The following is a 56,114-nucleotide window of genomic DNA, read 5'->3' on the forward strand; positions in this document are numbered from 1 at the left end:
CAGGGGGGACCCTGTGGGAGAGTAGGACGCCGCCGAACAATCATTGCGAAGAGCCCCGTGCCGGGGATACCGGTACGGGGCTTTTCTGCGTTCACGGGACGTTCAAGTCACCCCTGTGCCCCTGCCTGCTGTTGCTGCGGGTAGGGTCAGGGGGAAATCGTTGGCACGTTCCCACAGGAGGCCCCCGGGTGGAGGTCCAGGAGACTCGCGTTCAGACCGACCGAGTCCTCACCATCCCCAACATTCTGAGCATGGCTCGTCTTGTTGGTGTGCCCTTGTTCCTGTGGCTGATCCTCCGCCCGGTGTTCGGTGGGCCCAATAGCGACTGGTGGGCGCTGCTGGTGCTGATGCTCAGCGGCGTCAGCGACTACCTGGACGGCAAGCTCGCGCGCAAATGGAATCAGATCAGCCGTCTGGGGCGGCTGCTCGACCCCGCTGCTGACCGGCTCTACATTCTGTCCACCCTGATCGGGCTGACGTGGCGCGAAATCCTGCCCTGGTGGATCACCGCCGCCCTCCTGGCCCGGGAGCTCATGCTGCTGGTGATGGTGGGCATCCTCCGGCGCCACGGCTATCCGCCGCCGCAGGTGAACTTCCTGGGCAAGGCGGCCACGTTCAATCTGATGTACGCCTTCCCGTTGCTGCTGCTCAGCGTCCAGGACGGGTGGCCCGGGACTTTCGGTGCTATTTTCGGATGGGCGTTCGCCGGATGGGGTACAACCCTGTATTGGTGGGCAGGGATTCTCTATGTGGTTCAGGTTCGCCGGCTGGTCAGGGCGGACGCCACAGCCGATTGAGTCCGCCGAAGTGGCGCAGTGCGGCGCCGGCTCTTCGTGGTCCTGACGACTGCGGGAGGGTCCCGGCGGACGAGGTCGGTCAGATCGTTTCTTCAAAGGAGGACGCTTCCGACATGAAGGCCGTCGTGATGGCCGGTGGTGAAGGCACACGCCTTCGCCCCATGACCTCGAGCATGCCCAAGCCGCTTCTGCCGGTCGCCAACCGACCGATCATGGAGCACGTGCTGCGGCTGCTCAAGCGGCATGGGCTCAATGAGACCGTCGTAACCGTTCAGTTTCTGGCCTCGCTCGTCAAGAACTACTTCGGCGACGGGGAAGAGCTCGGAATGGAGCTCACCTATGCCAACGAGGAGAAGCCACTCGGCACTGCGGGCAGCGTGAAGAACGCCGAGGAAGCGCTGAAGGACGACGCGTTCCTCGTGATTTCCGGTGACGCCCTCACCGACTTCGACCTGACCGACCTCATCCGTTTTCACAAGGAGAAGGGCGCGCTGGTAACGGTGTGCCTGACCCGGGTGCCAAATCCGCTTGAATTCGGTATCACCATCGTGGATGACGAAGGGAAGGTCGAGCGTTTCCTGGAGAAGCCGACCTGGGGTCAGGTCTTCTCCGACACCGTGAACACGGGCATCTACGTGATGGAGCCCGAGGTCTTCGACTACGTGGACGCCGACGTGTCGGTGGACTGGTCCGGTGACGTCTTCCCGCAGCTCATGAAGGAAGGCAAGCCGGTCTACGGCTACGTGGCCGAAGGCTACTGGGAAGACGTCGGCACGCACGAGAGCTACGTGAAGGCCCAGGCGGACGTCCTGGAGGGCAAGGTCGACGTCGAACTCGACGGGTTCGAGATCGCGCCCGGTGTGTGGGTCGCCGAGGGTGCGGAAGTGCACCCCGACGCCGTGCTCCGAGGACCGCTGTACATCGGTGACTACGCCAAGGTCGAGGCCGGGGCGGAGATCCGGGAGCACAGCGTCATCGGATCGAACGTGGTCGTGAAGAGCGGGGCATTCCTGCACAAGGCCGTCGTGCACGACAACGTGTACATCGGCCAGCACAGCAACCTGCGCGGATGCGTCATCGGCAAGAACACCGACATCATGCGGGCCGCCCGCATCGAGGACGGTGCGGTCATCGGAGACGAGTGCCTCGTCGGCGAAGAATCGATCATTCAGGGCAATGTGCGGGTCTACCCGTTCAAGACGATCGAGGCCGGCGCCTTCGTCAACACGTCGGTGATCTGGGAGTCCCGGGGGCAGGCGCACCTTTTCGGAGCGCGCGGTGTGTCCGGAATCCTGAACGTGGAGATCACGCCCGAGCTGGCGGTACGGCTGGCGGGAGCGTACGCGACCACCCTGAAGAAGGGGTCCACGGTTACCACCGCCCGGGACCACTCCCGCGGTGCCCGTGCCCTGAAGCGGGCGGTGATCTCCGCACTCCAGGCCAGTGCCATCGACGTACGCGACCTGGAGAACGTACCGCTGCCGGTGGCCCGGCAGCAGACGGCTCGGGGAAGTGCCGGCGGCATCATGATCCGGACGACGCCCGGTGTGCCGGACTCGGTCGACATCATGTTCTTCGACGAGCGCGGTGCCGACCTCTCGCAGGGCGGCCAGCGGAAGCTGGACCGCGTGTTCGCGCGCCAGGAGTACCGGCGGGCGTTCCCCGGGGAGATCGGGGACCTGCACTTCCCGGCGAGCGTCTTCGACTCGTACACCGGATCCCTGCTCCGGAACCTGGATGCGACCGGCATCGCGGAATCGGGCCTGAAGGTCGTCGTCGACGCGTCGAACGGCAGCGCGGGGCTCGTGCTCCCTAGCCTGCTCGGCCGGCTCGGGGTGGACTCCCTGACGATCAATCCGGGGCTCGACGAAGCACGGCCCACGGAGACGGCCGACTCGCGGCGGGCAGGGCTGGTGCGGCTCGGTGAGATCGTCGCGTCGGCGCGGGCCGACTTCGGCGTGCGGTTCGACCCGGTGGGCGAGCGTCTCTCGCTGGTCGACGAGCGAGGACGGATCATCGAGGACGACCGAGCGTTGCTGGTCATGCTCGACCTGGTGGCCGCCGAACGGCGCAGCGGCCGGGTGGCGCTTCCGGTGACGACGACGCGGGTCGCCGAGCAGGTGGCGGCGTACCACGGGACCCAGGTCGAGTGGACGACCACGTCGCCCGACGACCTGACGCGGGTCGGCCGCGAGGACACCACCATCTTCGGTGGAGACGGACGTGGCGGATTCATCGTGCCGGAGTTCAGCAGCGTCTTCGACGGCGCTGCGGCCTTCGTACGGTTGATCGGACTGGTGGCCCGGACGCAGCTGACGCTGAGCCAGATCGACGCGCGCATACCGCGGGCGCACGTGCTGCGACGCGACCTCGCCACTCCGTGGGCGGTCAAGGGGCTCGTGATGCGCCGCGTGGTCGAGGCGGCCGGGGACCGCTCGGTCGACACCACCGACGGTGTGCGCGTGGTCGAGGCCGACGGGCGTTGGGTAATGGTCCTGCCCGACCCGGCGGAGGCCGTCACGCACCTGTGGGCCGAGGGTCCGGACGACGAGTCCGCCCAGGCGCTCCTCGACGAGTGGTCGGCGATCGTCGACGGCGCAGGTCACTGAGGTCGGGCCGGCGTGCCGGAAGTCTCCTGATCGAGGCTTCCGGTACGCCGGTGGGGCCATTGGGTGGTAGCGGCTGCGACGTGCGACGATGTGCGGCATGTCGCAGCCGCCCCCCGTTCGGAGCACCTCCTCGCCACCCCGGCGTCCCGATGCGTCCATGTCGCTGCTGACGAACGTGATGGAGCACAGCCTCGACGAGGGCTACGCCGAGGCGGCGGCCCGTCAGAAGGCCGATGGCACCGCCGGAATGCCCCGCTCGGTGCGGACGAAACTCGCCCTGGCGGCGGGGCTCGTGGTCGCTGCCGCCGTCGTCACACTCGGGGCGGCGAACGCGCGGATAGCGGCGCCCGTCGTGGCGAAGGAGCGCGAAGGTCTCGTCGAGCGGGTCGAGGCGGAGACCGCGGGGGCGGACAAGCTGGAGAAGGACGTCGAGGTACTGCGTACCGACGTGGGGGAGCGCCAGCGCAAAGCACTTGAGCAGCACGGCGGCGACCAGGGCGGGCTGGTGGCGCTGCTGTCCGGGGCCACTCCCGTGGAGGGGCCGGGGATCAAGCTGGTCGTGGACGACGCGAAGGAGACCGGGTCGGGGGACACGGGGCCGCGCGGGAACAGCGGTTTCTCCGACACTGGCCGGGTGCGGGACCGCGACATGCAGCGGGTCGTCAACGGGCTCTGGCAGTCCGGCGCCGAGGCCGTGTCGATCAACGGGCAGCGCCTGACCATGCTGTCGGCGATCCGGGCGGCGGGCGACGCGATACTGGTCGACAACAAGCCCCTGGTGCCGCCCTACACGGTGCTGGCGGTCGGCGGCAAGAATCTCAACACGGCGTTCAACGACAGTGCCGACGGCCAGTACCTGCACGTACTGCAGGAGAGCTACGGAATCCGCACCAGCATGTCCGGCCAGGACGTGGTGCACCTGCCGGCCGCGCCGAGTCTGATCGTACGGGTCGCGCAGCCGCAGACTCCGGACGCGCCGAAGGGCGCGGACGGCACGGGGAAGACAGAGAAGACGGAGAAGGGCACATCGTGATCGCCGTACTGGGCCTCGTCGTGGGAGTCGTGGTCGGATTGCTGGTCCGGCCCGAAGTGCCGGCGGTGGTCGAGCCCTATCTGCCGATCGCCGTAGTCGCCGCGCTGGACGCGGTCTTCGGCGGTCTGCGGGCCATGCTCGACGGGATCTTCGTGGACAAGGTCTTCGTCGTCTCCTTCCTGTCCAACGTGGTCGTGGCCGCCCTGATCGTCTTCCTCGGTGACAAGCTGGGCGTCGGCGCGCAGCTGTCGACCGGTGTGGTGGTCGTCCTCGGCATCCGCATCTTCTCCAACGCTGCCGCCATCCGGCGGCACGTCTTCCGGGCGTGACGCCGATGAGCGCGGAGGAGAAGGACGAGCAGCGGGAAGCGGCGCACCACACGCACAAGGAGACGACGGGCCGGCAGCGACTGTTGGCGGGGCTGTGGCCGCCGCGCATCAGCCGGGCTCAACTGATCGTCGCCCTGCTGCTCTTCGGGCTCGGGCTCGGCCTTGCCATCCAGGTCAATTCGACCAGCGACAAGGGCGCCCTGCGCGGAGCGCGGCAGGAGGACCTGGTACGGATCCTGGACGAGCTGGACGACCGGACGCAGCGGCTGGAGGAGGAGAAGCAGCGGCTGGTGGCTCAGCGGAGCGAACTGGAGAGCAGCTCCGACCAGGCCGAAGAGGCACGCAAGCAGACGCTGGAGAAGGAGCGTCAGCTCGGGGTGCTCGCCGGCACCGTGGGCGCGCAGGGGCCGGGCATCACGCTGACCATCAACGACCCGCAGGGTGCGGTCGAGGCGGACCGGCTGCTCGACACCATCCAGGAACTGCGGGCGGCCGGTGCGGAAGCGATCCAGATCAACGACGTACGTGTCGTGGCCAATACCTATTTCTCCGAAGTGGACGGCGGCATCCAGATCGACGGGAAGAAGATCGCCGCGCCGTACAGCTTCAAAGTGATCGGGAAGCCGCAGGACCTGGAGCCCGCCCTGAACATTCCCGGCGGGGTGGTGCAGACGCTGGAGAAGGAGCAGGCCACGGCTGTGGTGCAGCGACTTGAGAAGATCGTCGTGAATGCCTTGCGACCGGCGAAGCGGCCTGACTACGCTCGGTCGTCATCCCAGTGACGCGGGGGCGAGTGAGCGCAGCCCGACACGGGCATGAGGTTGCGGGGGGTCGACGCATCAAGGACACGGTGCGTGGTGGAAACTGTCTGAAGGCTCCGGACGTTGTACAAGTGTCCACGTCAGCAGGTTGTCGGTAGATGCAGGGTTTGTTGATGCAGGGTTCGTCCTGCCCCACGGGCGGGTCTGTTTCGGTCAAGGGGAATCGCCCGTGAAGTTGTTTGCGAAATTGTTCGGCAAGAGTGCACGTGACGACAGCGGCTCCCACACCGCGCGTCACCGTGCCCCGCGCCCGGGAGAGGCCGAGGAGCAGAGCGGAGAGCGTCCGCTCTTCCGGGACGAGGTCGGCGGTACCGGCGCGTCGTCTGTTGACCCGGCCGGTCCCGGCCGCATAGGTTCCGGAGAACCATCAACCTCAGGTAGGGGTGGAGAGTTTCCTCCCGACCCGTACGCAACCAGCGCCCACCACGCGGGGCAGCCGCGGCAGGAGGATCCGTCCATGTCGGCCTTGCCGGTTTGTACGAGGTGCGGTCACCGCAATGCCGAGGCCAGCCGTTTCTGCTCCAACTGCGGAGCGCCGCTGCGGGGCGGGGTTGCCGCCGAGCGCCCCTCGGAGACCACGTCGACCATCTCGATCTCGGGGCTGGAGGCGTACGAGGCGGAGAAGACGGGCCAGACCGCTCTCCCGTCGCTGTCGCCCGAGGCCCAGGCGGCGGTCGACGCCCTCCCGCAGGGTGCGGCGCTCCTGGTGGTGCGCCGCGGACCGAACTCGGGGAGCCGCTTCTTGCTGGACGGTGAGCTGACCACGGCCGGCCGCCACCCGCAGAGCGACATCTTCCTCGACGACGTGACCGTCTCCCGACGGCACGTGGAGTTCCGCCGGGGTGCGGACGGCGGGTTCACCGTCTCCGACGTCGGCAGCCTCAACGGCACGTACGTCAACCGGGAGCGCATCGACGCGGTCCGGCTGGCGAACGGCGACGAGGTGCAGATCGGTAAGTACCGGCTGGTCTTCTACGCGAGCCGGCAGGACGTCTGATCCCTTCAGGGAAGGTCCATGCTGCGAATCCCGACAGGCGGTGCCGTACGCGGTACCGCCTCAGCCGGCAGCCGGCTGATGAGCATCGGTTCGGTGCTCAGCCTGCTGCGTGAGGAATTTCCCGAAGTAACGATCTCGAAGATCCGCTTTCTTGAGGCGGAAGGGCTGGTCGAGCCGGAGCGCACGCCGTCGGGGTACCGGAAGTTCAGCCCCACGGACGTGGAGCGGCTTGCCCAGGTACTGCGCATGCAGCGCGACCACTACCTCCCGCTCAAGGTCATCAAGGAACACCTGGACGCGCTGGAGCGCGGCGAGCAGGTCCAGCTGCCGTCCCCGGGCGGACCTCGTGAGCTGCTCGACGGCGCACCCGAGGTGGCCGCCGAGTCGCCGACGGTGGGCCGGATGGGGCGCGAGGAGCTGCTGGCGGCCGCGCAGGTGGCGGCGAGCGACCTCGGCGAGTGGGAGTCGTACGGGCTGATCTCACCGCTGCCGTGCGGCGGCTACGACGCCGAGGCCGTCACCGTTGCCAAGATCGTGGCGGATCTGGGCCGTTTCGGTCTGGAACCGCGTCACCTGCGGGCCATGAAGGCCGCGGCGGACCGCGAGGCGGGACTGATCGACAACATGGTCGCGCCGCTGCGCCGCCACCGCAATCCGCAGACCAGGGCGCACGCCGAAGCGACCACCAAGGAGCTCTCGGGCCTCACCGTACGACTGCATGCGGCGCTAGTACAGACGGCGCTGAGGTCCGGCTCGAACTGAGCCGGAACGGAGTGAACAGGAGCCCGACTACCCAAACCGGTCGGGCACGTCCTAGGGTTGCTGTGTGAACGAGCTCGACGTCGTAGGTGTCAGGGTGGAAATGCCCAACAACCAGCCGATCGTGCTCCTGCGTGAAGTGGGAGGCGATCGGTACCTTCCCATCTGGATCGGACCGGGCGAGGCCACGGCCATCGCCTTCGCCCAACAGGGGCTCGCGCCCGCCAGGCCGCTGACGCACGACCTGTTCAAGGACGTGCTCGAAGCCGTGGGCCAGGAGCTCACCGAGGTGCGGATCACTGATCTGCGGGACGGCGTCTTCTACGCCGAGCTGGTCTTCGCCAGCGGAGTGGAGGTCAGCGCGCGGCCGTCCGACGCGATAGCGCTGGCCCTGCGGACCGGAACGCCGATCTACGGCAGTGACGGTGTGCTGGACGACGCGGGGATCGCGATTCCCGACGAGCAGGAGGACGAGGTGGAGAAGTTCCGCGAGTTCCTCGATCAGATCTCGCCGGAGGACTTCGGTACCAACAGCCAGTGAGCTCGCAGCCCGGTCGGGTCACCCGACCGGGCTCAGTGCTTTCCGGAATCGCTCGTCCGGTCGATCCGGCGGTGCTCGGCGCGGAAGGATGCTTCCGGAGGTTTCAACCGGGCGTTCTCAGGGCATTCAAGTAGCCTTTCCCCGAAGAGAGGCAGGGGAAACCACTCTCAGGGTGATTATCACCCGGCGTGCCGAGTGTGGCGATCGTTGACGCACCCCGGGCGACTGCCTACCGTCGACAAGGCAGGTCAAGGACGGAGGTCGGCGTGAGAATCAGCGGCGACGGTACGGCGACGGGCGGGCCGTATCCGCTCGGCAGTTCGGCCGACCCCACAGCAAGTCAGCACCCCGTCACGGCGTCTCGTGCGGCCGAAGCGGCCGATACGGTCGGCTACCGGGGGCCCACCGCGTGCGCGGCTGCGGGCATCACCTACCGCCAACTGGACTACTGGGCGCGCACCGGGCTCGTCGAGCCGAGCGTGCGGCCCGCATACGGGTCTGGGACCCAGCGGCTCTACAGCTTCCGCGACGTGGTCGTGCTCAAGATCGTCAAGCGGTTCCTGGACACCGGGGTCGCACTGCAGAACATCCGGGCCGCGGTGCAGCACCTCCGGGCGCGGGGGTTCCAGGACCTGGAGCGGATGACGCTCATGAGCGACGGGGCGACGGTCTACGAGTGCCTGTCGCCGGACGAGGTCGTCAAGCTGCTCCAGGGTGGTCAGGGAATCTTCGGGATCGCCGTGGGCGTGGTGTGGCGGGACGTCGAGACGGCGTTGTCGCAACTGCACGGTGAGCGGGTCGACACCGGCGAGACGCTGATCGGCAACAACCCGGGGGACGAGCTGGCCCGGCGGCGCAACAAGGCCGGATGAGACCGGTGGCGGCTGCTCGGCCGGGGCGCCGGGCGGCCCGTGCGAGGGCTGGACAGGGCAACCTACCCGGCCGGCCTGTGGCCGCGGTTGCCGGAGTGGGCGGCCGTTCCGGGCGATTGTCAGTGCCGTAGGGCAGCATCGTCGGTGTGAGAAGTGTGCCGACCGTTCTGCATCTCGACATGGATGCCTTCTACGCCGCGGCGGAGCAGGCGGCGAAGCCCAGCCTGCGCGGGAAGCCGGTCGTGGTGGGCGGTCTCGGGCCTCGCGGAGTGGTCGCCACCGCCTCGTACGAGGCGAGGCGCTTCGGGGTGCACTCGGCGATGCCGATGGCGCAGGCGCGGAGGCTGGCGCCCAACGCGGCCTATCTGATGCCGCGCTTCGCCCTGTACCGGGCCGTCAGCGACCAGGTCATGGAACTGCTGGGACGACTGTCCCCGCTGGTCGAGCCGCTGAGTCTGGATGAGGCCTTCGTGGACCTGGAGGCGGGCGGGTCGGCAGACGACGCGGCGTCTGCGCGCGCCGTGGGGGAACGCCTTCGCAAGGACATTCGCGCGGTCACGGGACTGAGCGCGTCGGTCGGGCTCGCCGGTTCCAAGATGCTGGCGAAGATCGCTTCCGAGCGTGCGAAACCGGACGGGCTGGTCCTCATCGAGCCGGGCACGGAGAGAGAACTGCTGGCGCCCGAGCCCGTACGGATTCTGCCGGGGGTCGGGCCGGCCACCGCGGACCATCTGCGGCGGGCCGGGATGACGACAGTGGCGGACCTGGCGTCGGCCGGAGAGGACGAGCTGGTACGGCTGCTGGGGAAGGCGCACGGCGTGTCGCTGTACCGGATGGCGCGAGGGATCGACGACCGGCCGGTGGTGGCGGAGCGGGACGCGAAATCGGTGTCGGTCGAGGACACCTTCGACGTGGACCTGCACGACCGGGTGCGGGTGCGGAGCGAGGTGGAGCGCCTGGCCGAGCGGTGCGTGCAGCGGCTGCGGGAGGCGGGCCGGTCGGGGCGGACCGTGGTGCTCAAAGTGCGGCGGTTCGACTTCTCGACGCTGACGCGGTCGGAGACCCTGCGGGGGCCCACGGACGACCCCGGGGTGGTACGGGAGGCCGCGGCGCGGCTCCTGGAGGGCGTGGACACCACGGGCGGGGTGCGGCTGCTGGGGGTCGGCGTGACAGGACTGGCGGACTTCACCCAGGAGGACCTCTTCGCGCAGGCGGCGCGCGAGGCGGCGGACGGTGAGCGGGCGACGGAGACAGAGACGCGGACGGGGCGGTCGGTGGGGGCCGTACGGGGGGTGGAGGGGGAACCGGGGAACGATGCCGAAGGGGAGCCCTCGCGGGAAGGAACGTGGGGTCCCGTGGGACCGGAGGGTGCGGAGCGGGAGGAAGCGGCGGGCACCCGGGGGCGTTCCGGCGGGGACGGGGCGGGCCCTGGTCCCCCTGTGCCGGTGGCCGCTCGGAGGGATGCGGCCCAGGAGGAGGTGCCCGAGCGCCGGTGGTATGCGGGGCAGGACGTGCGGCACGCGGTGTACGGGGCGGGTTGGGTGCAGGGGAGCGGAGTGGGGCGGGTGACGGTGCGGTTCGAGGAACCGGGGTCGGTGGGGCCGGGGCGGGTGCGGACCTTTCGGGTGGACGATGTGGAGTTGGAGGTGGGGGAGCCGTTGCCGTTGGTCGGGGAAGAGGGGTGAGGGGGCTCCGCGGGGGCTCCGGGGACGAGCGGCCGGTGCGACGAGGGTGGGTGGTGGCGCGCGGGGGTGGGGCGGAACGTTCTGGGTGGGGCCGCCCCCTTGCCCGCCCGTTCCGCCCCTGGGGGCGGCCCCGTTGCCCACGGCGGCTCCTGTGGGGCGGCGGGTTGTCGGCCAGGGGTCAGGGGGTTTCGTTGGCCAGGGTGCCGAAGTCCTGGTCGGGGGGCGCGGGAGCGGCGCTCGTGTGCAGGCCGTAGTGGCGGTAGAGCTGAAGCTCCTGTTCGGGGGAGAGGTGGCGGCCCACGCCGAAGTCGGGGGCGTCCTTGATCAGGGCCTTGTCGAACGGGACGCGAAGGGTGTTGTCCACCAGGTCGCTCGGTTCCAAGGGCACGAAGGCGTCCCTGCTGAAGAGGCCGGTGCGGACGGCGGCCCACTCCGGGACGCCGGTGGCATCGTCCAGGTAGACCTCGTCCACTGTTCCGATCTTGGCGCCGTTGCGGTCGAGTGCCTTGCGGCCGATCAGGCTGCGCGGATCGATGTCGGTCTGCACGGTCCCTCCAACTGGTCGCCACTCCTGCTCGAACCCCCGTAAAGCACTACGAAAGAGCAGTTTTGAGAGCCTGGCCACTCGAGGGACCGGGAAGAGAGCGCGCTGGTAGGCTGGCGACGGCTGCTGACCCCGTGCGGGAGAGTCCTCCGGTGCGATGCCCGGAGGCGCCGAAGGAGCAACTCCTCCCCGGAATCTCTCAGGCCCCTGTACCGCACGGACGAGGTCACTCTGGAAAGCAGGACGGGTGACGGACACGGCGTATGCCGGTGCGTGATCCGGCCTCACCGACGGTGAAAATCGGGGCGTCGACCGTGACGTTCCGGTGAAGCTCTCAGGTTGAGATGACAGAGGGGGAGGCCGTCCGGGTACCCGTGCCGTGGTACCCCTCGCAGGTCGTGTCAGACCAGGAGGCCTTCCGCAGATGACCGCCAACCGTATTTCGCTCGAAGAGCTCGAACGTGGCATCCCCTTCGAGCAGCGTCACATCGGACCCGACGGCGAGGCGCAGGCCAAGATGCTTGCGCAGGTCGGCTACGGATCGCTGGACGAGCTGACCGACGCCGCGGTGCCGGACGCCATCAAGAACGCCGACGCGCTGGGACTGCCCGGCGCGCGCACCGAAGCCGAGGTACTGGCGGAGCTGCGCACCCTCGCCGACCGGAACCAGGTCCTCGCCCCGATGATCGGGCTCGGGTACTACGGCACCTTCACCCCGCCGGTGATCCTGCGCAACGTCATGGAGAACCCGGCCTGGTACACGGCGTACACGCCCTACCAGCCGGAGATCTCGCAGGGCAGGCTGGAGGCGCTGCTCAACTTCCAGACCATGGTCGCCGACCTGACCGGGCTGCCGACCTCCGGCGCTTCGCTGCTCGACGAGGGCACGGCGGCCGCCGAGGCCATGTCCCTCGCGCGGCGCGTGGGCAAGGTCAAGAACGGTGCGTTCCTGGTGGATGCGGAAACGCTTCCGCAGACCATTGCCGTACTCCGGACCCGGGCCGAGCCGACGGGCGTGGAGGTCGTCGTCGCCGATCTGACGGACGGGATCCCGGCCGAGGTGGCCGAGCGCGGCGTGTTCGGTGTGCTGCTCCAGTACCCGGGCGCTTCCGGGGCCGTCCGCGACATCAAGCCGGTGATCGAGCGGGCGCACGAGCTGGGTGCCGTCGTGACCGTTGCCGCCGACCTGCTCGCGCTCACCCTGCTGACGTCGCCGGGTGAGCTGGGCGCGGACATCGCCGTCGGTACGACACAGCGGTTCGGCGTCCCGATGGGCTTCGGCGGTCCGCACGCGGGGTTCATGGCCGTACGGGAGAAGTTCGCACGCAGCCTGCCGGGCCGGCTCGTGGGCGTGTCCGTGGACGCGGACGGCAACAAGGCGTACCGGCTGGCACTGCAGACCCGTGAGCAGCACATCCGCCGCGAGAAGGCGACGAGCAACATCTGTACGGCACAGGTGCTGCTCGCCGTGATGGCGGGAATGTACGCCGTCTATCACGGTCCGGAAGGGCTCAAGGGGATCGCGCGCCGGACGCACCGCTACGCGTCGATCCTGGCTGCGGGTCTGCGCGCGGGCGGCGTGGACGTCGTGCACGGACAGTTCTTCGACACGCTGACCGTACGGGTGCCCGGCCGGGCCGCCGACGTGGTGGCCGCCGCGCGCGACCACGGCGTGAACGTACGGCTCGTGGACCAGGACCTGGTGTCCGTGGCATGCGACGAGACCACCGCACGCGCTCAAGTGGCGGCGGTCTGGGCCGCGTTCGGTGTCGAAGGGGACATCGAGGCGCTGGACGGCACCGTCGGCGAGGCGCTGCCCGAGGGCCTGCTGCGGACCGACGAGTTCATGGCCCACCCGGTCTTCCACCAGCACCGCTCCGAGACGGCCATGCTGCGCTACCTGCGCAAGCTCGCCGACCGCGACTACGCGCTGGACCGGGGCATGATCCCGCTCGGTTCCTGCACCATGAAGCTGAACGCGACGACCGAGATGGAGCCGGTGACCTGGCCCGAGTTCGGGCAGATGCACCCCTTCGCGCCGGTCGAGCAGGCCGCCGGCTACCTGACCCTCATCCGCGAGCTGGAGGAGCGTCTGGCGGAGGTCACCGGCTATGACGCGGTGTCCATCCAGCCCAACGCCGGATCGCAGGGTGAGCTCGCCGGGCTGCTGGCGGTACGGGCGTACCACCGCGCCAACGGTGACGAGCAGCGCACCGTCTGCCTGATCCCGTCCTCCGCGCACGGCACGAACGCGGCGAGCGCGGTCATGGCCGGGATGAAGGTCGTCGTGGTGAAGACCGCCGACGACGGCGAGGTCGACGTCGAGGACCTGCGGGCGAAGATCGAGCAGTACCGGGACGAGCTGTCGGTCCTGATGATCACCTACCCGTCCACGCACGGCGTCTTCGAGGAGCACGTCGCCGACATCTGCGCGACCGTGCACGAGGCCGGCGGCCAGGTGTACGTCGACGGCGCCAACCTCAACGCGCTGGTGGGCCTCGCCAAGCCCGGCAAGTTCGGCGGCGACGTCAGCCACCTGAACCTGCACAAGACCTTCTGCATCCCGCACGGCGGCGGCGGTCCGGGCGTCGGCCCGGTCGGCGTGCGCGCGCACCTCGCCCCGTACCTGCCCAACCACCCGCTCCAGCCGACGGCCGGGCCCGAGACCGGCGTCGGACCGATCTCGGCGGCGCCGTGGGGCTCGGCGGGCATCCTGCCGATCTCCTGGGCCTACGTACGGCTCATGGGCGGCGAGGGCCTGAAGCGGGCGACGCAGGTCGCGGTGCTGGCCGCGAACTACATCGCCAAGCGCCTGGAGCCGCACTACCCGGTGCTCTACACGGGCCCCCACGGCCTGGTCGCGCACGAGTGCATCGTGGACCTGCGGCCGCTGGCCAAGGCGACGGGCGTCAGCGTCGACGACATCGCGAAGCGGCTCATCGACTACGGCTTCCACGCGCCCACCATGTCGTTCCCGGTCGCCGGCACGCTGATGATCGAACCGACGGAGAGCGAGAACCTGGCCGAGCTGGACCGGTTCTGCGACACGATGATCGCGATCCGCGGGGAGATCGAGAAGGTGGCGGGCGGCGAGTGGCCCGCGGAGGACAACCCGCTGCGGAACGCACCGCACACGGCCGCCGCACTGGGCGGCGAGTGGACGCATGCGTACACCCGTGAGGAAGCGGTCTTCCCGGCCGGGGTCTCGGCGGCCGACAAGTACTGGCCGCCGGTGCGCCGGATCGACGGTGCCTTCGGCGACCGCAACCTGGTCTGCTCGTGCCCGCCGATGGACGAGTACGACAGCTGACGGTCGGCATGCGTGGGGGCCGGTTCGGAGTGGAAGCTCCGGGCCGGCCCCTTGTCGTACGTAGGGTGTCGTGCGGTGCGTGTGCGAAGTGGTGCTCCTACGCGGCCTGGGCCACGTCGAGCGGGCGGTGCGGGGCGATGATCTGCCCGTTGGGGAGCAGTTCGCCGGTGTCCTCGAAGAGGAGGACGCCGTTGCACAGCAGGCTCCAGCCCTGCTCCGGGTGGTGCGCCATCGGATGGGCGGCCTCCCGGTCGGCGGATTCGGCGGACGGGCAGGGTGGTTGGTGCTGGCACATGGCAGGGTTCTTTCGCTGCGTGGTGGTGAATGTGGTCCTGCGGCTTGAATCGGTGTTCACGGCCGCCCCCGTATCAGTTGGTCCGGTCCCAGTGTTGCCCCACGGGCGTCTTTCCGCAGGGATTTCACGGCAGCACTTCTCATTGGTTGAGGACGCGTCACCCGTGCGAGCGGTTCAGCTCAACTGCCCCCTCTCTTCGGGTGGTTCGAGGTGACCCAGGGGGACTAGTCCGGATGGGTCAGGTGGCACGGCGGCGCCCCGCGGCCGGGTGGACGGAAGCGGGGCGCCGGGAACCTGTGCCGGGTGTGTCAGGCGGGCTGGCCGAGGAGCGGAGCCGCGGGGGCCGGACGGACCCGCAGGGTCAGTACGGGCAACAGGTCGGCGACCGTGCAGGGTCGGTGCGCGGCGATGCCGGGCGGTGCCGGGGCAAGTGGGATCAGGACGTCCGAGGGGGCGGGCCCGTCGGTGTCGGTGTCGGACGTGGGGTCGCCGTGAAGCCACAGCGTCAGCATGTACAGGGCGGGGATGGACAGCAGGCGGGGCTGGTAGCCGGCCGTCATGGTCTCGGCCTGGCGCAGCGCACGTTCGGTGGAGCTCAGATAGGGGCCCTCGAAGAAATGGGAGAAGGTCCAGCCGTCAGGGGTGAGCACGGTGTCGGCGGCGGCAACCGCGAGGTCACCGCTGCGGATCAGGAAGCGCCAGCCGGTCAGGCGGGTGCGCGGCGGCCGGTCACCGGTGGCGATCTGGTCCCACACGTGGACGGGCAGTGGGAGTTCGGGGGTCAGGGGACCCGACAGGGAACGGAGGGCCGGGGTGCGGGCGTCGCGCACGGCGGTGGGGGAGCCGAGTGCTGCGAGGACGCTGCGCAGGGCAGGCGCGGGAGCCGGGGGTACGTGCAGCGGCATGATGGGTCGCCTCTCGCTCGGGGAGACACGGTGATGCATGGGCGGTGCGGACGTCGCTGTCAGCGTTGCGGGGCTGGAGGGCCTTGGGCGATGGCCTGGCGTCAACTCTCTGCCTCGTTTTGCGGAGTTTATACGACACGTGTTCACACGGTGTTTCCGCTAGCTGCCGCGGATATTGCCGACAAGGCGGTATTCGGCCCTGTAGGGAAGGGGCGCCGTGAGGGAAATGAGCCGTTTGGGTAGGGAAATCTACGTCCATTCACGGACGTTTTCCGCAAGGCCGGTCGGCTGGAACTCGTCGGCGTTTGTCACCACCCTCGCGAAGGTGGTACCTGCGGTTTGCGGCATGCCCGGGGAATGTGCCCGACGTAATCTGCGTCGAGAGTACTGCGTACCGGGCGCGGGCGGGGCGTTATGGATCTGTCGCCCGGGGCATCATCGACCGTGAACCACAGGACGCAGCGGCCGTTGCCGCGGGCTCCCCCAGGTCTAGGAAGGACGCTCCGATGGGCGAGAAGGTCGTGGCAGACGGATTCGATCTGTCGGACCGGCAGAGGTACCGGCGAAAGCTCCACGAGTGCCTGGAGGGACTTGGGAGGCTCTTGGACGAGAAGAGGTTCGACCGGCCGAAAAACCTCATGGGGCTGGAGATCGAGCTGAATCTCGCCGGGGTCGACGGGATGCCGAAGATGATGAATGCGGAGGTGCTGGAACGCATCGCGAGCCGTGATTTCCAGACCGAGCTGGGGATGTTCAACCTGGAGGTGAACATTGTTCCGCACCGGCTCGGCGGCCGGGTTCTCGACCAATTGGCGGAGGAACTGCGGACGGGGCTCGGCTATGCGCACCGCAAGGCAGCCGAGGTCGATGCGGGAATCGTGATGATCGGCATCCTGCCCACACTCGGGCGGGACGATCTGGTGCACGCGAACCTCTCGGACGTGGACCGTTACGCCCTGCTGAACGATCAGATCGTGGCGGCCCGGGGCGAGCACTTCCAACTGGACATCGAAGGCGTCGAGCGCCTGAACTGCACGTCCGCCTCGATCGCACCGGAATCGGCGTGCACGTCCGTGCAGTTGCACCTTCAGGTGACACCGGGGCGGTTCGCCGACGTGTGGAACGCGGCGCAGGCGATCGCGGGCGTACAGATCGCGGTGGGGGCCAACGCCCCGTTCCTGTTCGGACAGGAACTGTGGCGGGAATCGCGCCCGCCGCTGTTCCTCCAGGCCACCGACACCCGGCCGCCCGAGCTCGTCGCGCAAGGCGTACGGCCGCGTACCTGGTTCGGCGAGAGGTGGGTGGACTCGGCCTACGAACTCTTCGAGGAGAACCTGCGCTACTTCCCCGCGCTGCTGCCGATCTGCGACGAGGAGGAGCCCCTGCGGGTGCTCGACGACGGTGGGGTGCCGTCCCTCCAGGAGCTGGTGCTGCACAACGGGACCGTCTACCGGTGGAACCGTCCGGTGTACGGGGTGGCCGACGGGGTGCCGCACCTGCGGGTGGAGAACCGGGTGCTGCCGGCCGGCCCGACGGTGACCGACGTGATCGCGAACGCCGCCTTCTACTACGGGCTGGTGCGGGCCCTGGCCGAGGACGCCAAACCGGTGTGGCGGCGGATGGCGTTCGAGGACGCGGAGGCGAACTTCGACGCGGCCTGCCGACACGGGATCGACGCGGAGCTGGTGTGGCCGCGGGCAGGGCGCGGTGCGGGGACGCAGAAGGTGGCGGCGGTGAAGCTGGTACGCGACGAGCTGTTGCCGCTGGCGGCGGCGGGGCTGGACGCGTGGGGGGTGGAGGCGGCGGACCGGGACCGGTACCTGGGAGTGATCGAGGAGCGGTGCCGGCGGAAGGTGAACGGGGCTTCCTGGCAGGTGGACACGTACCACCGGGCGGTGGAGGCGGGGCTGGAGCGGGAAGCGGCTCTCGCGGCGATGACGCGGCGGTACGGGGAGCTGATGCGGGAGGGGGAGCCGGTGCATTTGTGGCCGGTGGGGTTTCCGGGGCAGGGGTGAGGCTGCCGCTCGCGGTGAGGGGCCTCGGCGTGCGGGGCGGGGCTTCGGGGCGCTGAAGGGGTTGGGCGTTCGGAGGGGCTCGGCCGTGCGGTGAGGGGCATACGGAGGGGGGTTGGACCGTAGCGTACGGGGGGCGGCGTCCGGCGGGGGCTGCCCCTCGCCCACCACCCCCCGAGCGGCCCTGCTGCCAAGGGGCGTTGGGCCCGAGGGGCTGTGGGGGTAGGGCGTGGTCGGGTGCGTGGGTGGCTTGGGGCAAGCTGGGGTGTTGCTGCGCGCGACGTCCGGCCTGTCACGTGCGTCCTTCGTACCCCCCGGTCGTCATCCTTGTACCCCCGGTCGTCATCCTTGCGGTGCGGTGCGAGGCCGGTATGAGGCGGGACCACACAGTTGGAGGTTGGAGTGCAGGCGGATGCGGGGCGTGCGGCCGGTGGAACGCGCGAGGGGCCGGTTCCGCAGCCTGAACAGCCGCTGACCAGGCGGGTGTGGGGGACCGAGGTGGTCCTCGTGCTGGCGCTCTCGCTGGGCGCGAGCGCGGTGTCCGCCCTGATCAGCTTCATCGGCGCGCTGACGAAGCCGGGCGGGCTGAAGGACCAGGCGGCGAACCTGAACAGCTCGGCCGCCCCCGGGCGGCCGTGGCTGGATCTCGCCTGGCAGCTGTTCGGCATTTCGGCCGCACTGGTGCCGGTGGCGCTGGTGGCGCACTTCCTGCTCCGGGAAGGGAGCGGCCTGCGTGCGCTGGGGTTCGACGGGACGCGGCCGTGGTCCGACCTCGGCCGGGGGACGCTGGTCGCCGCGGGTATCGGGAGCGCGGGCCTGGCCTTCTACCTGGCCGCCAACGCGAGCGGGTTCAACCTGACGGTGGTGCCGGAGTCACTGCCGGAGGTGTGGTGGAAGTACCCGGTGCTGATTCTGTCGGCGGTGCAGAACTCCGTACTGGAGGAAGTCCTTGTCGTCGGCTATCTGCTGCGCAGGCTGGGGCAGTTGGGCTGGACTCCGATGGCGGCACTCGTGGCCAGTTCGGTGCTGAGGGGCTCGTACCACCTCTATCAGGGGGTGGGCGGCTTCATCGGGAACGTGGTGATGGGCGTCGTCTTCGTCCTGCTGTACCGGAAGTGGGGTCGCGTGGGGCCCTTGGTGGTGGCCCACGCGCTGCTCGACATCGGGGCCTTCGTGGGATACGCGGTGCTGGCAGGGAAGGTGGGGTGGCTGCCCACCCTCTGAGGCACCGGGGGCTGGGTACGGGGGCCCGGGGCCCGCGCATGGCCGTAACGGTGGGGCGGGTATCCCTGGCAGCGCGGGCCGACGGCTCCGGCCGAGGGGTGTCCGGGGGGTGAGCCCTCCGGGTTCGGGCCCGTCAGGGGCAGATCAGGAGTTCGCTGTCGAGGACGGTGACCGCGTGGCCCGTGAGGTGCGTGCGGTCGCCGTGCACGGCCGTGTGGACCAAGCCGGTGCGGACACCGCCCTGAAGGCCGGTGAGTTCGGCGCGGCCCAGGCGGGCTGACCAGAACGGGGCGAGGGCGGTGTGGGCACTGCCCGTCACCGGGTCCTCGTCGATACCGACGGCCGGGAAGAAGCAGCGGGAGACGAAGTCGTAACCCCGCGCCGGGTCTTCGGCGGCGGCCGTCGCGATGACGCCCCGGCGGGAGAGGGCGGCCAGCGCCTTCAAGTCGGGCGCGAGAGCGCGTACCTCCCGCTCGGAACGGAGCTCCACGAGGTAGTCGCCGACGTTGTCGCCCGTGTAGTGGACCGACAAGGGGATCGTCCCGAGGGCTTCGGCGAGGGACTCGGGCTCCTCGGCCGGCAGCAGTGGGGCGGTCGGGAAGTCGAGGGTGAGGGCTCCGTCGGGGCGGGCGGTGGCGGTGAGGATGCCGCTGCGGGTGGCGAAACGGACGGGGGCGGGCGCGGCGGGGCCGCCGGCCGCACGGGTGGTGTGCAGGACGTGGGCCGTGGCGAGGGTGGCGTGGCCGCACATGTTCACCTCCGTGGTGGGGGTGAACCAGCGGAGGGCCCAGTCGGCGTCCGTGTCGCTGCCCGACGCGACGGGGTGGGCGAACGCCGTTTCCGAGAGGTTGAGTTCGGCGGCCACGTGCTGGAGCCACGCGTCGTCCGGAAAGGCGCGGGAGTCCTCCAGGAGGAGAACGGCGGCCGGGTTGCCGTGGAAAGGGGTGGCAGTGAAGGCGTCAACGGTGCGGATGCGCATGGGGGGAGCCTAGGGCGGGGGAGCAGGGGGCGCGGCAGGGCCGATCCGCGGTGGGTGGGCCGGAGCGGGGAGCCGGGGAGTTGCCCGGCCGAGCGGAGAAGTCGTTCCGTAGGGGGGAAAGTACGCCCCAATGGGTGGTTGGGGGAGGAGTGTTGGGTTTTGGGGCGTTAGGGTGCTTCGGTCGTTGTTGGGGCTGAGGAGGCGTTGTGGCCGTATTCATGTTGCAGTTGGCCGAGGGTGTGGACGATGTGGTGGAGGCGCAGGCCGCCGGTCGCACCAAGTCCGGGGAGATCGTGCTGGAGTCGGCCGACGAGCGAGGGAATCCGGTGCGAATCCGGACTTACCGGCCCGAGGCCGTGACCGCGGTCTTCCGTCGGGGGCCCGGGGACTCGGGAAGCTACGGATGGATCCCGCAGCCGGCCAGCGGGACTTGGTGGTGCTACTAGGGCGACTGCGCGAAGGGATGCGGCCGTTGACCGGGACAGCGCACCACCGGCGTGCGGCGTGCGGCGTGCGGCGTGAGTGCGAGTGCGAGTGCGACTCCTGCGCGTGGCGACGTAGGGGGCGTGTGCGCCGGGGCGGGCCGGTCGTGGGCCGGTCGGGAAGGGGCACGGGGTCCCTCGCGCCGGTGAGATGTGCGCGGCTGCGGTCTCCCCGCTACTGAGCCGCCCCGCCCGTGGGATGTTGACCAGCGGGCGGCGTCGCAGGCTCGGAGTTCCGGCCGTCGCGCACCCCAGCCGCCCAGCGCGTCCCGGCGTCGTCCCACGGAGCCTGCGCGCCGTCGGCATGCGGGACTGACGGACCGCCAGGAGTGCCGGCCTCCTCCGGAAGGATGAGAGGCCGGGACGCGGTGCCCACCTTCCGCGGGATGTGCGAATGCTTCCCCGCGCGGATGTTCCGGCGAGCCCCTGCTGATGGGGTGGAGGGGTGCACCACAGCCACGCCCGAAGGGCCTCCGGCTCCCCGGGGGCCGCCCCTCCGCGCGCAGTCGACCAGGCCCAGCTCACCGCCGAGATGGCCACGGTGGTCGCCGGTGCGCGCCGACGGGCGCAGCGGGACGGGGACCGGCAGATCGACACCGCTCATCTGCTGCACTCCCTGATGGAGACGGACCCCGAGGTGCGGGACGCCTTCGAGGGCGGACCCCAGGTGGCGCGGGTGCTCGGCTACCTGGTGCAGCGCAGTATCGGATACGGACTGCGCTGGCAGACCGGGTCCGAGGGCGACGGCAGGGGCGCGACGGGGGTGGCAGGCTGGTCGCCGGCCGCCGTGACGGCGATGGAGTCGGCCCAGCAGCGGGCGGCGGACCGCGACGCCCCGAACGCCGCGGGCACCGACCTGCTGGCCGCGCTAGCCGCCGATGCGGACTGCCGGGCCGTGGAGGTGCTGCGCCGGGCGGGAGTCGACGCCTCGTCGCTGGCGAGCCGGTTGTGCGCCCGCGCCGCAAGGCACCCGGAGGGGGATGAGGGCGGGCACGACGGGCCGCCGTCTCGACAGGCGTCACTCGGGTGAAGGTCCTGACTTCAGCTGGCATGATGTGCCGATGCACGTTCAGGGGAGAAGCGTCGGCCTGGGGCTTGCCCTGACGTCGGCGCTCGCATTCGGTGGATCAGGGGTCGCGGCCAAGCCGCTGATCGAGGCGGGGCTCGACCCGTTGCACGTGGTGTGGCTGCGGGTGGCGGGTGCGGCGCTCGTGATGCTGCCCGTCGCCTGGCGCCACCGCGATCTGGTACGTCGCAAGCCCGCCCTGCTCGCGGGCTTCGGGCTGCTCGCCGTGGCCGGTGTGCAGGCCTTCTATTTCGCCTCGCTGTCCCGCATCCCGGTCGGAGTGGCCCTGCTCGTCGAGTACTTGGCGCCCGCGCTGGTGCTGGGCTGGGTGCGGTTCGTACAGCGTCGGCCGGTGACGCGGGCGGCTGCCCTGGGCGTGGTGCTCGCGGTGGGCGGACTCGCCTGCGTGGTCGAGGTCTGGGCGGGGCTCGGCTTCGACGTGCTGGGACTCCTGCTCGCGCTGGGCGCAGCCTGCTGCCAGGTGGGCTACTTCGTCCTGTCCGACCAGAGTGGGGAGGGCGACGACTCCGCCGACCCGTTGGGCGTCATCGCGTACGGGCTGCTGGTGGGCGCGGTGGTGCTGACCGTCGTGGCGCGGCCGTGGGGGATGAAGTGGGAGCTGCTGGCCGGTTCCGTCGACATGGGCGGCAGCGGGGTGCAGGCGTGGCTGCTGCTCGGCTGGATCGTCCTGGTGGCGACCGTGCTCGCGTATGTCACCGGAGTCGTCTCCGTACGGAAGCTGTCGCCGCAGGTGGCGGGGGTGGTCGCGTGTCTGGAGGCGGTCGTCGCGACGGTGGCGGCCTGGGTGCTGCTGCGGGAGCACCTGTCCCTGCCGCAGGTCGTGGGCGGAGCCGTGGTGCTGATCGGTGCGTTCATCGCGCAGTCGTCGACGCCGAAAGCGGTGGGCGGCGGTCCGGTGGCAGGGGGGCCCGGGAGTCCTGCCGACGCTTCGGGTGCAGGTCCGGGCGGGGACGGGGTCCAGGATGCGGAAGGGACGTTGTCGGCAGGCCGGACCACACCGTAGGGTGACGATCATGATGCGCAGGAACGTACTCCCGCCCCCCGCCGCTCTCTAGCGCGCGGCCGGCCCACTGAGGACGAAGACCGGGCTCGGGCAGTCCCCGAGCGGTTCGTCGCTGCCCGCGCGCGGCCCAGCGAGGACCTTCCTGTCTTTCTTCTTCACGTGGAGACGTGCGTGTCTGCTTCTGTGTTGTCCGTCGGGCGTGGCCTGACGTATCTGATCGTCGCCGGATTCGCCTGGGGCACGGCGGGGGCCGCGGCCTCGCTGGTCTACGGCGTCAGTGACCTCGGGCCCCTGTCGTTGTCGTTCTGGCGTTGTGCGGGCGGGTTGCTGTTGCTGCTCGCCGCCCGGGGGCTGCTGCGCGGCGGTTCCGGCAGGGAGCGGGCCGGGGCCCGCGGGCCGAGGCGTCGGCGGGCGGTGCGGGTGCTGTCCACCGGCATCGCGTTCACCGTCTTCCAGAGCGCCTACTTCGCGGCCGTCCAGGACACCGGCCTCGCCGTTGCCACTGTGATCACCCTGGGCGCCGGGCCGGTGTTCATCGCGCTCGGCGCGCGGGTGCTGCTCGCCGAGCGGCTCGGCGTCGGTGGGATCCTCGCGGTGGCCGGGGCACTGGGCGGGCTCGGTGTGCTGACGGTGGGAGGCGACAGCGGAACGGTACGGCCCTCCGGCGTGCTGCTGGCCCTGCTGTCCGCGGCGGCGTACGCGGTCATGACGCTGCTGACCCGGTGGCTGGGACGCAACGGCGACGGAGCCGACCCGGTTGTGACCACCGCCTGGTCGCTCGCCGTCGGGTCGGTGTGCCTGCTGCCGCTGGCGGTGGGCGAAGGGCTGCTGCCGCACACCGCGCAACTCGGTTCCCTCGTCGGGATGCTGGTGTACATCGCCGCCCTGCCCACGGCCCTGGCCTACGTGCTCTACTTCGCCGGGGCGGCCGTCGTGCGGTCCGCGACCGTGTCCGTGATCATGCTTCTGGAGCCGGTGAGCGCCGCCGTCATCGCTGTCGCCCTGCTCGGCGAGCACCTGACGGCGGCCACCGTCCTGGGGACGCTGCTGCTGCTCGCGGCGGTGGCGGGCCTGGCGTACGGCGAGGCCAGGGCGGCCTCCCGGGTGCGCAGGGCGGCCCTGGCGGTCTGACCGGTCGGCAGCGGTGCCCCGGCCTTCGGCGCTCGTCCCGGCCACCGCCGTGCGCCTCGGCCGGAGAGCTGTTCAGAGGGCGGCGAGGTAGGCGGGAAGCGGGACGGAGGGGTCGAGGTCGTCGGCGGGGACCGGCGTACCGTGACCGCGGGTGAGCGGGAGGACGCCGGTCCAGTACGGAAGGGCCGCGTCCTCCGGCTCGTCGTTGGGGCCGCCGGTGCGGACCTTCGCCGACACTTCGCCGAGATCCAGACGCAGCACGGCGGTGGCGGCCAGCTCCTTCGCGTTCGCGGGGCGCGAGTCCTTCGAGCGGCCGGGGACCACATGGTCGACGAGGGCGTCGAGGGCGATGCGTCGCTCGTCCGCGTCCACGACCGGGCGCGCGGTGCCGAGGACCACCACGGAGCGGTAGTTGATCGAGTGGTGGAAGGCGGAGCGGGCCAGGACCAGGCCGTCGACATGGGTGACGGTCAGGCAGACCTCGATCCCCGGAGCCTCCCCGGTGCGCCCGGCCGCACGCAGCGGGCGCGAGCCCGTCGAACCGTGCACATACAGGCTGTCGCCCCGGCGGGCGTACAGGGTCGGCAGGACGACCGGTGCGCCGTCGCGGACGAAACCGAGGTGACAGACATAGGCCTCGTCGAGGATGGAGTGCACCAGCTCGCGGTCGTAGGAGGCGCGTTCGGGGGAACGGGTCGGGACCGTGCGGCCGGTGGGTGTGTAGGCGTCGGAAGGGGCGGCCACGGGGACGGACCCGCGGGAGGCTTCCTGGGCGGTGGCGGTGCTGCTGTCCTGCATTGCGCTCCCTATTGCACTAGTGCATACTCTCTTTTGTGCTAGGAGAGTATCGGATCAGTGGTCGACGTGCAGCAGAGATTTCGGCGAGCGTGGAGCGGGGGGTGGCTGCCGGTGCGCTGGAGCCGGGTCAACTGCTGCCCGCAATGCGGGAGTTGGCGGCCGAACTGGGGGTCAATCCCAACACCGTGGCGTCCGCGTACCGGACGCTGCGGGAGCGCGGAGTGATCGAGACGGCCGGCCGTCGGGGAAGCCGCGTCCGAGCCCGGCCGGTCAGTACGGCGCGGGACTCGATCCGCGTGGATGTCCCGGCGGGGGTGCGCGATCTGTCCCTGGGCAATCCGGACGTCTCTCTGCTGCCGTCGCTGCGGGACGCCCTGGTGTGGGCCGCCGAACGCGCCGATGAACGGCCTGGACTGTACGGGGAGGACGCCGTCGACCCGGAGCTGGCGCGACTGGCCCGCGCGGAGTTCGACGCGGGCGGCGTTCCCGGGGGGCCGGTGGCGGTGGCTTCCGGCTCTCTGGACGCGATTGAGCGGGTGCTCGCCGTGCACCTGAAGCCGGGGGACCCGGTCGCCGTGGAGGACCCGGGATGGGGCGCGATGCTCGACCTGGTGCCCGCGCTCGGGCTGCGGACCGTGCCAGTGGCCGTGGACGACGACGGACCGCTGCCTCACGAGGTGGAGCGGGCGCTGCGGGACGGGGCGCGGGCGCTCGTGGTGACGGCCAGGGCGCAGAACCCCACGGGGGCTGCGGTGGGTTCTGATCGGGCGCGTGAGCTGCGGGCTGTGCTGGCGGCGTACCCGACCGTGCTGGTGGTCGAGGACGACCACGGGCACGGAATCGTGGATCTGCCGGTGCATCCCGTGGTGGGCGGCCGGGCGCGCGGCGGCCCGTGGGTGTTCGTGCGGTCGGTGTCCAAGGGGTACGGGCCGGATCTGCGGGTCGCGGTCATGACCGGGGACGCGGAGACGGTGGACCGGGTGCGGGGGAGGCAGCGGCTCGGGCCCGGGTGGGTGAGTCTGCTGCTGCAGCGGGCGGTGGTCCGTCTGTGGCGGACGGGGGCCGTCGACACGGAGGCTGTGGCGCGGTCGTACGGGAAGCGCCGGGACGCGTTGATCGCGGCGTTGGCGGAGCGTGGAATCACGGCGCACGGGCGGAGCGGGATGAACGTGTGGGTGCCGGTGGGGGACGAGACGGGGGTGGTGGCGCGGATGCTGCACGCGGGGTGGGCGGTGGCGCCGGGGGCGAGGTTCCGGGTGGGGGCGGGGCGGCAGGGTGTCCGGGTGACGGTGTCGGGGCTGGGTGCGGACGCGGGCGACATCGTGCGGGTCGCGGGTGCGGTGGAGGCGGCGGTGGGGCCGGGGGTCGGGGGGCGGCGGTACGAGTGAGGGGGCCGTCCGGTGGGGGTGGTGGTGCGGTCCGGGGCGTACGTGGGGGCAAGGGGCGCATCACAGGCGGCGCCGCCCAAGAGGGCTACCGGCAGAAAGGGCGGGTCCGGTGTCCAGGGGGGCTACCGGGGGCGGGGGTGGGTTTGGGTGAGGGCGGCGCCGGCGAGGACGATGAGGGCGCCCACCGGCGTCGTCCAGGCGAGGGACTCGCCGAGGAGGGTGACGCCTGCGAGGGTGGCGATGACTGGGATGAAGTACGTGACCATCTGGGCGGTCGTCGGGCCCACCTCCGTCACCAGTGTGTACTGCAGGAGCATCGCAAACCCCGTTCCCAGTGCGCCCAGGGCGACGACGGACAGTACGGGCAGGAGTGGGTAGCTCGTCGGAACGGTGGTGAACAGGGGCGTGACGACCGCGAGTTGTGCGGTGGCCAGCAGTACCTGGGTGCCCGTCATGGAGAGCGCGGAGTCGGTGCTGCCGCCGAGGGTGCGACGCAGGTAGATCCAGCCGACCGGGTAGCTGAGGGAGGCGAGAAGGGCCATCGCCGTGCCGCTCGGGTCCAGGCCGGAGAAGCCCTGCCAGGCGCCCAGGACGGTGAGTACCCCGAGGAAGCCCAGGCCGAGACCTGCGACGCGGCGGCGGGTGGGGCGGTCTTCGGACAGCGCGATGAGGGACAGCGCCATGCCCCAGAGCGGGGGCGTGGCGTTGCAGATGCCCGCGAGGGTCGAAGGGATCGTCAGCTCGGAGTAGGCGAAGAGCGAGAACGGGAGGGCGTTGAGGAAGAACGCGGCGACCATGAGGTGCGCCCAGGTCCGGGTCGAGCGGGGGAGACGCGTGCGCTTGACCGCCATCGCTGCGAGAAGGACGACGCTGCCGAACAGGAGACGGCCGAAGGTGACCTGGAAAGGTGCGAACGCGCCGGTGCCGACCTTGATGAAGAGGAAACTGAAGCCCCATACGAGAGCGAGTGCCGCGAAGCGGACGCGCCAGTCGAGGGCTCGGAAGGCGCCCGGGCGGTTTGCCCGCAGGGTGCGTCGGCCGTGCGGAACGGCGGTCAAGGAGGTCATGGCAGCAACGATGACGGGAGTGATCTCGTAGCACAAGCAAGTTCTGATGGGAGGACCGCGTAGCATTGCTTACATGTTGAACCTGGAGCGGTTGCGCACCCTGGACGCCCTCGCCCGGCACGGCTCGGTGAGCGGGGCGGCCGAGGGGCTGCATGTCACCACGTCCGCGGTGTCGCAGCAGCTGGCCAAACTGGAACGAGAGGTCGGCGAGCCGCTGCTCGCCAAGAACGGCAGGGGCGTCCGGCTCACCGAAGCGGGGCGACTGCTCGCCGGGCACGCGGCGCGGATCCTCTCGCAGGTCGAGCGCGCGCAGTCGGACATCGAGGCGCAGCGGGGGCGGGTGGTGGGCGACCTCGCGATGGCGGCGTTCCCGACCGCGGCCCGTGGGCTGGTGCCGTCCGCGCTGGCCGCCCTGCGCATGTCGCACCCGCAACTCCGCGTGCTGATGCGGGAGGTGGAACCCGACGCCGCGGTGCGCGGGGTGGTGCGCGGGGACTTCGACCTCGCCGTCGTACTCGACTGGTACAACAAGCCGCTGTCCATGCCGGCCGGGCTCGCCAAGCGGGCGCTGCTGGAGGACCCGGCGGACGTGGCAATGCCCGCCGGGCATCCGCTCGCCGAGCGCGAGGAGGTGGAGCTCGCCGAGTTCGCCGAGGACGACTGGGTGACGTGGGCGGAGGGCGAGTTCTGTCACGAGTGGCTGCTGCTGACGTTGCGGGGGGAGGGCGTGGAGCCGAGGCTCGCGCACGTGGCGGGCGAACACGCAACCCAACTCGCTTTGGTGGAAGCGGGTCTGGGTGTGTGCGTCGCGCCCAGGCTCGGACGCGGTCCGGTACCGGACGGCGTGCGGGTCGTCCCCGTACGGCATGCGATGCGGCGGCACGTGTACGCCGTGTGGCGGGCGGACGCCGACCGGCGGCCGTCGGTTCGCGCGGCCGTGGACGCGCTTGCCGAGGCGGGAGCGCGCATGTCGAGCTGACGCCCTCGGGGCGGCGGTACCGGTGGGCGGCGCCGGCCCCGGGGACGCTCAGAGAGCGGCCAGTTTACGGAAGTCCCAGGAGACGACCGAGTCCGGCGTCAGGCGCAGCCAGGCGTGCCGGCCGTCGTGCGGCATCTCGTCGAGGTGGAAGTACTTGGCGGCGAACAGGGCCTCGGGGCGGTCGAGTTCGGGGCATGCCTCGCCCGTACGGGGAACCTCGCCGACGAAGGCGGCGGTGCCGGTGAGCTCGACGCCGCGCAGCTCCGCGTACTCCGTTCCGTCGTCCACCACGACGGCGATGCGCGGGTCCTTGCGCAGCTGTGCCCAGCGGCGGCTGCGGGTGATCGAGTACAGCCACAGCGACGTACCGTCCCAGACGAACCACAGGGCGCCGATGTGCGGGGCGCCGTCCGACGAGACGGTGGCCACCCGGCAGGTGCGCTGCTCCGTGAGGTAGGTGTCGCGTTCGGCGTCGCTCATCATGATGCGGCGTCCGCGGCGCTGCGTGCCGGTCTGTGTCATACGGGCCCCTCGGCAAGGAAGTCGATGTGGCGTCAGGAATCATGCGGGCTCTTCCTCCCGTACGCAATGGCCGTTACCCTCGCGCGCTGTGTCAGGAAGGGGTCGTGGGCGAGCCCGGCGCACTGCCCGAACTGGCGCTGGAGGAAAGGGAGTCCGGCGCGTGGGGTGCTGCGCAACCTCGGCTGCCGATCGGTGGCGGCGGCGGGGGCCGCGGTGCACGCAGCGGTGCCGAACGCAGTGTTCGACCTGGTCAACACAGGGTTCGCGGTCGTGGTGGCGCGCGATGCCGTGGCGGGGGTGCCCAGGGAGTACGCGCAGGCGGTGATGCGGTATTCCCCGGCGCTGGTGGCGGAGGAGGTGTCGGCGGAGGACGTGATGGCGTGCTGGTAGCGGGGACGGAGGCATGGCCCCGAGGATGCCTCCGGCTCCGGATCCGCTGACGGATCCGGGGCCGGGGGTCAGCGGAGGGGCGGCTGAGTGGCGGTGGCGGCGGCGGTGGCGGTGCGGAGCGACTCGCGGATCTCGTCGAGGGGTTTGAACGGGGCGTAGACCGTGAGGGCCGCGGGGGACTTGGCGAGGTGGAGCGTGTCGGGTGCGGGGGTGGTCTCGCCGTCGTGGGCGAGGAGGTCCACGTGCGCGAGGCCGGTCAGGGAGAGACGCTCGACGCGTTCGGCGCGGAAGACGTGGGACCGGCCGAGGGCTCCGGCCAGGGCGGAGATCACCAGGCGGGTGCGGGCCAGCCGGGCCTCGGCGTCGACGGTACGGACGTCCAGCAGGCCGTCGTCGAGCCGGGGGCGGTGCGTGGGCGCGAGACCGTCCGGAAGATAGCGGCCGTTGCCCGCGAACAGCAGCCACAGCGAACGCCGTTCGCCGTCGAGTGTGATGTCGAGCGGGGTGGCGTCGCGCAGGACGCCGAAGAGGGAGAGGGCAGCGGCGGGCCACTTCCCGAGACGCCCCTCCCACTGCTCCCGCCTGCGCACCAGCTCGGGGTAGAGACCGATGCTGAAGGTGTTCACGAAGTCTGTGACGCGTGCGCCGTCCCCGTCGGTGACGCGGGCCAGGTCTACCCGTACCGCCTCGCCGTAGTGGACCGCGTGCGCCGTGTCCTCGAACGTGGTGGCGCCCGCGTCCAGGGCGAAGTGGTTGAGGGTGCCGCCGGGGAAGACCGCCAGCGGGAGACCGGCCCGCGCGGCTCGCGCCGCCGCCGCGCTCACCGTGCCGTCGCCGCCGCACACGCCCAGGACTCCGGCCCGCTCACCCGCCCGTGCCACCGCCTTGTCCAGGACGGCCATGAGGTCGTCGCCCGCGCCGCAGGCCATGATCTCGGCCTCGGGGAGGAGCAGCCGCAGGTGCTCGCGGGCGGGCAGCCGGCCCGGAACGCCCTTGCCCGAGCCCGAGTTGACCGCCACGACCAGCCCCTCGCCGCGGGGCAGCGCGGGCGCTTCCACCCGGGTGCGGCCGTCGCGTACGTACGCGGGGCGCGGCGGCCACCAGTGACAGGTGACGGCTGCGGCGGCCACGCCCAGCGCACATCCGGCGAGCACGTCACCCGGGTAGTGCACGCCGACGTACACCCGGGAGAAGGCCACTGCGGCGGCGACCGGCGCGAGCAGCGCACCGTAGCGGGGTGCCTCCAGAGCCACCCCGGCGACGAAGGCGGCCGCCGAGGCGGAGTGGCCGGAGGGGAAGGAGGACGTCCAAGGAGCCCTCGACGGGCGCCGGACGAACGGGACGGCCTCGAAGGCGGGCCGGTTGCGGCGTACCGCGTACTTGGCGACCGCGTTGGTGGTCAGCGACGCCAGGGCGAGCGAGCCCGCGCCGCGACGGGCCGCACGCCGTGCGGCCGGACCGCCGACCGCGGCCAGGACCGCCGCCGTGCCGAGCCACAGGCGGCCGTGGTTCGCGGCGGTGGACAGGGCAGGCAGGACCCGGTCCGCGCCGGGGAGGTGGGCGGCGGCGACCTTGTCGAACCAGCGGTGGTCGATCCTGCTGAGGCGCGTCATGTCACTTGCGTACCCGGTGACGGGGCGACAAGCCTGCTGGAAGGGGCCGAGCGGGTGGAGCGTGGGCGGGGGCAACCGCAGGGCGTGCGCGGGGGTGGTCTCCACCGGGATCTCCGATTCTCTCTTGGTAATGGATCCCATTTTCATGTAGCGTGTCCCGCGTCAAAGGATCGAGGAGGCCCCCATGGCTGTTCCCAAGCGGAAGATGTCCCGCAGCAACACCCGTCACCGTCGCGCCCAGTGGAAGGCCAGCACCCCCCGGCTGGTACCGATCACGGTGGACGGCACCAGCTACCTGGTGCCTCAGCGGCTGGTCAAGGCGTACGAGCGCGGCCTGCTGCGCCCGGAGGACTGAGCCGAAGTGAGCCGACACCGTCTGCCCGTCACCGTGCTGTCCGGGTTCCTCGGTGCGGGGAAGACCACCCTGCTCAACCATGTCCTGGGCAACCGTGAGGGTCTCCGGGTCGCGGTGATCGTCAACGACATGAGCGAGGTCAACATCGACGCGGCCCTCGTCCGCGGCGGCGAGGCCTCCCTCTCGCGCACCGAGGAACGCCTCGTCGAGATGACGAATGGCTGCATCTGCTGCACCCTCCGCGACGACCTGCTGGAAGAGGTCGGCCGGCTGGCCCGCGAGGGCCGCTTCGACCACCTGCTCATCGAGTCCAGCGGCATCTCCGAACCGATGCCGGTGGCGGCCACCTTCTCCTTCGCCCGCGACGACGGCAGCACTCTCGGCGAACTCGCCCGCCTCGACACCATGGTCACCGTCGTCGACGCGGCCAACTTCCTGCCCGAACTGACCGGTGGCGACGGACTTGCCGAGCGCGGACTGGACCAGTACGAGGACGACGAACGGACTGTCAGCGACCTCCTCATGGACCAGGTCGAGTTCGCCGACGTGCTCGTGCTCAACAAGCTCGACCTCGTCCCCGCCGCGGAAGCCGACCGGCTCAGGGCCGCTCTCGTACGGCTCAACCCCCTCGCCCGCATCGTCCCCGCCACCCACGGCGCGGTGGCGCTGCACGAGGTGCTGGGCACCGGACTCTTCGACGTCGAGCGTGCCCAGCAAGCGCCCGGCTGGGTCAGGGAACTCAACGGCGACCACGTCCCGGAGACCGAGGAGTACGGCATCTCCTCCACCGTCTTCCGCGCCGACCGGCCGTTCCACCCCGGGCGATTGTGGACCCTGGTGACCGAACAGCTCGACAGTGGGCGCTACGGACAGGTCCTGCGGTCGAAGGGGTTCTTCTGGCTGGCCACCCGGCCACGGGTGACGGGGCTGTGGTCGCAGGCGGGTTCCGTCGCGCGCTTCGAGCCCTCGGGCGCCCGGGACGACGCCCACTGGCAGGGCCAGGAACTGGTCTTCATCGGCACCGGGCTGCGCACCGAGGTGCTGCGGGCCGACCTGACCGCCTGCCTGCTGGCCGACGGCGAACAGGTGCCGGCCGAGGACGCGTTCCCCGCCTGGGAGACCCACGGCATCGACGACGCCTGCGCACACGACCCCGGGCCGGTGGCCGCCGGAGTCGCCCACGCATGAGAACTCCGGGCCGGACGGTGGTCGCAGCCACGGCACCGTCCGGCCCGGCCCCGCAGCGCTCGCCCCGGCAACCGCACTCTCGCGGGGGCCGGGGCTTCGACCTGGCCCGGCCACCGATGCTGCGCCTCGCACTGATCAAGCTGGGGCGGGGGACGTACCGGCTACTGATGACCACCCACCACATCATCTGGGACGGCGTCCCCGCCCGCCGCCGACCTGCCTCCCGTACCGCAGGAACAGGTCACCCGGCTCGTCCCCGACGACCTCCTGACGCGGCTCGCCGAGCGCGCCCGCACCGGCGGGGTGACACTCAACACCCAGTCCACGCGGCCTGGGCTGACGGCTGCCGTACAACGGCGGGACTCCCGGTGGACGGGCCCCGGCGAAGCCGCCCGGCACCGCCGGGAGTCGCGCACGCCCGGGGGTGCGACGGACGGCGTCGACGGTCCCCGGGGCCGCCCCGGTGACGTGGCGGGACGGCACCGCGTGCCGTATAGCCTGGCGAAATGCTGACCGAAGTCATCGCGACCCGCTACGTCACGCCCCTGCGTGAGGGCGGCTCGCTCCCGGGGATCGTCGAGGCCGACGACCTCGGCACGTACGTCATGAAATTCACCGGCGCCGGGCAGGGGCGCAAGACGCTCGTCGCCGAGGTGATCTGCGGCGAGCTGGGCCGACGGCTCGGGCTGCGGGTGCCGCGCCTGGTGGCGATGGACCTGGACCCCGTCATCGGGCTGGGGGAGCCCGACCAGGAGGTGCAGGAGCTGCTCAAGGCGAGCGGCGGGCTGAACCTCGGGATGGACTTCCTGCCGGGGTCGATCGGCTTCGACCCGCTCGCCTACGAGGTGGGCCCGGCCGAGGCGGGGCAGGTGGTCTGGTTCGACGCGCTGATCAACAACGTCGACCGGTCCTGGCGCAACCCCAACATGATGGTCTGGCACGGCGACCTGTGGCTCATCGATCACGGTGCCACCATGATCTGGCAGCACAACTGGCCCACCGCGCAGGCCGCCGCCGCCAAGCCGTACAACGCCTCGGACCACGTCCTGGCCCGCTTCCAACCGGACATCGGCGCCGCCGCGCGCGAGCTGGCTCCACAAGTCACCGAGGACCTGCTCACCGAGGTCGCCGCGCAGGTGCCCGACGTCTGGCTGACGGACGAGCCCGGCTTCGACAGCCCGGACGGACTGCGCCGCGCGTACGTGGAGGCGCTGCTGCCGCGCGCCGCCACCATTCACGAGCGCATCACGCTCGAAGCACCCACCAAGGACCGCCCCTCGCAGGCACCGGGCTGGCTCACCGACCACGTCAGGCCGTGGCCGCATCCGACGAAGAAGGACCAGCAGATGCAGCAGGACGGCGGCGCCAAGTGAGCGGGCGGACGCAGGGTGCGGGGGCACAGGGCGCGGGCACGCCGCAGCGCGGCGGGGACAAGCCGCAGCGGCACGTCTTCGAGTACGCGCTGGTGCGCGTGGTGCCCCGGGTCGAACGCGGCGAGATGTTCAACGCCGGCGTGATGGTCTACTGCCGGGCCAAGTCGTTCGCGGCGGCCCTCACCCACCTCGACGAGGCGAAGCTCCTCACCCTCGATCCGGGGGCCGACGTGGCCGGGGTACGGGCCGCGCTGCACGCCGTGGAGGGCCTGTGCGGGGGTGGCGAGGGTGCCGGGCAGGCGGCGGGCGACGATCCGGGGCGGCGGTTCCGCTGGCTGAGTGCGCCCCGTTCCGCCGTGGTGCAGCCCGGCCCCGTGCACACCGGGCTGACGGCCGATCCGCACGCGGAACTGGAGCGGCTGCTCGACGTGCTGGTGCGCTGAGGGGCTCCGGTAGGAGTGTGACCTTCGTCCGGGTGGGGAACGGCCGTTGACACCGGGTGCCGCGGCTTCTAGCGTCACGACTGCTGAGGTACTAAGCGGTTGCTCAGCGATGGAGCAGTTCCCGAGGACGAGGAGAACCCGCAATGTCCACCACTGAGCAGCGCGTAGCGATCGTGACCGGGGCGGCGCGCGGCATCGGCGCCGCCACCGCAGTGCGGCTGGCGGCCGAGGGCCGTGCCGTCGCCGTGCTCGACCTCGACGAGGCGGCTTGCAAGGACGTCGTCGAGAAGATCACCGCGGCGGGCGGCAAGGCGCTCGCCGTCGGCTGCGACGTGTCGAACGAGGCCCAGGTCGCCGCCGCCGTGGACCGTGTCGCCGCCGAGCTGGGGGCGCCCACGATCCTCGTGAACAACGCGGGCGTGCTGCGTGACAACCTGCTGTTCAAGATGAGCGAGTCCGACTGGGACACCGTCATGGGCGTGCACCTCAAGGGCGCCTTCCTGATGTCCCGGGCCTGCCAGAAGCACATGGTGGACGCCAAGTTCGGCCGGATCGTCAACCTGTCCTCCTCCTCCGCGCTGGGCAACCGGGGGCAGGCCAACTACGCCGCCGCCAAGGCGGGCCTGCAGGGCTTCACCAAGACCCTCGCCAAGGAGCTCGGCAAGTTCGGCGTCACCGCCAACTCAGTGGCCCCCGGCTTCATCGTCACCGAGATGACCGCGCAGACCGCCGCACGCGTGGGCATGGACTTCGAGGACTTCCAGGCGGCCGCCGCCACCCAGATCCCCGTGCAGCGCGTCGGCCGGCCCGAGGACATCGCCCATGCCATCGCCTTCTTCACCGGTGAGGACGCGGGCTTCGTCTCCGGCCAGGTCATGTACGTCGCCGGCGGCCCGCTCAACTGACGGCCGCGGCGAGGAAGCACAGGAACCGGCGGACTGGGGAACTGGAACACATGACGGAAACAGTGCAGGACAGCGGTGTGCGGGACAGCGGCAGGGTCGCACTGGTCACCGGCGCCAGCCGGGGCATCGGCTACGGCATCGCGGAGGCGTTCGTCGCGCGCGGCGACCGGGTGTGCATCACCGGCCGCAACGAGGACGCCCTCAAGGAGGCGGTCGACAGGCTCGGTGCGGACCGGGTGATCGGCGTCGCCGGCAAGGCGCACGACGAGAGCCACCAGGGCATCGCCGTCGAGCGGACGATGGAGGCGTTCGGCAGGGTCGACTTCCTCGTCAACAACGCGGGCACCAACCCGGTGTTCGGGCCCATGGCCGACATGGACCTGAACGTCGCCCGCAAGGTCTTCGAGACGAACGTGATCTCGGCGCTCGGCTTCGCCCAGCGCACCTGGAAGGCGTGGCAGGGCGAGAACGGCGGCGCGATCGTCAACATCGCCTCCGTGGCGGCGGTCTCGGCCTCGCCCTTCATCGGCGCGTACGGCATGAGCAAGGCCGCCATGGTCAACCTCACGCTCCAGCTGGCGCACGAGTTCGCGCCGAGGGTACGGGTGAACGCCATCGCCCCCGCGGTGGTGAAGACCAAGTTCGCCCAGGCGCTGTACGAGGGCCGGGAGGCGGAGGCGGCGGCGGCGTACCCGCTGGGCAGGCTCGGCGTCCCGGCGGACATCGGCGGGGCGGCGGCGTTCCTCACCTCCGCGCAGTCGGACTGGGTCACCGGGCAGACACTCGTCGTCGACGGAGGCATCTTCCTCAACGCCGGAGTCGCCTGACGAAGCTGCCGTCAACGGCCGGCGGACCCCCCGCCGACCGCTGACGGAATCGGGCATTCCGATATCCGAACGGCCTGTTGGAGCACTGTAGTTGCGCCGACAGGCCGTTGCGGTATGGTCTGCCGACCCATGGCTGATCGAGGAGCGTGCACGTGTTTGACCGGACCAGGAGTCTGCGGGCCTCCGCAGCCCTCACGTCCATAGCCCTGCTGGCTGGATGCGGGGTACTGACCGAGGACAGTGCGGAGGCGGGAAGCATCATCACCGTCGGCACGACCAGCAAGCCCAGCACGCTCGATCCGGCCGGGGCCTGGGACGGGTCGTGGGAGCTGTACCGCAACGTGTTCCAGACCCTGCTGAGCTACCCGACGGGAAGCTCGGCGCCCGCCCCCGACGCGGCCAGAACATGCGACTTCACCGACAAGACGCACCGGGTCTTCCAGTGCGAGCTCAAGCCCGGACTGAGCTTCTCCGACGGCGCGAAGCTGGACGCCGCAGCGGTCAAGCACTCGATCGACCGGATCGTCGGGATCAAGGCCCAGGGCGGTCCGGGCGAGCTGCTCTCCAGTCTGCGTAAGGTCGAGGCACAGGGCAGCGGCAAGGTCGTCTTCCACCTGAACAAACCCGACGCGACGTTCCCGTTCGTGCTGGCCACGCCCGGCATGTCGCTGGTCAGCCCGAAGGCGTACCCGCCCGACAGGCTGCGCACCGACAACGCGCTGACCGGGTCGGGCCCGTACACCCTCCAGGCCTACCGTCCCAAGGGAGCGGACGCCGCGGCGGAGCTGGTGCGCAACGAGACGTACAAAGGCTTTGCCGACCGGCGCAACAACGCCGTCACCATCCGCTACTTCGACGACTCCGCGAAGATGGTCAAGGCGCTGGAGAACAAGGAGATCGACGCGACGTTCCGCGGTCTGACCGCCGAGCAGATCGTCGATCTGGAGGAGCGGTCGTCCGGGCCGGTGACGGTGATCGAGACACCCGGCTCGGAGATCCACTACCTGGTCTTCAACCCGAGGGACCCGAACTCCGCCAAGCCGGCCGTCCGGAAGGCGATCGCGCACCTCGTGGACCGGCCGGCCCTCGTCGAGAAGGTCTTCAAGGGCACGGCCGAGCCGCTGTACTCGATGGTGCCGCGAGGCATCGCCGGACACACCACGGACTTCTTCGACAGGTACGGGGAGCCGGACACGAAGGCGGCCAGGAACGTCCTGCGCGAGGCGGGCATCACCTCCCCCGTGAAGATGACCTTCTGGTACACCACCGACCGGTACGGGTCGTCCACCGCGCTGGAATTCGCCGAACTGAAGCGCCAGCTGGAGGCGTCCGGGCTGTTCTCCATCACCCTCGAAGGACTTCCCTGGCAGCAGTTCCAGCTCGGCGTGCAGAAGGGCACCTACCCGGTCTTCGGGCGTGGCTGGGCGCCGGACTACCCCGACGCGGACAGCTTCGTGGCGCCCTTCGTCGGTGAGCGCAACGCGATCTCCACGCCGTACAAGGTGCCCGAGATCACCAACGACCTGCTCCCCAAGTCGCGCGTCGAGGTCGACCGGAAGCGGTCCACGCAGTTCTTCGTGCGGGCCCAGAAGATCCTCATGGAGGACGTCCGGCTGCTGCCGCTGTGGCAGGGCAAGATGTACGTCGCCGCCTCCCAGGAGATCGGCGGCACGGAGCGCGCCCTGGACCCGCAGACCGTGATGCAGGTGTGGGAGCTGTACCGCAAGACCAGCTGGTAGACGCGTACGCCGGTGCAGCGGCGGCCGGCGGGGCGGGCGTTGTCAGTGGTGGCCGGTAGGTTCTCTGAACAGACGAGAGACCGAGACACCGGAGGTTGTTGACGTGACCGATGCCCACATGCTGCCCGAGTCCTGGCGCGGCGTCCTCGGCGGGGAACTCCAGAAGCCCTACTTCAAGGAGCTCGTGGAGTTCGTCGAGGACGAGCGGGCGAAGGGTCCGGTCTACCCGCCGCGCGAGGAGGTCTTCGCCGCGCTCGACGCCACCCCGTACGACAAGGTGAAGGTCCTGGTCCTCGGCCAGGACCCGTACCACGGCGAGGGGCAGGGCCACGGGCTGTGCTTCTCGGTGCGGCCGGGCGTCAGGACGCCGCCGTCCCTGCGCAACATCTATAAGGAGATGCACGAGGAGCTCGGCACGCCGGTCCCGGACAACGGTTACCTGATGCCCTGGGCCGAGCAGGGCGTGCTGCTGCTCAACGCCGTGCTCACCGTCCGCAAGGGCGAGGCCAACTCGCACAAGGGCAAGGGGTGGGAGAAGTTCACCGACGCGGTGATCCGCGCGGTCGCCGACCGTCCGGACCCGGCGGTCTTCGTGCTCTGGGGCAACTACGCGCAGAAGAAGCTGCCGCTGATAGACACGGAGCGGCACGCGGTGGTGAAGGGGGCGCACCCCTCGCCGCTGTCGGCGAAGAAGTGGTTCGGCTCGCGCCCCTTCACCCAGATCAACGAGGCCGTCGCCGGACAGGGCCACGAGGCGATCGACTGGACCATCCCGGACCTGGGCGGAGCCTGAGCCGGATCACCGCCGCGGGCGGCTAACTTTTCCGGTACGCCGTACAGGGCGTACCGGAGCAGCAGCGGGCAGCGGAGGCCGACGATGGAGCAGCGGGAGGCGTCCCCTGACGCCGTGACGACACGGATCGGGCAGACGGCGATCCTGCTCCACGCCGGAGACCGGCAGGAGGCGCGCAGCAGGTTCGGTGCCCTCTGGGCGGAGATCGGCGCCTCCGGTGATGCCCGCCACCGCTGCCTGCTCGCGCACTACATGGCGGACGCGCAGGACGACCCGCGGGACGAACTGCTGTGGGACCTGCGGGCGCTGGCAGCCGCCGACGACGCGGCGGACCCCGTGGGCACCGGCGCGACGGAACTGCGCGGCTTCTATCCGTCGCTGCACCTCAACCTCGCGACGGCCTATGCGAAGCTCGGCCGCCGGGAGGCGGCCCGCAGCCACCTGCGCTCGGCGAGGATCCTGTGCGACGCCCTCGCCGACGACGTTTACGGGCAGGGTGTCCGCGCGGCGATCGGACGGCTGGACGCGCGGCTGGCGGGGGACTGACCCCGGCCCCCCCGCCCCCGGCCGTGGCGTGCCGCAGCCACGCGCCCAGGCCCTCGTGCCTCACCTCCGGTACGTGGGCCCTGCCGCCTCGGCCCCGCGTGCCCCGGTCTCTCCGTACGCGGCCACGAAGATCACCCGCCGTACGCCGCCCCGAAGGTCACCCCCCGTACGTCTCCCGGCAGATGCGTGCCTCGGGGCTGTTCGCCTTCCAACCGCCGTAACCGGTGCCGAGGGCGCAGACGCCGGCACCCGTGACCGGGACCTTCGGCAGCTCCGGTGCGGGATTCGCCTTCCGCTTGCGTTTCGCCGATCCGCGTCCGGGGTCGTCGCGGGACTTGTGCCCGGTTTCCTTCCCGGACTTGCGCGCGGACGGGTGGCCCGGATCGGGCCGGTCGGCGGTGGCCCCGCGTGCGGGCGGTTCGGCACGCTTCGGCTCCGAACGGCCGACGGCCCCGGGCACCGCCCCCTGATCCGCCCGCCGTGCGGTGGGCCGCCGGGGCTCGGGCAGCTGTTCTGTCGGCAGCAGGGCCGCTTCGAGTACTTCGCGTACCGGGGCCTCCACGAGCCGCTCGGGCTGCCCGCCCTGGCCGGCGGGCTGCTGCGGGCGCGGCGCCGACGGCTGGGAGGCGGGGGGCTGCTGCGGGGCGGCGGGGGAACCGTTGGGTCCTGTTCCGGCGGCCATGCAGCCCGAAGCGGCGGTCACGGCCACCCCCACCAGGAACGTCGCTGCGGTTCTCGTCACGGTTCTTGTTCGATGCACGCGCGCAACTCTGCTGATCGCGGACCCGGTTGGGGAAGCCGGAAGGCCGATATTGGCCCGCACGAGTGACGAATCGGTCACGATGGACGTGCCGGGCATCCCGCGCCCCAGTCGTTCACGTGCCGAGCATCCCGCGCAACAGCTCCGCGAAGCCCGTGCGGAGTTCCTCCTCGGTGGGTACGGCCGAGTGGTAGGAGCCCGCCGCGCACGAGAACATCAGCCCTTCGACCCAGGCGATCAGGGACAGCGCATGCCGTTGCGGTTCCCTTGATCCGGCCGCGGTCATCATCGCCTCCATCGGCTCCCGGAACCGGGCCTTCCCCGCCGTGTCGTAGAACTCCCGCAGTTCGGGCCGCCGGGTGGCTTCGAGGGCCAGTTCGTAGCGGGCCACGAGCATGTCGCGGTGCCCGCTCAGGTGCCGGTGCAGCACCGCTGCGAGCGTTTCGGGCAGGTCCGCGGTGCTCGCGCCGGGGCCGCCCGGCAGGGCGGCGAGGCCGAGCACGCGTGCCTCCAGCACGGCGAGGCGCTGCGTCGCCGCCTCCAGCAGTGCCTGCCGGGTGCGTGCGTGGTTGGACGTGGAGCCCTGGGGCAGCCCGGCGGCCTCGTCGACGGCACGGTGGGTGAGCCCGCGCATCCCCCGCTCGACCAGGATTTTCAGCGCGGCGTCGGCGATCAGGTCCGCGCGCGGGGAAGCGGCGGCGGAGGGGGCGCCGGAGGCCCGCGACGAGGTGGCGGAGGAGGTGCGAGCGGTCATGGGGCAAACCTACCGCGCTTACTACGGGTGTAGTAGCGTCTGGGCCGTCACTACGGATGTAGTCGCCCAGGAGGAGTCATGTCCCCACAGCGTCCCGGCCACGCGGTGGTCATCGGTAGCGGAATCGGCGGCCTCACCGCCGCCCTCGCCCTCCACCAGCGCGGTCTGCGGGTCACCGTCCTGGAGCGGGCCGCCTCCCTGGAGCCGGTCGGCGCCGGGATCGGGCTGGCCCCCAACGCACTGCGCGCACTCGACGTCGTCGGCCTCGGCGACACCGTCCGCCGCCTCGCCGCCTGGCAGGGCCCCGGCGGCGTACGCACACCGGGCGGCCGTTGGCTCGCCCGTACGGACAGCTCGGCGGCCGTCCGGCGGTTCGGCGACCCGCTGGTCCTCGTCCACCGGGCCACCCTCGTCGAGGCGCTCGCCGCCCGGCTGCCCGACCGCACGATCCGTACCGGGACCCCCGCCGAGCTGGTCGACAGAGGAGCGGTCGACGGCAGGCCCGCGGTCGTCCGCACCCCCGACGGCGACCTGGAGGCCGACCTCGTCGTCGGAGCCGACGGCATCCGGTCCGGCGTGCGCGGCGCCCTCTTCCCCGAGCACCCCGGCATCACGTACGCGGGGTTCACCGCCTGGCGCGTCGTCGTGCCCGCCCCCGCGGAGCCCTTCGCGCCGCACGAGACCTGGGGCCGCGGACAGATCTGGGGCACCCAGCCGCTCAAGGACGGCCGGATCTACGCGTACGCCGCGGCAGCCGCCCCCGCCGGGGAACGCAGCCCCGACGGCGAGAAGGCCGAGCTGCTGCGCAGGTACGCCCCCTGGCACCACCCCGTCCCGCAGATCCTCGACGCCGCCACCGACGCGACGCTGCTGCGCGGCGACGTGCACCACATGAACATCCCGCTCCCCGCGCACCACCGGGGCCGCACCGTCCTGATCGGCGACGCCGCGCACGCGATGTGCCCGGCGCTGGGGCAGGGCGGCAACCAGGCCGTCGAGGACGGCATCGTCCTCGCCCACCACGTGGGGCCGGCCGGCGATCTCGGCGCGGCCCTCGCCGCGTACACCGCCGACCGGCTGCCCCGCACCACCGGCATCGTCCGCAAGTCCGCCCGGGTCGCCCGGCTGACGATGCTCAGCGGCACGACCGCCGTCGGCCTGCGGGACGGCATGACGACCCTCGCCCGCTTCGCTCCCGGCCTCGCGCTGCGCACCTTCGACGGGATCGCCGACTGGCGCCCGCCGCAGCGCACGTATGCTGCCCCCACACCCGTTCACCAGGCACGACGACAGGAAGAGGGACACCCGTGAAGGTCGGCGTCATCGGGCTCGGAGACATCGCGCAGAAGGCGTACCTGCCGGTCTTCGCCACCCTGCCGGACACGGAACTGCACCTCCAGACCCGTACCCCCGCAACCCTGGCCCGGGTCGCCGAGGCGCACCGGATCCCCGCCGAGCGCACGCACACCGACCTCGAAGGACTGCTGGCCCACAAGCCGGACGCCGCGTTCGTGCACGCGTCGACCAGCGCCCACCCGGAGATCGTCACCCGGCTCCTGGAGGCGGGCGTCCCCACGTACGTCGACAAGCCCCTCGCGTACGAACTCCACGACTCCGTACGCCTGGTGCAGCTCGCCGAGCAGCGCGGCGTCAGCCTCGCCGTCGGCTTCAACCGGCGCCTCGCCCCCGGCTACGCCCAGTGCGCCGAGCACCCGCGCGACCTGATCCTCATGCAGAAGAACCGGGTGGGACTGCCCGAGGACCCGCGCACCTTCGTCCTCGACGACTTCATCCACGTCGTGGACACCCTGCGCTTCCTGGCCCCCGGCGAGATCGACCACGTCGACGTGCGGACCCGGTCGGCCGAGGGCCTCCTGCACCACGTGGTCCTCCAGCTTTCCGGCGACGGCTTCACCGCCATCGGCACCATGAACCGGATGAGCGGCTCCACCGAGGAGATCCTCGAAGTCTCCGGCCGCGACACCAAGCGACAGGTCCTCAACCTCGCCGAGGTCGTCGACCACAAGGGCCAGCCGAGCGTCCGCCGGCGCGGCGACTGGGTGCCGGTCGCCCGCCAGCGCGGCATCGAGCAGGCCGTCACCGGCTTCCTCGACGCCGTCCGCGCCGGAAAGCCGCTCAGCGCACGGGACGCGCTGGCGACCCACGAGCTGTGCGAGCGGATCGTACGGACGGCCGTGGAGCAGGCTTCCTGAGGCTGCGCACCCCCTCCGTCGCGAGCAGCAGCGCCAGCGCGCACATCGCGAGCGGGACGGCCCAGTTGCCGTACCGCGCATACGGGGTGAGGCCGCGCGAGAGCGGTACGTCGTACACGGCGGCCGCGCTGCGGTCCGTGCCCAGCGGCTCGCCCACCCGGGAGCCGCCCGGCCCGTACACCGTGCTGACCCCGGTCAGCGTGGCGTGCACCATCGGCCGCCCGGTCTCCGCGGCCCGCAGCGCCGCCAGCGAGGCGTGCTGCCGCGGGGCCCAGCTCCCCTGGAAGGTGGACGTTGCGGACTGGGCGACCAGCACCTGCGCGCCGTCCCGCACCAGCCGCCGGCTCATGTCGGGGAAGGCGGACTCGAAACAGACGAGCGGACCCAGCCGCAGCCCGTTCCGCAGCGGCATCACCACCTGGCGCGTGCCGCGCAGCCGGTCCTCGCCCGCCGCCCTGCCGACGGAGGTCGCCCAGCCGAGCACGGCGCGGGCCGGGACGTACTCGCCGAACGGGACGAGCCGCATCTTGTCGTAGCGCGCTTTTGCCGGACCCTCCGGGCCCACCAGGATCGACGACTTGTAGATCCCGGACCGGTCGGAGCGCCGGGCGTCGACATTGACGAGGACGTCCGCACCGACCAGCCGGGACAGCGCGGCGAGCCGTTCCGCCACGTCGGGGCGGGCCGTCAGGTCCTCGCCGACGCTGCTCTCGCCCCACACGACCAGGTCGACCCGTTGTCCGGCGAGCGTTCGGGTCAGCTCTTCGCCGCGTGCCAGCCGCCGCTCGGCGGAGCCGGCGCCGTCGAACACCCCCGGCTGCACGACGGCGACCCGGGCCGTGCGGACGTGCGCCGGCCGCGGGGCCCAGAGCCAGCTAGCACCCACCAGGAGGACGCAGGCCACCAGAGCGGACCCGGCGGCGGTACGGGCGTACGGCAGCGTCAGCAGCACCACCAGAGCGGTGTTGACGGCCACCACCAGCAGACCGACCAGCCAGACCCCGCCGAGCGAGGCGAGCCGCAACCCGGCGGTGACCTCCCACTGCGACGAGCCGAGCAGCCCCCACGGGCCGCCCAGCCCCTCCCAGGAACGGGCGAGTTCCACCATCAGCCAGCCGGACGGGAGCAGGACGACCGCGGCGAGGGCGCGGGGCACGGCCGGCCTGCCGCCGAGCATCAGCCGTACCAGCCACCCCCACGGCAACCACAACAGCCCCACCAGAGCCGCCAGTGCGAAAGTGAACACGTGCAGACTCGGCAGCAGCCAGTGGTGCACGGCGACGACGAACCCGGCCCCGCCCAGCCACCCGTCCAGCGCGGCCCGCCGCCCGGACGGAGCCGACCGGGCCAGCAGCATCCACGGCACCAGGGCGACGTACGCGACCCACCACAGCCCCGGGGCGGGGAAGGCCAGCGCGGGCAGCGCCCCGGCCCCGACGGCCGCCGCGCCCCGCCCACCGCGCGAGGCGAGGACGCGCTGCGCGCGGGCGGCGGGCGGCCCCTGCCGGGGACCGCGGCCGGGCGTCCAGCGCTTCGGCATCCCGCGCCTCCTCACCAGCACCCACGTAATGCCCCCAGTGTGGGGGAGGGTGGCCACCGGGGACAGTGGGCCTCGGTGGCCTCGGTGGCCTCGGTGGCCTCGTTGGCCGCGCCGGCCGGTCCCGGCCGGCGCCGGACGACGCGCAGGCCGGAGCCTGCGGGCGTCAGACGATGCCCGCCCCGGTGCGCCGCCACTTCTCATGGACGGTGACCCGGTGCACCCGCCAGGAGCCGAAACTGTCGTCGTCCGCTTCGGCGGAACGGAGCAAGCGGAAGGTGTAGCGCCCGCCGGTGACGAAGTTCGGCGCGAACGAGCCGGCGGGTTCCTCTCCCGTACGGTCGTCCGGCGTGCGTTCCAGCCGCATCGGACTGAGATAGTCCGCCCGGAGTTCCGCGCCGTCCCCGCTGTTCCCGTCGAGTTCCTCCAGACGGAGACGGCGGTTGACGATCAGGTGCTGGCGCACGGGGAACAGCGTCAGCATTTCGGCCAGCCAGCCGCAGACCTCGCGGGCCGGGCCCTCGATGCCGCCCGCCGACCGGTAGTCGGCGCGGCCGTCCGGTGTGAACAGGGCTTCGTAGGCGGACCAGTCGCCGTCGTCGACGGCGACCGCGTAGGCGGTGACCACCGCGTCGACGGCCAGCCGGTCCATTACGGTCGCGAGCTCCACACGCTGTGTCATCGGAACAGTCTCCGGCAGAGGGGGCGTGGGGCCAAGGGCCCCGCGCGACGCCCCGCACCACGTGCCCCCGCCGTTCCGCCCAGGACAGCCTCGCGGCCCGGCGGCGCAGCGCGGGCGTCCGGCCCGCCTCAGCCCGCCGACTCCCCGGCGTGCGGACTCAGCACACCCGTGCCGACCAGGACGAACAGCAGGACGCCCAACGCCACCCGGTAGTAGACGAACGGCATGAAGCTCCGCGTGGAGATGAACCGCATGAACCATGCGATCACCGCGTACCCCACCACGAAAGCGATCACCGTCGCGAAGACCGTCGGACCCCACGACACGTGCCCGCCGACGTCCTTCAGCTCGTACACCCCCGATGCCAGCACCGCCGGGATGGCCAGCAGGAACGAGTACCGCGCCGCCGACTCACGCGTGTAGCCCATCAGGAGGCCGCCGCTGATGGTCGCGCCGGAGCGGGAGACGCCCGGGATCAGGGCGAGTGCCTGGCAGCAGCCGAAGATCAGACCGTCCTTGATCCCGAGGTCCCGCAGCGTCTTGCGGTGGTTCCCGGCCTGGTGCCGGCCGGTGCCCGCGTTCGCCTCCGCCCGCGCGGCCAGCCGGTCCGCGAAGCCCAGTACCAGGCCCATCACGATCAGAGTGGTCGCGATCAGCCGCAGATCGCGGAACGGGCCCTCGATCTGGTCCTTGAGGGTGACGCCGAGCACCCCGATCGGGATCGAGCCCACGATCACGAGCCAGCCCATCTGCGCATCGTGGTCGCCGCGCATCGACTTGTCACGCAGCGAACGGAACCACGCGCCGAGAATCGTCGCGATGTCCTTGCGGAAGTAGATGAGGACGGCCGTCTCGGTGCCGATCTGGGTGATGGCGGTGAACGCCGCGCCCGGGTCCTGCCAGCCCGCGAAGGCGGCCGTCAGGCGCAGATGGGCGCTCGACGAGATGGGCAGGAATTCGGTCAGGCCCTGGACCAGCCCGAGGATGAAGGATTCGAACCAGCTCATGAGGGTGGCGCCGTCCCGGATCGAGGCGCAGCGGTGCGGTGATGCGGGAGAGCACTGCGCGAGGGGTGGGGTGAGTGGTGCGCAGCGTACCCAGGGAAGGTGGCCGAACGGTGATCAGCGGGCAACGGGCGTGGCCCGGTGTCGCACCCGGGAGTTCACCTGCCGCGGGTCCTGCCGGTCGGGGTGCCGCGCACCCGCCGGCCCCGCCGGCTTCTCGGGATCACCGTGCCTGCCCGGCCGCGCGGCCCCACACCGCGCCCTCAGCCCTTCGGGAGCGGGAGTACGGGAACCTTCCCGGCCTCCGCGGACTGCGTCCCGTCGCCCCGCATGTCCTCGGAACTCGCGACGAGTACGCCCGTCCCGGCCGACCGGCCGATCGAGTGACGCTTGCGCCACGCCACCACCACACCCGCGATGCTCGACACCACGATGAATCCCGTCGAGATCAGGAAGGCGGGCGACCGCGGCGACGAGGCCTCGCTGCCCGCTATGACGTACGCCAGGGTGTTCGGGACCGAACCGAGCCCGGTCGCCGTCAGGAACGAGAAGTACCGCATCCGCGAGACCGCCGCGCAGTAGTTGGCGGCGGCGAACGGCACCCCGGGGAACAGCCGGATCGCCAGCATCGAACGGAAACCGTGCCGGCTGAGCACCCCGTCCGCCGCGAGCAGCACCCGCCCCCGCAGCATCGGACGCAGCGCGTCCTGCCCGAGCAGTCGGCCCAGACCGAACGAGATCCCCGCCCCCAGCACCGTTCCGCCGATGGACGTGGTGAGGCCGAGGGCGGTCCCGAAGAGCGCGCCCGCCGCCAGGTTGAGGATCGGGCGCGGCACGAACGCCACCGTGCACAGCCCGTACGCCACCCCGAACAGCACCGCTGCCATGGCCCCGCCCAGCTGTGGCGGCCATCCGTCCGCCAGCATCTTCTGCGGCTCGTACAGCAGGACCGCGGTGGCCGCCGAAGCCAGCACGACCGCGAGCAGGGCGAGCCTCGCCCAGGGCGACATCAGCGCCTTGGCGAGGCGAACCGAGCGCGGTCGGTCCGTGCGGGCCGGGGCCCGGGGGGCTTGGTCGAACATCCGGGGAGACTAACTGACATACGGGTGTGATCGCCGTAATGTGCACCGCATGAACCGCTTGACCCGTACGGCTGACAGCGGTCCGTCAAGCGCGCTCGCCGACACCGTCCTGGCACGCCTGACCAGCGTGTACCCGACGGCGGCGGACCCCGAGCAGGCCGGTCGAGCGGCCGCGTACATGCGAAACATCACTCCCTTCCTCGGTATCCGCACTCCCGAGCGCCGCGCACTCTCCCGAGTGGTGCTCGACGGCACTGCGCAACCCCAGGAGGCGGACTGCACGGCGATCGCGCTGCGTTGCTGGGAACTGGAGGGCCGCGAGTACCAGTACTTCGCCGTCGACCACCTGCGACGGCACGTGGGACGGCTGTCCTCCGGCTTTTTGCCCGTGGCCCGCCGGCTGATCGTCACCCTCCCCTGGTGGGACACCGTCGACCTGCTCGCCGTGCACGTCGTCGGCCCGCTCGTCGCCGCAGACCCGGAACTCGGCTCCGTCATGGACGAGTGGATCGACGACGAGGACAGGTGGCTCGTCAGGGCCGCGCTGCTGCACCAGCTCCGCCGCAGGGACGCCACCGACACCGGCCGGCTCTTCGCCCACTGCCTGCGCCGGGCCGCCCACCCGGACTTCTTCGTCCGCAAGGCCATCGGCTGGTGCCTGCGCGAGTACGCGAAGACGGACCCGGCGGCGGTACGGGCCTTCGTCGCGGCGCACCGCGCCGAACTGTCGCCGCTGTCCGTGCGGGAGGCGCTGAAGAACCTCTGACCGCTGTTCGGGTCGCGCCGGCCGGCGCTGCTCCCCGCCGCCAGGAAAACCGTTCGACCCGAGCGGCCCGATCGGCGATGATCGGCCCATGTTCCGGTACGCCTTCCTCGCAGCAACGCCCGCAGCCGCGGGCGCTGTTCGGGCTGCCGGTTTCCCGCTCGCCGCACTCGGCCCCGCCGCAGCCGTCCCGGCCGCACTCGGCTCCGCAGCAGCCGTCCCGGCCGCAGTCGGCCCCGACGCCTTCGGCGGCGCCCGAAGCTGACCCTCCCCGGACACTCCGGCGGACCCCGCAGGGGGAGGGTCGGTCGGATCCAGGGGTCCCCGTCTCCCGCCGCACGGCCCATCGGCCCGGCGCCGAGACCTCAGCTTCGTGTCACCCCGAAGGAAGAGTCATGCCCAAGACGGCATACGTCCGCACCAAGCCCCACCTCAACATCGGCACCATGGGGCACGTCGACCACGGCAAGACCACCCTTACCGCCGCCATCACCAAGGTCCTCGCCGAGCGCGGCACCGGCACCTTCGTCCCGTTCGACCGGATCGACCGGGCCCCCGAGGAGGCGCTGCGCGGCATCACCATCAACATCAGCCACGTCGAGTACGAGACCGACACCCGCCACTACGCCCACGTCGACATGCCCGGCCACGCCGACTACGTCAAGAACATGGTCACCGGCGCCGCCCAGCTCGACGGCGCGATCCTCGTCGTCTCCGCGCTCGACGGCATCATGCCGCAGACCGCCGAGCACGTCCTGCTCGCCCGTCAGGTCGGCGTCGACCACATCGTCGTCGCCCTCAACAAGGCCGACGCGGGCGACGACGAGCTCACCGACCTGGTCGAGCTGGAGGTCCGCGAACTGCTCACCTCCCACGGCTACGGCGGCGACGCCGTACCGGTCGTGCGGGTGTCGGGGCTCAGGGCGCTGGAGGGCGACCCACGGTGGACCGGTTCCATCGAGGCGCTGCTCGACGCCGTCGACACCTACGTGCCGATGCCGGAGCGGTACGTGGACGCACCCTTCCTGCTGCCGGTGGAGAACGTCCTCACCATCACCGGGCGCGGCACGGTCGTCACCGGTGCCATCGAGCGCGGCACCGTCGCGGTCGGCGACCGGGTGGAGGTGATCGGCGCCGACGTCGAGACGGTGGTCACCGGGCTGGAGACCTTCGGCAAGCCGATGGACAGCGCGCAGGCGGGCGACAACGTCGCGCTGCTGCTGCGCGGGGTGCCCCGTGACGGGGTTCGCCGCGGGCACGTCGTGGCGGCACCCGGAAGCGCCACGCCCGCGCGGCACTTCACCGCCCAGGTGTACGTCCTGTCGGCGAAGGACGGCGGCCGGTCGACGCCGGTCGCCTCCGGCTACCGGCCGCAGTTCTACCTCCGTACCGCGGACGTGGTCGGCGACGTGGACCTCGGCCAGGCCGCCGTCGCGCGGCCGGGCGAGACCGTCACCATGACGGTCGAGCTCGGGCGTGCGGTTCCGCTGGAGACGGGCCTCGGCTTCGCGATCCGCGAGGGCGGACGGACGGTCGGCGCGGGAACGGTGACCGAGGTCCTCGGCTGAGGGAACGGGCCGACGGTCCGGTCAGGGCCCGGTCCGCGCGGCGCAGCGTGCGTGCGGGCCGGGCCCCGTTCGTCGGCCCGCACCGTCCGCACGCATGCCGCGTCGGGCCGTCAGCCCTCCTCGGGGTGACGGCCCGGACCGTCGCCGTCGCCCAGCAGCGGAGTGGGGGAGAGGTCGGTGGGTTCCTCGCCGCTCTCCAGCAGGGTGTCGGCGGAACCGATGATGCGCGGGTCGGCCTTTCCGACCGCGCTCTCGTCCTTCGCCGCGTAGTCGCAGCGCAGCAGCAGGTGGCGCATCGCCTCCAGACGTCCGCGCCGCTTGTCGTTGCTCTTGACCACCGTCCAGGGCGCGTGCGGGGTGTCCGTCGCGCGGAACATCTCGACCTTCGCCTCGGTGTACGCGTCCCACAGGTCCAGCGACGCCAGGTCGGTGGGGGAGAGCTTCCACTGCCGTACCGGGTCGACCTGGCGGATCGCGAACCGGGTGCGCTGCTCGCCGCGCGAGACCGAGAACCAGAACTTGACCAGTACGATCCCGTCGTCCGTGAGCATCTGCTCGAACGCCGGGGCCTGCTCGTAGAAGTGCCGGTACTGGGCCGGGGTGCAGAAGCCCATGACCCGCTCCACGCCCGCCCGGTTGTACCAGGACCGGTCGAAGAAGACGATCTCCCCGGCCGAGGGGAGGTGCGTGATGTACCGCTGGAAGTACCACTGGCCGCTCTCGCGCTCGGTGGGCTTGTCGAGCGCCACGACGCGGGCCCCGCGCGGGTTCAGGCGTTCGGTGAAGCGCTTGATGGTGCCGCCCTTGCCCGCCGCGTCCCGGCCCTCGCACACCACGACGACGCGCTGGCCGGTCTCCTTCACCCACTTCTGGAGCTTGAGCAGCTCGATCTGGAGGATCCGCTTCTGGCGTTCGTACGCGGCACGGCCGAGCTTCTTGTCGTACGGGTAGTTCTCGCGCCAGGTGCCCAGGGGGCGGCCGTCGCCGTCCAGGAGGATGGGCTGCTCGGGGCGCTCTTCGTCCACCAGCAGGCCGTCGAGCAGCTCCGCCTCGGCGGCGGTGGTGTCGTTCCGGCCCTGGATGGGTGTCGCCGGTTTCTGGTCGTGGGACACGGGGCTTCCTTGCGTCGTCGGGGCGCGTGGTCGGCGGAAGGGGGCGGGAGGGGGCCCGGGGCGGGCCGGGGCCGGACATGCGCGGCGGGACGCGGCCGGTGCATCGGATGCGGTGCTCGGTTCCATCCTGGCCGGTACCGCTCAGATCGGCATGCGGCCCCGTGTGCGGCCGGGGGCGCCACGGGCGCCGGGCAGCAGAAGGGCCGGGGCCGGCAGAGCTACGCAGAGGGCAGGCACGACCACGACACACCTCCGTTCGGTTCGGAGCGGACCCCCGGGAACGCGGGAACGCGGGAACGTCCTCCGCATGCCCGCCGGCCGGCCGTACATGCCCGCCGCACCGATGCCGCGGTCGGCGGCGGCGCGGCGGGGGCGGGATGACGGCATATGACGACACGTCATGTCAATTGTGCGGCCGACGTGTTCCGGGAGTGCAGGACCTCTTGTGGGGTTCAGGAGGATGGGCCAATCTTTCGGTGTCGGTCGGTCGGCGGCAAGCCGGACTTCACCGCACGTTGGCTTGTCATGCCCCTGCCGCACATTCCCCCACTGATGCACCACCGGTGCACCCCCATGAGGAGGACCCCTCCGATGTCGATGCGTCCTGCATCCGCCCGCAGCACGTCCCGAAGACTCGCTCTGGCCGGCGCGACCGCGGTCGCCGCCCTCGCGCTCGGCGCCGTCTCCGTCCTGCCCGCCGCCGCGGCCCCCACCGCCGCCGAAGGGCTGATCGAGAACGCGGGAGCGGCCGACGCCGTCCCGGGCAGCTACATCGTCACCCTCAAGGAGTCCGCCGTCGACGCGGAGTCCGCGCAGGGCCAGGCGCTGGCCAAACGGTACGGAGCGAAGATCAAGGACACCTACGAGCGGGCCCTCAACGGCTACGCGGTCGAGCTGTCCGAGGCACAGGCCAAGAAGTTCGCCGCCGACCCCTCGGTCGCCTCGGTCGCCCAGAACCGCGTGTTCACCATCGACGCCACCCAGCCCAACCCGCCGTCCTGGGGCCTGGACCGCATCGACCAGCGGGCACTGCCGCTCGACCGGAGCTACACCTACCCCGACTCCGCGGGCGAGGGCGTGACCGCGTACGTCATCGACACCGGCGTACGCATCTCCCACAGCGACTTCGGAGGCCGGGCGAGCTACGGCTACGACGCGATCGACAACGACAACACCGCCCAGGACGGCAACGGCCACGGCACGCACGTCGCCGGCACCGTCGGGGGCGGCGCGTACGGCGTCGCCAAGAAGGCGAGGATCGTCGGCGTACGCGTACTCAACAACCAGGGCTCCGGCACCACCGCCCAGGTCGTCGCGGGCATCGACTGGGTGACGAAGAACGCCGTCAAGCCCGCCGTCGCCAACATGAGCCTCGGCGGCGGCGTGGACAGCGCACTGGACACCGCCGTACGCAACTCCATAGCCAGCGGCATCAGCTACGCCGTCGCGGCCGGCAACAGCAATGCCAACGCCCAGAACTACTCCCCGGCGCGCGTCGCGGAAGCGATCACCGTCGGCTCCACCACCAACACCGACGCCCGCTCCAGCTTCTCCAACTACGGCAGCGTCCTGGACCTCTTCGCCCCGGGCTCCTCCATCACCTCGGCGTGGCACACCGGTGACACCGCCACCAACACGATCTCCGGCACGTCGATGGCCGCCCCGCACGCGGCGGGCGCCGCGGCGCTCTACCTGGCGGGCAACAGGTCCGCCACCCCGGCCCAGGTCTCCTCGGCACTGTCCGCCGCGGCCACCCCGAACGTGGTCACCAACCCGGGCACCGGCTCGCCGAACAAGCTCCTGAACGTGGGCAGCTCCACCACGCCGCCCCCCGGCAAGCGCTTCGAGAACGCCACCGACGTGGCCATCCGCGACAACGCCACCGTCGAGTCCCCGGTCGCCGTGACCGGCGTCGCGGGCAACGCACCGTCCGCCCTGAGCGTCCCGGTCGACATCAAGCACACCTACATCGGTGACCTCAAGGTCGACCTCGTCGCCCCCGACGGCAGCGTCTACACCCTGAAGGGGTACGGCACGGGAGGCAGCAGCGACAACATCAACCAGACGTACACCGTGAACGCCTCCTCGGAGGTCGCCAACGGCACCTGGAAGCTGAGGGTGAGCGACAACGCGGCCCAGGACGTCGGCATGATCGACCTCTGGGCGCTCCAGTTCTGACCCCGGGCGCTCCGGTTCCGGCCCCGGAGCCGGCCGGTACCCACGAGCACACCCGGGCCTGACAGCGCACCGGCCCGACACCGCACCGGGGCCTGTCACCCCACAGAGGGCGGACGCCGCACGGCGTCCGCCCTCGCCCCGTTTCCTCACCCGTTCGGCGGGCCAGGGAGCGGTGCCGGAAGGCGCCCGGAGCACGGCGCTGATAGGCACGACGCAGAGACGTGACGCGTCGACGAAAGGTCTGATCGTGCTCTCACCCCAGATCCTGCCCACTCACCAGATACGGCTTCCCGCGGACAGCGTGCTCGCGGTCGAGTTCCAGCAGGGCATCTCCGATGCCTGGTCCAAGGTGGCCCAGTTCGTCCCGAAGCTCGCCGCGTTCCTGGTGATCCTCGTGGTCGGCTGGATCGTCTCGAAGATGATCGCCAAGGTGCTCGACCGGGTCCTGCGCAAGGTCGGCTTCGAACGGCTCAGCGAACGGGCGGGCTCCGCCAAAATCTTCAACGACTCCCAGTACGACGCGACCTCACTGGTCTGCAAGGTCGTCTACTACGCCCTGCTGCTGGTCACCCTCCAGCTCGCGTTCGGCGTGTTCGGACCCAACCCGGTCAGCGGCATGATCGACGGGATCGTGGCCTGGCTGCCGCGGGCCCTGGTCGCCCTGGTCCTGGTGGTGGTCGCCATGGCGATCGCCAACGCCGTGCGCGGCGTGGTGTCCGGCGTGCTGTCGGCCGCCTCGTACGGGCCGATGGTGGCCCGGATCGTGTGGGCGGTCATCGTCGCCCTCGGCGTGATCGCGGCCCTCGGCCAGGTCGGCATCGCCACGACCGTCACCGAGCCGGTGCTCATCGCCGCGCTGGCCGCGGTCGCGGGCATCCTCGTCGTCGGCGTCGGCGGCGCCATGATCCAGCCGATGCGCGGTCGCATCGAACGCTGGATGGACACGGCCGAGGAGGAGACCGGCCGGATGCGGGCCCAGCGGGCCTCCTCCGACACGCCCCGCGACGACGCCTACCAGTCGGGCCGCGAGGACGCGCTGCGGAACCAGCCCGTCACGGACACCGAACGCGTGGACCCCATGTGACGCCGTCCGCAGCGTGACGTACGCACCCCGCACGACTCCCGGCCCGGTCCCGCACCCTCGTGCGCGGCCGGGTCAGGTGCGTGGTGCGACCAGGCGGTGGCGGCGCACGAGATAGCTCAGCGCGGTCAGCCGGCACACGGCGTAGTCGTAGGCGACCGGCTCGTGCCACCCGGTCTCCGTCAGCGCGTCCACAAACCCCAGCGCGTAGTCGGCGAGCGCGGTCCGGTCGGGCGCGGGCGGCTCCAGCCCGGCACTGTGCGCGCCGAGCCGCTCGCGGATCTCGGCCACATGCTGGTCGACCGCGGCGGCGAAGCCCGGCTCGAAGGCGAATTCGGCGAAGCGCCGCTCGAAGTCGGCGCAGACCTTGGTAAGGACACAGGACGTCACCCAGCGAGCGTACGGGAGGAAACGGTGGGAAAACGGGCCGCGGGACGTGACGTCGGTCGCGGAAATCCGGGCGCCGGGTAGCGCGACACCGCCGCCGCGGCGGGCAAGAGAGGCTGTACGCCGGAAAGGAACACACTCCTGCCGGTGCTCACCGCCCAGGCCCCACCGAGCAGAATGGCCCCCATGTTGAGCTCCGAGAAAACCGCTGCCATGCTCCGGCGCACGGCACGCATATCCGTAGATCTGCTTCTGGTGCTCGCGATGACCACCGTCGCCCTGTGGCTGGTGGGCAAGATGTGGTCGGTGGTCTGGCCGCTGGTCGTGGGCCTCCTGCTCACCACGCTCACCTGGCCCGCCACCAGATTCCTGCGCAGGCACGGATGGCGGCCCGCGCTCGCCGCGTCCCTGGTGACGGTGCTCTTCCTGGCCCTGTTCGCCGGCATCGTGGCTCTGATCGCGGTTCCGGTGGCCTCCCAGTCCGGTGAGCTGACCAAGGGAGTGGTCGCGGGCATCCAGCAGCTGCGCGAGTGGGCGGCGGGGCCTCCGCTGAACATCGACGACGCCCAGATCACCCAGGGCCTCGACGCCGCAGTCGAACGCGTGCAGGACAGCGCGGGCAGCGTGGTCACCGCCTTCGGCACGGGCGTGGGCGCGGTGGCCAACGGCGTGGTCACCGCCGTGCTGGCGCTGTTCCTGATGTTCTTCTTCCTGAAGGACGGCACGCGCTTCCTGCCGTGGCTCACCCGCCAGCTTCCCGGCCGTCTCGCCACCGACGTACCGGCCGTGGCCACGCGCTGCTGGCAGACGCTGGGCACCTTCGTCCGCTCCCAGGCGCTCGTCGGACTCATCGACGCCGTGTTCATCGGCGTGGGCCTGTGGATCCTGGGCGTTCCACTGGTGCTGCCGCTGGCGGTACTGACCTTCGTCTCCGCGTTCGTGCCGATCGTGGGCGCCTTCTTCGCCGGCTTCGTCGCGGTGCTCATCGCCCTGGTGTCGAACGGTCTGACGGACGCACTGATCGTCCTGGCGATCATCGTGGTGGTGCAGCAACTGGAGGGCAACGTCTTCCAGCCCATGATCCAGAGCCGTGGCCTGGGCCTGCACGCGACGGTAGTACTGCTGGTGGTGGTGCTGGGCGGGAACCTGGCCGGGGTGGTCGGCAGCCTCCTCGCCGTACCGGCGGCCGCGCTGACCGCGGTGACCTGGAACTATTTGCGCGCCCAGCTCGAAGAACCGGCGGAGCAGGAGGAGCAGCCGGCCGGCGCACCGGACGCCCACGAGCCGTCCGGCGGGGCCGCGGCACCGGCGTAAGCCGGGCGCGCGGCCGACCTGGGCGGAACCGTACCGCCGCCCGGGAGGCCGTGGCCCGGGGGAAGAGCTTCCGCACCGTACGGAATGCCCGGCGGCCGACCCGTTCTCCCCGGCGTGACGCGAGGAGGCCCCCGGGGGCGGGGCGCCTCCTCGCGTGCGCGAGACTTCCGCCCATGGCAGACACGGCAGACACGACGGGCCGGCCGCCGGGCGCGGACACCGCACTGGTCCTCGGAGCGGGCGGGCTCACCGGCGTCGGCTGGGAGATCGGCATGCTGTACGGCCTCGCCGAGTCCGGCGTGGACCTGAGCACGGCGGACCTGGTCGTCGGAAGTTCGGCGGGGGCGATGGTCGGCGCGCAACTGCTGTCCGGGCGCCTGTCGTTCGGCGAGCTGTACGAGCGCCAGCTCGCGGCCCCACCGGGCGGCGGGACCGCCGCAGGCATCACCCCCGGGCTCTTCATCCGGTACGCACGGGCCGTGCTCGGCTCGCACAGCCCTGAGGAGTACGGGCGCAGGCTCGGCCGGATCGCCCTCGACGCACTGGAGAAGGGCCGGACCCCGACGCCCGGGGAACGGCGCGCGGTGATCGCGGAGAGACTGCTGTCGGACGAGTGGCCCGCGCGGCCCCTGCTCGTCACCGCCGTCGACGCGCTCACCGGCGCGCTGCGCGCCTTCGACCGGGCGAGCGGGGCGCCGGTGGTGGACGCCGTCGCCGCGAGCTGCGCCGTGCCCGGGCACTGGCCTCCGGTCACCATCGGGGGACGGGCCTGGATCGATGGCGGAGTGCACTCGGCCGCCAACGCCCACCTCGCCACCGGATACCGCCGCGTCGTCGTCCTCGCGCCCAGCACGCTCGGCAACAGGGTCGTCGTCTCCCCGGCCGCGCAGGCCGCGGAACTGTCCGCGGGCGGGGCGAGGACCTGCGTCGTCACCCCGTCCGCCGCGGCGCGCAAGGCGTTCGGCCGCAACTCGCTCGATCCGGCCGCCCGCGCGGCGGCGGCCCGTGCGGGACGCGATCAGGCCGCCGACGAGGCCCGGACGGTGGCGGCGGTGTGGCAGCCGTGAAAGGCGCCCGCACGCCGCGGGGGACACTGGGCGGATGAACGAATCCGTACCCGTCGTCCGGGAAGTCGACGGCGGAACCGCCAGACTCATGCCCGACGTCGACCGGGCCCGCGCCTGGCTGCTCACGGTCGACGGGGCGCCCCAGGCGTACGTCGACCTGGACGAGCCGGCGTACCTGGAGTTCGAGTACGCGCGTAGGCTCGCCCATGTCGTCGACTGCGCGGCGGAGCCCGGCACCCCGCTCGACGTGGTGCACCTGGGCGGCGGCGGA

Annotated in this window: 55 protein-coding genes and 1 riboswitch (1 of these 56 running past the window's edge); of the genes, 39 read left to right on the forward strand and 16 right to left on the reverse strand. The window is 71.4% G+C overall.

Annotated features, from left to right (window positions below):
* Positions 1 to 188: 188 nt before the first annotated feature.
* The 10 genes from clsA to HNQ79_RS20710 all read left to right on the forward strand — a co-directional run bounded on the left by clsA (position 189) and on the right by HNQ79_RS20710 (position 10,443).
* Positions 189 to 797 carry a cardiolipin synthase ClsA gene (gene clsA, locus HNQ79_RS20665; RefSeq protein WP_185033252.1) on the forward strand — a complete coding sequence of 203 codons (609 nt, stop codon included), beginning with the start codon at positions 189 to 191 and terminating at the stop codon, positions 795 to 797.
* Between the two features lie 113 nt (positions 798 to 910).
* On the forward strand, positions 911 to 3,406 hold the full coding sequence (locus HNQ79_RS20670; RefSeq protein ID WP_185033254.1) for a mannose-1-phosphate guanyltransferase: 2,496 nt from the start codon (positions 911 to 913) through the stop codon (positions 3,404 to 3,406).
* Positions 3,407 to 3,503: 97 nt separating this feature from the next.
* Entirely contained in the window at positions 3,504 to 4,439 is a 936-nt protein-coding gene (locus HNQ79_RS20675; RefSeq protein WP_185033256.1) for a DUF881 domain-containing protein, read from the forward strand.
* Complete coding sequence (locus HNQ79_RS20680) at positions 4,436 to 4,768, forward strand: small basic family protein (RefSeq protein WP_003970459.1); 333 nt, start codon at positions 4,436 to 4,438, stop codon at positions 4,766 to 4,768. Before HNQ79_RS20675 ends, HNQ79_RS20680 begins: the two co-directional genes overlap by 4 nt.
* A gap of 5 nt (positions 4,769 to 4,773) precedes the next feature.
* Positions 4,774 to 5,550, forward strand: coding sequence for a DUF881 domain-containing protein (locus HNQ79_RS20685; RefSeq protein WP_185033688.1), 777 nt, complete (start codon positions 4,774 to 4,776; stop codon positions 5,548 to 5,550).
* Positions 5,551 to 5,677: 127 nt separating this feature from the next.
* A complete protein-coding gene (locus tag HNQ79_RS20690) occupies positions 5,678 to 6,586 on the forward strand; it encodes a double zinc ribbon and FHA domain-containing protein (protein ID WP_185033258.1) in 909 nt (302 codons plus the stop codon).
* Positions 6,587 to 6,604: 18 nt separating this feature from the next.
* On the forward strand, positions 6,605 to 7,348 hold the full coding sequence (ftsR, locus tag HNQ79_RS20695; RefSeq protein ID WP_185033260.1) for a transcriptional regulator FtsR: 744 nt from the start codon (positions 6,605 to 6,607) through the stop codon (positions 7,346 to 7,348).
* A gap of 64 nt (positions 7,349 to 7,412) precedes the next feature.
* Positions 7,413 to 7,886: a bifunctional nuclease family protein gene (locus HNQ79_RS20700; RefSeq protein ID WP_185033262.1), complete on the forward strand. Its 474-nt coding sequence runs from the start codon at positions 7,413 to 7,415 to the stop codon at positions 7,884 to 7,886.
* A 266-nt stretch (positions 7,887 to 8,152) separates the two neighbouring features.
* Complete coding sequence (locus HNQ79_RS20705) at positions 8,153 to 8,758, forward strand: MerR family transcriptional regulator (protein WP_185033264.1); 606 nt, start codon at positions 8,153 to 8,155, stop codon at positions 8,756 to 8,758.
* Between the two features lie 146 nt (positions 8,759 to 8,904).
* Positions 8,905 to 10,443, forward strand: coding sequence for a DNA polymerase IV (locus HNQ79_RS20710; protein ID WP_185033267.1), 1,539 nt, complete (start codon positions 8,905 to 8,907; stop codon positions 10,441 to 10,443).
* Between the two features lie 178 nt (positions 10,444 to 10,621).
* On the opposite strand, the gene HNQ79_RS20715 is transcribed toward HNQ79_RS20710, so the two are convergent.
* On the reverse strand, positions 10,622 to 10,990 hold the full coding sequence (locus HNQ79_RS20715) for a PRC-barrel domain-containing protein (RefSeq protein WP_185033268.1): 369 nt from the start codon (positions 10,988 to 10,990) through the stop codon (positions 10,622 to 10,624).
* Positions 10,991 to 11,114: 124 nt separating this feature from the next.
* Positions 11,115 to 11,212: riboswitch (glycine riboswitch) on the forward strand.
* 199 nt (positions 11,213 to 11,411) lie between these two features.
* Between HNQ79_RS20715 and gcvP the strand changes: the two genes are divergently transcribed.
* Entirely contained in the window at positions 11,412 to 14,297 is a 2,886-nt protein-coding gene (gcvP, locus tag HNQ79_RS20720) for an aminomethyl-transferring glycine dehydrogenase (RefSeq protein WP_185033270.1), read from the forward strand.
* Between the two features lie 97 nt (positions 14,298 to 14,394).
* Here gcvP and HNQ79_RS20725 read toward each other — a convergent pair whose 3' ends face one another.
* Together HNQ79_RS20725 and HNQ79_RS20730 are read right to left on the reverse strand one after the other, a co-directional pair.
* Entirely contained in the window at positions 14,395 to 14,592 is a 198-nt protein-coding gene (locus HNQ79_RS20725; RefSeq protein WP_185033272.1) for a DUF5999 family protein, read from the reverse strand.
* A 308-nt stretch (positions 14,593 to 14,900) separates the two neighbouring features.
* Positions 14,901 to 15,497: a hypothetical protein gene (locus tag HNQ79_RS20730; protein ID WP_185033274.1), complete on the reverse strand. Its 597-nt coding sequence runs from the start codon at positions 15,495 to 15,497 to the stop codon at positions 14,901 to 14,903.
* Positions 15,498 to 16,003: 506 nt separating this feature from the next.
* Between HNQ79_RS20730 and HNQ79_RS20735 the strand changes: the two genes are divergently transcribed.
* Together HNQ79_RS20735 and HNQ79_RS20740 are read left to right on the forward strand one after the other, a co-directional pair.
* A complete protein-coding gene (locus HNQ79_RS20735) occupies positions 16,004 to 17,512 on the forward strand; it encodes a glutamate-cysteine ligase family protein (protein ID WP_185033276.1) in 1,509 nt (502 codons plus the stop codon).
* A 399-nt stretch (positions 17,513 to 17,911) separates the two neighbouring features.
* Entirely contained in the window at positions 17,912 to 18,733 is an 822-nt protein-coding gene (locus tag HNQ79_RS20740) for a CPBP family intramembrane glutamic endopeptidase (RefSeq protein ID WP_373312592.1), read from the forward strand.
* Between the two features lie 133 nt (positions 18,734 to 18,866).
* On the opposite strand, the gene HNQ79_RS20745 is transcribed toward HNQ79_RS20740, so the two are convergent.
* Positions 18,867 to 19,712, reverse strand: a complete 846-nt coding sequence (locus tag HNQ79_RS20745) for a PhzF family protein (RefSeq protein ID WP_185033278.1) — start codon at positions 19,710 to 19,712, stop codon at positions 18,867 to 18,869.
* A 206-nt stretch (positions 19,713 to 19,918) separates the two neighbouring features.
* Here HNQ79_RS20745 and HNQ79_RS20750 point away from each other — a divergent pair, with 206 nt between their 5' ends.
* From HNQ79_RS20750 to HNQ79_RS20765, 4 genes are all read left to right on the forward strand, one after another.
* Complete coding sequence (locus HNQ79_RS20750) at positions 19,919 to 20,158, forward strand: hypothetical protein (RefSeq protein ID WP_229923611.1); 240 nt, start codon at positions 19,919 to 19,921, stop codon at positions 20,156 to 20,158.
* Positions 20,159 to 20,639: 481 nt separating this feature from the next.
* Positions 20,640 to 21,224: a Clp protease N-terminal domain-containing protein gene (locus HNQ79_RS20755; RefSeq protein ID WP_373312591.1), complete on the forward strand. Its 585-nt coding sequence runs from the start codon at positions 20,640 to 20,642 to the stop codon at positions 21,222 to 21,224.
* Between the two features lie 31 nt (positions 21,225 to 21,255).
* Positions 21,256 to 22,284: an EamA family transporter gene (locus HNQ79_RS20760; RefSeq protein WP_185033280.1), complete on the forward strand. Its 1,029-nt coding sequence runs from the start codon at positions 21,256 to 21,258 to the stop codon at positions 22,282 to 22,284.
* A 171-nt stretch (positions 22,285 to 22,455) separates the two neighbouring features.
* Positions 22,456 to 23,415: a DMT family transporter gene (locus HNQ79_RS20765; protein ID WP_229923610.1), complete on the forward strand. Its 960-nt coding sequence runs from the start codon at positions 22,456 to 22,458 to the stop codon at positions 23,413 to 23,415.
* Positions 23,416 to 23,487: 72 nt separating this feature from the next.
* On the opposite strand, the gene HNQ79_RS20770 is transcribed toward HNQ79_RS20765, so the two are convergent.
* Positions 23,488 to 24,213 (reverse strand): pyridoxamine 5'-phosphate oxidase family protein, encoded by a 726-nt coding sequence (locus HNQ79_RS20770; RefSeq protein ID WP_185033281.1) that lies wholly within the window; start codon positions 24,211 to 24,213, stop codon positions 23,488 to 23,490.
* Between the two features lie 35 nt (positions 24,214 to 24,248).
* Between HNQ79_RS20770 and HNQ79_RS20775 the strand changes: the two genes are divergently transcribed.
* Positions 24,249 to 25,601 (forward strand): aminotransferase class I/II-fold pyridoxal phosphate-dependent enzyme, encoded by a 1,353-nt coding sequence (locus tag HNQ79_RS20775; protein WP_185033284.1) that lies wholly within the window; start codon positions 24,249 to 24,251, stop codon positions 25,599 to 25,601.
* Positions 25,602 to 25,723: 122 nt separating this feature from the next.
* Here HNQ79_RS20775 and HNQ79_RS20780 read toward each other — a convergent pair whose 3' ends face one another.
* Positions 25,724 to 26,704 carry a DMT family transporter gene (locus HNQ79_RS20780; protein ID WP_229923609.1) on the reverse strand — a complete coding sequence of 327 codons (981 nt, stop codon included), beginning with the start codon at positions 26,702 to 26,704 and terminating at the stop codon, positions 25,724 to 25,726.
* 37 nt (positions 26,705 to 26,741) lie between these two features.
* Between HNQ79_RS20780 and HNQ79_RS20785 the strand changes: the two genes are divergently transcribed.
* Entirely contained in the window at positions 26,742 to 27,647 is a 906-nt protein-coding gene (locus HNQ79_RS20785) for a LysR family transcriptional regulator (protein ID WP_185033288.1), read from the forward strand.
* A gap of 48 nt (positions 27,648 to 27,695) precedes the next feature.
* Here the strand turns inward: HNQ79_RS20785 and HNQ79_RS20790 are convergent, their stop codons facing one another.
* Positions 27,696 to 28,169, reverse strand: coding sequence for a pyridoxamine 5'-phosphate oxidase family protein (locus HNQ79_RS20790; protein ID WP_185033290.1), 474 nt, complete (start codon positions 28,167 to 28,169; stop codon positions 27,696 to 27,698).
* Between the two features lie 165 nt (positions 28,170 to 28,334).
* On the opposite strand from HNQ79_RS20790, the gene HNQ79_RS20795 reads away from it, so the two are divergent.
* Entirely contained in the window at positions 28,335 to 28,559 is a 225-nt protein-coding gene (locus HNQ79_RS20795) for an isochorismatase family protein (RefSeq protein ID WP_185033293.1), read from the forward strand.
* 68 nt (positions 28,560 to 28,627) lie between these two features.
* On the opposite strand, the gene HNQ79_RS20800 is transcribed toward HNQ79_RS20795, so the two are convergent.
* Positions 28,628 to 30,172 carry a bifunctional phosphatase PAP2/diacylglycerol kinase family protein gene (locus tag HNQ79_RS20800; RefSeq protein WP_185033295.1) on the reverse strand — a complete coding sequence of 515 codons (1,545 nt, stop codon included), beginning with the start codon at positions 30,170 to 30,172 and terminating at the stop codon, positions 28,628 to 28,630.
* A gap of 184 nt (positions 30,173 to 30,356) precedes the next feature.
* On the opposite strand from HNQ79_RS20800, the gene rpmF reads away from it, so the two are divergent.
* The 9 genes from rpmF (at position 30,357) to HNQ79_RS20845 (ending at position 38,341) form a co-directional block, all read left to right on the forward strand.
* Positions 30,357 to 30,527: a 50S ribosomal protein L32 gene (gene rpmF / locus HNQ79_RS20805; protein ID WP_185033297.1), complete on the forward strand. Its 171-nt coding sequence runs from the start codon at positions 30,357 to 30,359 to the stop codon at positions 30,525 to 30,527.
* 6 nt (positions 30,528 to 30,533) lie between these two features.
* Complete coding sequence (locus HNQ79_RS20810; protein WP_185033299.1) at positions 30,534 to 31,715, forward strand: GTP-binding protein; 1,182 nt, start codon at positions 30,534 to 30,536, stop codon at positions 31,713 to 31,715.
* A 506-nt stretch (positions 31,716 to 32,221) separates the two neighbouring features.
* Positions 32,222 to 33,088 carry a HipA family kinase gene (locus HNQ79_RS20815; RefSeq protein WP_185033300.1) on the forward strand — a complete coding sequence of 289 codons (867 nt, stop codon included), beginning with the start codon at positions 32,222 to 32,224 and terminating at the stop codon, positions 33,086 to 33,088.
* Between the two features lie 89 nt (positions 33,089 to 33,177).
* A complete protein-coding gene (locus HNQ79_RS20820; RefSeq protein ID WP_221508003.1) occupies positions 33,178 to 33,531 on the forward strand; it encodes a DUF3037 domain-containing protein in 354 nt (117 codons plus the stop codon).
* Positions 33,532 to 33,674: 143 nt separating this feature from the next.
* Entirely contained in the window at positions 33,675 to 34,436 is a 762-nt protein-coding gene (fabG, locus tag HNQ79_RS20825) for a 3-oxoacyl-ACP reductase FabG (protein WP_185033304.1), read from the forward strand.
* Positions 34,437 to 34,486: 50 nt separating this feature from the next.
* On the forward strand, positions 34,487 to 35,263 hold the full coding sequence (locus HNQ79_RS20830) for an SDR family oxidoreductase (protein ID WP_185033306.1): 777 nt from the start codon (positions 34,487 to 34,489) through the stop codon (positions 35,261 to 35,263).
* 152 nt (positions 35,264 to 35,415) lie between these two features.
* Complete coding sequence (locus HNQ79_RS20835; RefSeq protein ID WP_185033308.1) at positions 35,416 to 37,002, forward strand: ABC transporter substrate-binding protein; 1,587 nt, start codon at positions 35,416 to 35,418, stop codon at positions 37,000 to 37,002.
* Positions 37,003 to 37,105: 103 nt separating this feature from the next.
* The gene (gene ung, locus HNQ79_RS20840; protein WP_185033310.1) at positions 37,106 to 37,795 is read left to right on the forward strand and encodes a uracil-DNA glycosylase; all 690 of its coding nucleotides are present in this window, start codon (positions 37,106 to 37,108) and stop codon (positions 37,793 to 37,795) included.
* An 84-nt stretch (positions 37,796 to 37,879) separates the two neighbouring features.
* Positions 37,880 to 38,341 carry a hypothetical protein gene (locus HNQ79_RS20845; RefSeq protein WP_185033312.1) on the forward strand — a complete coding sequence of 154 codons (462 nt, stop codon included), beginning with the start codon at positions 37,880 to 37,882 and terminating at the stop codon, positions 38,339 to 38,341.
* A gap of 157 nt (positions 38,342 to 38,498) precedes the next feature.
* Here HNQ79_RS20845 and HNQ79_RS20850 read toward each other — a convergent pair whose 3' ends face one another.
* A complete protein-coding gene (locus HNQ79_RS20850; protein ID WP_185033314.1) occupies positions 38,499 to 39,083 on the reverse strand; it encodes a hypothetical protein in 585 nt (194 codons plus the stop codon).
* Positions 39,084 to 39,216: 133 nt separating this feature from the next.
* The gene (locus HNQ79_RS20855; RefSeq protein ID WP_185033316.1) at positions 39,217 to 39,855 is read right to left on the reverse strand and encodes a TetR/AcrR family transcriptional regulator; all 639 of its coding nucleotides are present in this window, start codon (positions 39,853 to 39,855) and stop codon (positions 39,217 to 39,219) included.
* Positions 39,856 to 39,933: 78 nt separating this feature from the next.
* Between HNQ79_RS20855 and HNQ79_RS20860 the strand changes: the two genes are divergently transcribed.
* The gene (locus tag HNQ79_RS20860) at positions 39,934 to 41,166 is read left to right on the forward strand and encodes an FAD-dependent monooxygenase (protein WP_185033318.1); all 1,233 of its coding nucleotides are present in this window, start codon (positions 39,934 to 39,936) and stop codon (positions 41,164 to 41,166) included.
* Positions 41,163 to 42,068 carry a Gfo/Idh/MocA family protein gene (locus tag HNQ79_RS20865; RefSeq protein ID WP_185033320.1) on the forward strand — a complete coding sequence of 302 codons (906 nt, stop codon included), beginning with the start codon at positions 41,163 to 41,165 and terminating at the stop codon, positions 42,066 to 42,068. The genes HNQ79_RS20860 and HNQ79_RS20865 overlap by 4 nt, the downstream gene beginning before the upstream one ends.
* Here the strand turns inward: HNQ79_RS20865 and lnt are convergent.
* From lnt to HNQ79_RS20885, 4 genes are all read right to left on the reverse strand, one after another.
* Positions 41,992 to 43,608, reverse strand: a complete 1,617-nt coding sequence (lnt, locus tag HNQ79_RS20870) for an apolipoprotein N-acyltransferase (RefSeq protein ID WP_185033322.1) — start codon at positions 43,606 to 43,608, stop codon at positions 41,992 to 41,994. The genes HNQ79_RS20865 and lnt overlap by 77 nt on opposite strands.
* 163 nt (positions 43,609 to 43,771) lie before the next feature.
* Positions 43,772 to 44,287 carry a nuclear transport factor 2 family protein gene (locus tag HNQ79_RS20875; protein ID WP_185033324.1) on the reverse strand — a complete coding sequence of 172 codons (516 nt, stop codon included), beginning with the start codon at positions 44,285 to 44,287 and terminating at the stop codon, positions 43,772 to 43,774.
* Positions 44,288 to 44,415: 128 nt separating this feature from the next.
* Positions 44,416 to 45,294, reverse strand: coding sequence for an undecaprenyl-diphosphate phosphatase (locus HNQ79_RS20880; protein WP_185033325.1), 879 nt, complete (start codon positions 45,292 to 45,294; stop codon positions 44,416 to 44,418).
* Positions 45,295 to 45,554: 260 nt separating this feature from the next.
* The gene (locus tag HNQ79_RS20885) at positions 45,555 to 46,373 is read right to left on the reverse strand and encodes a TVP38/TMEM64 family protein (RefSeq protein ID WP_185033327.1); all 819 of its coding nucleotides are present in this window, start codon (positions 46,371 to 46,373) and stop codon (positions 45,555 to 45,557) included.
* A gap of 49 nt (positions 46,374 to 46,422) precedes the next feature.
* On the opposite strand from HNQ79_RS20885, the gene HNQ79_RS20890 reads away from it, so the two are divergent.
* The 3 genes from HNQ79_RS20890 (at position 46,423) to tuf (ending at position 48,704) form a co-directional block, all read left to right on the forward strand.
* Entirely contained in the window at positions 46,423 to 47,139 is a 717-nt protein-coding gene (locus tag HNQ79_RS20890) for a DNA alkylation repair protein (protein WP_185033329.1), read from the forward strand.
* Positions 47,140 to 47,227: 88 nt separating this feature from the next.
* The gene (locus HNQ79_RS20895) at positions 47,228 to 47,401 is read left to right on the forward strand and encodes a hypothetical protein (RefSeq protein ID WP_185033330.1); all 174 of its coding nucleotides are present in this window, start codon (positions 47,228 to 47,230) and stop codon (positions 47,399 to 47,401) included.
* 130 nt (positions 47,402 to 47,531) lie between these two features.
* Positions 47,532 to 48,704 carry an elongation factor Tu gene (gene tuf / locus HNQ79_RS20900; protein ID WP_185033331.1) on the forward strand — a complete coding sequence of 391 codons (1,173 nt, stop codon included), beginning with the start codon at positions 47,532 to 47,534 and terminating at the stop codon, positions 48,702 to 48,704.
* A gap of 110 nt (positions 48,705 to 48,814) precedes the next feature.
* On the opposite strand, the gene ppk2 is transcribed toward tuf, so the two are convergent.
* Positions 48,815 to 49,786 carry a polyphosphate kinase 2 gene (gene ppk2 / locus HNQ79_RS20905; RefSeq protein ID WP_185033697.1) on the reverse strand — a complete coding sequence of 324 codons (972 nt, stop codon included), beginning with the start codon at positions 49,784 to 49,786 and terminating at the stop codon, positions 48,815 to 48,817.
* A gap of 621 nt (positions 49,787 to 50,407) precedes the next feature.
* On the opposite strand from ppk2, the gene HNQ79_RS20910 reads away from it, so the two are divergent.
* Both HNQ79_RS20910 and HNQ79_RS20915 read left to right on the forward strand, forming a co-directional pair.
* Positions 50,408 to 51,994 (forward strand): S8 family peptidase, encoded by a 1,587-nt coding sequence (locus HNQ79_RS20910; protein WP_185033332.1) that lies wholly within the window; start codon positions 50,408 to 50,410, stop codon positions 51,992 to 51,994.
* A 247-nt stretch (positions 51,995 to 52,241) separates the two neighbouring features.
* The gene (locus HNQ79_RS20915; protein ID WP_229923607.1) at positions 52,242 to 53,078 is read left to right on the forward strand and encodes a mechanosensitive ion channel family protein; all 837 of its coding nucleotides are present in this window, start codon (positions 52,242 to 52,244) and stop codon (positions 53,076 to 53,078) included.
* Between the two features lie 72 nt (positions 53,079 to 53,150).
* Here HNQ79_RS20915 and HNQ79_RS20920 read toward each other — a convergent pair whose 3' ends face one another.
* On the reverse strand, positions 53,151 to 53,465 hold the full coding sequence (locus tag HNQ79_RS20920) for a DUF6401 family natural product biosynthesis protein (RefSeq protein WP_185033333.1): 315 nt from the start codon (positions 53,463 to 53,465) through the stop codon (positions 53,151 to 53,153).
* Positions 53,466 to 53,639: 174 nt separating this feature from the next.
* Between HNQ79_RS20920 and HNQ79_RS20925 the strand changes: the two genes are divergently transcribed.
* The 3 genes from HNQ79_RS20925 to HNQ79_RS20935 all read left to right on the forward strand — a co-directional run.
* Positions 53,640 to 54,776, forward strand: coding sequence for an AI-2E family transporter (locus HNQ79_RS20925; protein ID WP_185033701.1), 1,137 nt, complete (start codon positions 53,640 to 53,642; stop codon positions 54,774 to 54,776).
* Positions 54,777 to 54,949: 173 nt separating this feature from the next.
* The gene (locus HNQ79_RS20930) at positions 54,950 to 55,843 is read left to right on the forward strand and encodes a patatin-like phospholipase family protein (RefSeq protein ID WP_185033334.1); all 894 of its coding nucleotides are present in this window, start codon (positions 54,950 to 54,952) and stop codon (positions 55,841 to 55,843) included.
* Between the two features lie 34 nt (positions 55,844 to 55,877).
* A protein-coding gene (locus tag HNQ79_RS20935) for a spermidine synthase (protein WP_185033335.1) crosses the window boundary here: on the forward strand, positions 55,878 to 56,114 show its 5' portion. It continues 612 nt past the right edge of the window; only the first 237 of its 849 coding nucleotides appear in the window; its start codon is at positions 55,878 to 55,880; the stop codon falls past the right edge of the window.

The sequence above is a fragment of the Streptomyces candidus genome (assembly GCF_014207445.1).
Lineage (GTDB): Bacteria > Actinomycetota > Actinomycetes > Streptomycetales > Streptomycetaceae > Streptomyces > Streptomyces candidus.

Excerpts from the sequence above, each read along its gene's own strand:
- HNQ79_RS20670 (WP_185033254.1), top strand. The coding sequence starts at position 911 with ATGAAGGCCGTCGTGATGGCCGGTGGTGAAGGCACACGCCTTCGCCCC.
- HNQ79_RS20675 (WP_185033256.1), top strand. The coding sequence starts at position 3,504 with ATGTCGCAGCCGCCCCCCGTTCGGAGCACCTCCTCGCCACCCCGGCGT.
- HNQ79_RS20685 (WP_185033688.1), top strand. The coding sequence starts at position 4,774 with ATGAGCGCGGAGGAGAAGGACGAGCAGCGGGAAGCGGCGCACCACACG.
- ftsR (WP_185033260.1), top strand. The coding sequence starts at position 6,605 with ATGCTGCGAATCCCGACAGGCGGTGCCGTACGCGGTACCGCCTCAGCC.
- gcvP (WP_185033270.1), top strand. The coding sequence starts at position 11,412 with ATGACCGCCAACCGTATTTCGCTCGAAGAGCTCGAACGTGGCATCCCC.
- HNQ79_RS20725 (WP_185033272.1), bottom strand. The coding sequence starts at position 14,592 with ATGTGCCAGCACCAACCACCCTGCCCGTCCGCCGAATCCGCCGACCGG.
- HNQ79_RS20730 (WP_185033274.1), bottom strand. The coding sequence starts at position 15,497 with ATGCCGCTGCACGTACCCCCGGCTCCCGCGCCTGCCCTGCGCAGCGTC.
- HNQ79_RS20735 (WP_185033276.1), top strand. The coding sequence starts at position 16,004 with ATGGGCGAGAAGGTCGTGGCAGACGGATTCGATCTGTCGGACCGGCAG.
- HNQ79_RS20745 (WP_185033278.1), bottom strand. The coding sequence starts at position 19,712 with ATGCGCATCCGCACCGTTGACGCCTTCACTGCCACCCCTTTCCACGGC.
- HNQ79_RS20760 (WP_185033280.1), top strand. The coding sequence starts at position 21,256 with ATGCACGTTCAGGGGAGAAGCGTCGGCCTGGGGCTTGCCCTGACGTCG.
- HNQ79_RS20770 (WP_185033281.1), bottom strand. The coding sequence starts at position 24,213 with ATGCAGGACAGCAGCACCGCCACCGCCCAGGAAGCCTCCCGCGGGTCC.
- HNQ79_RS20785 (WP_185033288.1), top strand. The coding sequence starts at position 26,742 with ATGTTGAACCTGGAGCGGTTGCGCACCCTGGACGCCCTCGCCCGGCAC.
- HNQ79_RS20790 (WP_185033290.1), bottom strand. The coding sequence starts at position 28,169 with ATGACACAGACCGGCACGCAGCGCCGCGGACGCCGCATCATGATGAGC.
- HNQ79_RS20800 (WP_185033295.1), bottom strand. The coding sequence starts at position 30,172 with ATGACGCGCCTCAGCAGGATCGACCACCGCTGGTTCGACAAGGTCGCC.
- rpmF (WP_185033297.1), top strand. The coding sequence starts at position 30,357 with ATGGCTGTTCCCAAGCGGAAGATGTCCCGCAGCAACACCCGTCACCGT.
- HNQ79_RS20815 (WP_185033300.1), top strand. The coding sequence starts at position 32,222 with ATGCTGACCGAAGTCATCGCGACCCGCTACGTCACGCCCCTGCGTGAG.
- fabG (WP_185033304.1), top strand. The coding sequence starts at position 33,675 with ATGTCCACCACTGAGCAGCGCGTAGCGATCGTGACCGGGGCGGCGCGC.
- HNQ79_RS20830 (WP_185033306.1), top strand. The coding sequence starts at position 34,487 with ATGACGGAAACAGTGCAGGACAGCGGTGTGCGGGACAGCGGCAGGGTC.
- HNQ79_RS20845 (WP_185033312.1), top strand. The coding sequence starts at position 37,880 with ATGGAGCAGCGGGAGGCGTCCCCTGACGCCGTGACGACACGGATCGGG.
- HNQ79_RS20855 (WP_185033316.1), bottom strand. The coding sequence starts at position 39,855 with ATGACCGCTCGCACCTCCTCCGCCACCTCGTCGCGGGCCTCCGGCGCC.
- HNQ79_RS20860 (WP_185033318.1), top strand. The coding sequence starts at position 39,934 with ATGTCCCCACAGCGTCCCGGCCACGCGGTGGTCATCGGTAGCGGAATC.
- lnt (WP_185033322.1), bottom strand. The coding sequence starts at position 43,608 with ATGCCGAAGCGCTGGACGCCCGGCCGCGGTCCCCGGCAGGGGCCGCCC.
- HNQ79_RS20875 (WP_185033324.1), bottom strand. The coding sequence starts at position 44,287 with ATGACACAGCGTGTGGAGCTCGCGACCGTAATGGACCGGCTGGCCGTC.
- HNQ79_RS20880 (WP_185033325.1), bottom strand. The coding sequence starts at position 45,294 with ATGAGCTGGTTCGAATCCTTCATCCTCGGGCTGGTCCAGGGCCTGACC.
- HNQ79_RS20885 (WP_185033327.1), bottom strand. The coding sequence starts at position 46,373 with ATGTTCGACCAAGCCCCCCGGGCCCCGGCCCGCACGGACCGACCGCGC.
- HNQ79_RS20890 (WP_185033329.1), top strand. The coding sequence starts at position 46,423 with ATGAACCGCTTGACCCGTACGGCTGACAGCGGTCCGTCAAGCGCGCTC.
- HNQ79_RS20895 (WP_185033330.1), top strand. The coding sequence starts at position 47,228 with ATGTTCCGGTACGCCTTCCTCGCAGCAACGCCCGCAGCCGCGGGCGCT.
- tuf (WP_185033331.1), top strand. The coding sequence starts at position 47,532 with ATGCCCAAGACGGCATACGTCCGCACCAAGCCCCACCTCAACATCGGC.
- HNQ79_RS20910 (WP_185033332.1), top strand. The coding sequence starts at position 50,408 with ATGTCGATGCGTCCTGCATCCGCCCGCAGCACGTCCCGAAGACTCGCT.
- HNQ79_RS20925 (WP_185033701.1), top strand. The coding sequence starts at position 53,640 with ATGGCCCCCATGTTGAGCTCCGAGAAAACCGCTGCCATGCTCCGGCGC.
- HNQ79_RS20930 (WP_185033334.1), top strand. The coding sequence starts at position 54,950 with ATGGCAGACACGGCAGACACGACGGGCCGGCCGCCGGGCGCGGACACC.